Annotated in this window: 47 protein-coding genes, 2 pseudogenes and 1 riboswitch (1 of these 50 running past the window's edge); of the genes and pseudogenes, 25 read left to right on the plus strand and 24 right to left on the minus strand. The window is 69.9% G+C overall.

All coding sequences use genetic code 11. The annotated features are described in order from the left end of the window. Both AC5Y5V_RS25060 and guaA read left to right on the plus strand, forming a co-directional pair. Window positions 1-763: hypothetical protein (locus AC5Y5V_RS25060; RefSeq protein ID WP_499940652.1), on the plus strand; the 763-nt coding region annotated here is incomplete at its 5' end. A 21-nt stretch (window positions 764-784) separates the two neighbouring features. Further along, a complete protein-coding gene (gene guaA, locus AC5Y5V_RS25065) occupies window positions 785-2,347 on the plus strand; it encodes a glutamine-hydrolyzing GMP synthase (RefSeq protein WP_499940653.1) in 1,563 nt (520 codons plus the stop codon). A gap of 10 nt (window positions 2,348-2,357) precedes the next feature. On the opposite strand, the gene AC5Y5V_RS25070 is transcribed toward guaA, so the two are convergent. From AC5Y5V_RS25070 to AC5Y5V_RS25080, 3 genes are read right to left on the minus strand one after another with little or no spacing between them, the layout of a single operon-like run. Next, window positions 2,358-3,194 (minus strand): class I SAM-dependent methyltransferase, encoded by an 837-nt coding sequence (locus AC5Y5V_RS25070; RefSeq protein ID WP_499940654.1) that lies wholly within the window; start codon window positions 3,192-3,194, stop codon window positions 2,358-2,360. Window positions 3,195-3,212: 18 nt separating this feature from the next. Next, a complete protein-coding gene (locus AC5Y5V_RS25075) occupies window positions 3,213-4,037 on the minus strand; it encodes a methyltransferase domain-containing protein (RefSeq protein ID WP_499940655.1) in 825 nt (274 codons plus the stop codon). Next, window positions 4,034-5,575, minus strand: coding sequence for an MFS transporter (locus tag AC5Y5V_RS25080; RefSeq protein ID WP_499940656.1), 1,542 nt, complete (start codon window positions 5,573-5,575; stop codon window positions 4,034-4,036). Before AC5Y5V_RS25080 ends, AC5Y5V_RS25075 begins: the two co-directional genes overlap by 4 nt. 78 nt (window positions 5,576-5,653) lie before the next feature. Between AC5Y5V_RS25080 and AC5Y5V_RS25085 the strand changes: the two genes are divergently transcribed. From AC5Y5V_RS25085 to AC5Y5V_RS25095, 3 genes are all read left to right on the plus strand, one after another. Then, complete coding sequence (locus AC5Y5V_RS25085; RefSeq protein WP_499940657.1) at window positions 5,654-6,295, plus strand: winged helix-turn-helix transcriptional regulator; 642 nt, start codon at window positions 5,654-5,656, stop codon at window positions 6,293-6,295. 407 nt (window positions 6,296-6,702) lie between these two features. Further along, window positions 6,703-7,341, plus strand: a complete 639-nt coding sequence (gene imuA' / locus AC5Y5V_RS25090; RefSeq protein ID WP_499940658.1) for a DnaE2-dependent mutagenesis accessory factor ImuA' — start codon at window positions 6,703-6,705, stop codon at window positions 7,339-7,341. Between the two features lie 47 nt (window positions 7,342-7,388). Then, window positions 7,389-8,930 (plus strand): DNA polymerase Y family protein, encoded by a 1,542-nt coding sequence (locus AC5Y5V_RS25095; RefSeq protein WP_499940710.1) that lies wholly within the window; start codon window positions 7,389-7,391, stop codon window positions 8,928-8,930. An 11-nt stretch (window positions 8,931-8,941) separates the two neighbouring features. On the opposite strand, the gene AC5Y5V_RS25100 is transcribed toward AC5Y5V_RS25095, so the two are convergent. Continuing rightward, window positions 8,942-9,883: a nucleoside hydrolase gene (locus tag AC5Y5V_RS25100; RefSeq protein WP_499940659.1), complete on the minus strand. Its 942-nt coding sequence runs from the start codon at window positions 9,881-9,883 to the stop codon at window positions 8,942-8,944. A gap of 34 nt (window positions 9,884-9,917) precedes the next feature. Here AC5Y5V_RS25100 and cmaA1 point away from each other — a divergent pair, with 34 nt between their 5' ends. Further along, window positions 9,918-10,781 carry a cyclopropane mycolic acid synthase CmaA1 gene (gene cmaA1 / locus AC5Y5V_RS25105; RefSeq protein ID WP_499940660.1) on the plus strand — a complete coding sequence of 288 codons (864 nt, stop codon included), beginning with the start codon at window positions 9,918-9,920 and terminating at the stop codon, window positions 10,779-10,781. 54 nt (window positions 10,782-10,835) lie between these two features. Here cmaA1 and AC5Y5V_RS25110 read toward each other — a convergent pair whose 3' ends face one another. Together AC5Y5V_RS25110 and AC5Y5V_RS25115 are read right to left on the minus strand one after the other, a co-directional pair. Further along, window positions 10,836-12,845 carry an SDR family oxidoreductase gene (locus AC5Y5V_RS25110; protein WP_499940661.1) on the minus strand — a complete coding sequence of 670 codons (2,010 nt, stop codon included), beginning with the start codon at window positions 12,843-12,845 and terminating at the stop codon, window positions 10,836-10,838. 308 nt (window positions 12,846-13,153) lie between these two features. Beyond that, window positions 13,154-13,861 carry a histidine phosphatase family protein gene (locus tag AC5Y5V_RS25115; RefSeq protein WP_499940662.1) on the minus strand — a complete coding sequence of 236 codons (708 nt, stop codon included), beginning with the start codon at window positions 13,859-13,861 and terminating at the stop codon, window positions 13,154-13,156. A 94-nt stretch (window positions 13,862-13,955) separates the two neighbouring features. Here AC5Y5V_RS25115 and AC5Y5V_RS25120 point away from each other — a divergent pair, with 94 nt between their 5' ends. After that, window positions 13,956-14,828, plus strand: coding sequence for a MaoC/PaaZ C-terminal domain-containing protein (locus tag AC5Y5V_RS25120; RefSeq protein ID WP_499940663.1), 873 nt, complete (start codon window positions 13,956-13,958; stop codon window positions 14,826-14,828). Between the two features lie 7 nt (window positions 14,829-14,835). On the opposite strand, the gene AC5Y5V_RS25125 is transcribed toward AC5Y5V_RS25120, so the two are convergent. Then, complete coding sequence (locus tag AC5Y5V_RS25125; RefSeq protein ID WP_499940664.1) at window positions 14,836-16,815, minus strand: PE family protein; 1,980 nt, start codon at window positions 16,813-16,815, stop codon at window positions 14,836-14,838. Between the two features lie 322 nt (window positions 16,816-17,137). Between AC5Y5V_RS25125 and AC5Y5V_RS25130 the strand changes: the two genes are divergently transcribed. After that, window positions 17,138-17,338 carry a ferredoxin gene (locus tag AC5Y5V_RS25130; protein ID WP_499940665.1) on the plus strand — a complete coding sequence of 67 codons (201 nt, stop codon included), beginning with the start codon at window positions 17,138-17,140 and terminating at the stop codon, window positions 17,336-17,338. Between the two features lie 10 nt (window positions 17,339-17,348). Here AC5Y5V_RS25130 and AC5Y5V_RS25135 read toward each other — a convergent pair whose 3' ends face one another. Beyond that, window positions 17,349-18,005: a response regulator gene (locus AC5Y5V_RS25135; RefSeq protein WP_499940666.1), complete on the minus strand. Its 657-nt coding sequence runs from the start codon at window positions 18,003-18,005 to the stop codon at window positions 17,349-17,351. A 45-nt stretch (window positions 18,006-18,050) separates the two neighbouring features. Between AC5Y5V_RS25135 and AC5Y5V_RS25140 the strand changes: the two genes are divergently transcribed. From AC5Y5V_RS25140 to AC5Y5V_RS25150, 3 genes are all read left to right on the plus strand, one after another. After that, window positions 18,051-19,349: a sensor histidine kinase gene (locus tag AC5Y5V_RS25140; protein WP_499940667.1), complete on the plus strand. Its 1,299-nt coding sequence runs from the start codon at window positions 18,051-18,053 to the stop codon at window positions 19,347-19,349. Between the two features lie 100 nt (window positions 19,350-19,449). Continuing rightward, entirely contained in the window at window positions 19,450-20,718 is a 1,269-nt protein-coding gene (locus tag AC5Y5V_RS25145) for a cytochrome P450 (RefSeq protein WP_499940668.1), read from the plus strand. Between the two features lie 17 nt (window positions 20,719-20,735). Continuing rightward, entirely contained in the window at window positions 20,736-21,842 is a 1,107-nt protein-coding gene (locus tag AC5Y5V_RS25150) for an NDMA-dependent alcohol dehydrogenase (RefSeq protein ID WP_499940669.1), read from the plus strand. A 125-nt stretch (window positions 21,843-21,967) separates the two neighbouring features. Here AC5Y5V_RS25150 and otsB read toward each other — a convergent pair whose 3' ends face one another. Then, complete coding sequence (gene otsB / locus AC5Y5V_RS25155; RefSeq protein ID WP_499940670.1) at window positions 21,968-23,092, minus strand: trehalose-phosphatase; 1,125 nt, start codon at window positions 23,090-23,092, stop codon at window positions 21,968-21,970. Between the two features lie 33 nt (window positions 23,093-23,125). After that, window positions 23,126-24,403, minus strand: a complete 1,278-nt coding sequence (locus tag AC5Y5V_RS25160; protein ID WP_499940671.1) for a wax ester/triacylglycerol synthase domain-containing protein — start codon at window positions 24,401-24,403, stop codon at window positions 23,126-23,128. Window positions 24,404-24,557: 154 nt separating this feature from the next. Between AC5Y5V_RS25160 and AC5Y5V_RS25165 the strand changes: the two genes are divergently transcribed. Then, on the plus strand, window positions 24,558-27,824 hold the full coding sequence (locus AC5Y5V_RS25165; protein ID WP_499940672.1) for an error-prone DNA polymerase: 3,267 nt from the start codon (window positions 24,558-24,560) through the stop codon (window positions 27,822-27,824). 200 nt (window positions 27,825-28,024) lie between these two features. Here AC5Y5V_RS25165 and AC5Y5V_RS25170 read toward each other — a convergent pair whose 3' ends face one another. Then, window positions 28,025-28,435, minus strand: coding sequence for a TIGR03667 family PPOX class F420-dependent oxidoreductase (locus AC5Y5V_RS25170; RefSeq protein WP_499940673.1), 411 nt, complete (start codon window positions 28,433-28,435; stop codon window positions 28,025-28,027). A gap of 23 nt (window positions 28,436-28,458) precedes the next feature. On the opposite strand from AC5Y5V_RS25170, the gene AC5Y5V_RS25175 reads away from it, so the two are divergent. Continuing rightward, window positions 28,459-29,103: a nitroreductase family protein gene (locus tag AC5Y5V_RS25175; protein ID WP_499940674.1), complete on the plus strand. Its 645-nt coding sequence runs from the start codon at window positions 28,459-28,461 to the stop codon at window positions 29,101-29,103. On the opposite strand, the gene AC5Y5V_RS25180 is transcribed toward AC5Y5V_RS25175, so the two are convergent. From AC5Y5V_RS25180 to AC5Y5V_RS25200, 5 genes and pseudogenes are all read right to left on the minus strand, one after another. Continuing rightward, window positions 29,081-29,419: a YciI family protein gene (locus tag AC5Y5V_RS25180; protein ID WP_499940675.1), complete on the minus strand. Its 339-nt coding sequence runs from the start codon at window positions 29,417-29,419 to the stop codon at window positions 29,081-29,083. The two genes, AC5Y5V_RS25175 and AC5Y5V_RS25180, sit on opposite strands and share 23 nt — an antisense overlap. Window positions 29,420-29,477: 58 nt before the next feature. Next, on the minus strand, window positions 29,478-31,259 hold the full coding sequence (locus tag AC5Y5V_RS25185; protein WP_499940676.1) for a PE family protein: 1,782 nt from the start codon (window positions 31,257-31,259) through the stop codon (window positions 29,478-29,480). A 117-nt stretch (window positions 31,260-31,376) separates the two neighbouring features. Continuing rightward, window positions 31,377-31,658: pseudogene (locus AC5Y5V_RS25190) on the minus strand (PE family protein); the annotation flags it as partial. 147 nt (window positions 31,659-31,805) lie between these two features. Beyond that, the gene (locus AC5Y5V_RS25195) at window positions 31,806-32,270 is read right to left on the minus strand and encodes a tRNA (cytidine(34)-2'-O)-methyltransferase (protein ID WP_499940677.1); all 465 of its coding nucleotides are present in this window, start codon (window positions 32,268-32,270) and stop codon (window positions 31,806-31,808) included. Between the two features lie 27 nt (window positions 32,271-32,297). Next, a complete protein-coding gene (locus tag AC5Y5V_RS25200) occupies window positions 32,298-32,783 on the minus strand; it encodes a PE family protein (protein WP_499940678.1) in 486 nt (161 codons plus the stop codon). A gap of 297 nt (window positions 32,784-33,080) precedes the next feature. Here AC5Y5V_RS25200 and AC5Y5V_RS25205 point away from each other — a divergent pair, with 297 nt between their 5' ends. From AC5Y5V_RS25205 to AC5Y5V_RS25225, 5 genes are read left to right on the plus strand one after another with little or no spacing between them, the layout of a single operon-like run. After that, a complete protein-coding gene (locus AC5Y5V_RS25205; RefSeq protein WP_499940679.1) occupies window positions 33,081-35,870 on the plus strand; it encodes a sensor histidine kinase in 2,790 nt (929 codons plus the stop codon). Further along, window positions 35,867-36,289, plus strand: coding sequence for a serine protease inhibitor (locus tag AC5Y5V_RS25210; RefSeq protein ID WP_499940680.1), 423 nt, complete (start codon window positions 35,867-35,869; stop codon window positions 36,287-36,289). Before AC5Y5V_RS25205 ends, AC5Y5V_RS25210 begins: the two co-directional genes overlap by 4 nt. A 6-nt stretch (window positions 36,290-36,295) precedes the next feature. Further along, complete coding sequence (locus AC5Y5V_RS25215) at window positions 36,296-36,667, plus strand: DUF742 domain-containing protein (RefSeq protein WP_499940681.1); 372 nt, start codon at window positions 36,296-36,298, stop codon at window positions 36,665-36,667. Then, window positions 36,648-37,232: a GTP-binding protein gene (locus AC5Y5V_RS25220; RefSeq protein WP_499940682.1), complete on the plus strand. Its 585-nt coding sequence runs from the start codon at window positions 36,648-36,650 to the stop codon at window positions 37,230-37,232. The genes AC5Y5V_RS25215 and AC5Y5V_RS25220 overlap by 20 nt, the downstream gene beginning before the upstream one ends. 2 nt (window positions 37,233-37,234) lie before the next feature. After that, window positions 37,235-37,792: a pentapeptide repeat-containing protein gene (locus AC5Y5V_RS25225; RefSeq protein ID WP_499940683.1), complete on the plus strand. Its 558-nt coding sequence runs from the start codon at window positions 37,235-37,237 to the stop codon at window positions 37,790-37,792. Between the two features lie 83 nt (window positions 37,793-37,875). Here AC5Y5V_RS25225 and AC5Y5V_RS25230 read toward each other — a convergent pair whose 3' ends face one another. The 3 genes from AC5Y5V_RS25230 to AC5Y5V_RS25240 all read right to left on the minus strand — a co-directional run bounded on the left by AC5Y5V_RS25230 (window position 37,876) and on the right by AC5Y5V_RS25240 (window position 44,434). Next, the gene (locus AC5Y5V_RS25230; protein WP_499940684.1) at window positions 37,876-40,596 is read right to left on the minus strand and encodes an ATP-binding cassette domain-containing protein; all 2,721 of its coding nucleotides are present in this window, start codon (window positions 40,594-40,596) and stop codon (window positions 37,876-37,878) included. Window positions 40,597-40,600: 4 nt separating this feature from the next. Beyond that, window positions 40,601-43,162, minus strand: coding sequence for an ATP-binding cassette domain-containing protein (locus tag AC5Y5V_RS25235; RefSeq protein ID WP_499940685.1), 2,562 nt, complete (start codon window positions 43,160-43,162; stop codon window positions 40,601-40,603). A 63-nt stretch (window positions 43,163-43,225) separates the two neighbouring features. Continuing rightward, window positions 43,226-44,434, minus strand: a complete 1,209-nt coding sequence (locus tag AC5Y5V_RS25240; protein WP_499940686.1) for an NADH:flavin oxidoreductase — start codon at window positions 44,432-44,434, stop codon at window positions 43,226-43,228. Window positions 44,435-44,584: 150 nt separating this feature from the next. Between AC5Y5V_RS25240 and AC5Y5V_RS25245 the strand changes: the two genes are divergently transcribed. Further along, on the plus strand, window positions 44,585-45,430 hold the full coding sequence (locus AC5Y5V_RS25245; RefSeq protein WP_499940687.1) for a bifunctional methylenetetrahydrofolate dehydrogenase/methenyltetrahydrofolate cyclohydrolase: 846 nt from the start codon (window positions 44,585-44,587) through the stop codon (window positions 45,428-45,430). Next, on the plus strand, window positions 45,427-45,708 hold the full coding sequence (locus tag AC5Y5V_RS25250; RefSeq protein ID WP_499940688.1) for a DUF3017 domain-containing protein: 282 nt from the start codon (window positions 45,427-45,429) through the stop codon (window positions 45,706-45,708). Before AC5Y5V_RS25245 ends, AC5Y5V_RS25250 begins: the two co-directional genes overlap by 4 nt. A 55-nt stretch (window positions 45,709-45,763) precedes the next feature. On the opposite strand, the pseudogene AC5Y5V_RS25255 reads toward AC5Y5V_RS25250, so the two are convergent. Further along, window positions 45,764-46,165 (minus strand): annotated as a pseudogene (locus AC5Y5V_RS25255) (DUF732 domain-containing protein); the annotation flags it as partial. Between the two features lie 192 nt (window positions 46,166-46,357). Here AC5Y5V_RS25255 and AC5Y5V_RS25260 point away from each other — a divergent pair. From AC5Y5V_RS25260 to AC5Y5V_RS25275, 4 genes are all read left to right on the plus strand, one after another. After that, entirely contained in the window at window positions 46,358-47,803 is a 1,446-nt protein-coding gene (locus AC5Y5V_RS25260) for an FAD-dependent oxidoreductase (protein ID WP_499940689.1), read from the plus strand. Between the two features lie 72 nt (window positions 47,804-47,875). Further along, window positions 47,876-48,211: a DUF732 domain-containing protein gene (locus AC5Y5V_RS25265; protein ID WP_499940690.1), complete on the plus strand. Its 336-nt coding sequence runs from the start codon at window positions 47,876-47,878 to the stop codon at window positions 48,209-48,211. 98 nt (window positions 48,212-48,309) lie between these two features. Further along, the gene (locus tag AC5Y5V_RS25270) at window positions 48,310-49,680 is read left to right on the plus strand and encodes an HNH endonuclease signature motif containing protein (RefSeq protein ID WP_499940691.1); all 1,371 of its coding nucleotides are present in this window, start codon (window positions 48,310-48,312) and stop codon (window positions 49,678-49,680) included. A gap of 138 nt (window positions 49,681-49,818) precedes the next feature. Next, window positions 49,819-50,604: an alpha/beta hydrolase gene (locus AC5Y5V_RS25275; RefSeq protein WP_499940692.1), complete on the plus strand. Its 786-nt coding sequence runs from the start codon at window positions 49,819-49,821 to the stop codon at window positions 50,602-50,604. 1 nt (window position 50,605) lies between these two features. On the opposite strand, the gene AC5Y5V_RS25280 is transcribed toward AC5Y5V_RS25275, so the two are convergent. From AC5Y5V_RS25280 to ephH, 4 genes are all read right to left on the minus strand, one after another. After that, window positions 50,606-51,340, minus strand: a complete 735-nt coding sequence (locus AC5Y5V_RS25280; RefSeq protein ID WP_499940693.1) for a class I SAM-dependent methyltransferase — start codon at window positions 51,338-51,340, stop codon at window positions 50,606-50,608. Further along, window positions 51,337-52,470, minus strand: a complete 1,134-nt coding sequence (metX, locus tag AC5Y5V_RS25285) for a homoserine O-acetyltransferase MetX (RefSeq protein ID WP_499940694.1) — start codon at window positions 52,468-52,470, stop codon at window positions 51,337-51,339. Before metX ends, AC5Y5V_RS25280 begins: the two co-directional genes overlap by 4 nt. 8 nt (window positions 52,471-52,478) lie before the next feature. Beyond that, entirely contained in the window at window positions 52,479-53,834 is a 1,356-nt protein-coding gene (locus AC5Y5V_RS25290) for a bifunctional o-acetylhomoserine/o-acetylserine sulfhydrylase (protein WP_499940695.1), read from the minus strand. A 40-nt stretch (window positions 53,835-53,874) separates the two neighbouring features. Next, window positions 53,875-53,996: riboswitch (SAM riboswitch) on the minus strand. Between the two features lie 57 nt (window positions 53,997-54,053). Continuing rightward, the gene (gene ephH / locus AC5Y5V_RS25295; RefSeq protein ID WP_499940711.1) at window positions 54,054-54,851 is read right to left on the minus strand and encodes an epoxide hydrolase EphH; all 798 of its coding nucleotides are present in this window, start codon (window positions 54,849-54,851) and stop codon (window positions 54,054-54,056) included. Window positions 54,852-54,994: 143 nt separating this feature from the next. On the opposite strand from ephH, the gene trpS reads away from it, so the two are divergent. Beyond that, window positions 54,995-55,817, plus strand: the 5' portion of a protein-coding gene (gene trpS, locus AC5Y5V_RS25300) for a tryptophan--tRNA ligase (protein ID WP_499940696.1). 197 nt of this gene lie beyond the right edge of the window; only the first 823 of its 1,020 coding nucleotides appear in the window; its start codon is at window positions 54,995-54,997; its stop codon lies off the right edge, out of view.

Genomic DNA, 55,817 nt, shown 5'->3' on the forward strand with positions numbered 1-55,817 from the left:
GGCCCCGTGGGCGCAGGCGCTCAAGTCCCTGCCTGCCGCGGCCGAAAGCAGTCTCACGGCGATACAGGCGAACACCAAGGCCAATGTGGCCGCCGTGAAAAGCGCCAACGCGTCCGACCTCTCTCGCACGCAGGCTCTGAGCAGGACCAAACTCGCCGCGGCCCGGGAATTGCTGATTCCCACGGAGCGCGCGGCGGCCGCCGCAGCTCCCATGGCCCGCGTGCAGCAGGCGGCGCGGTACGTCGCCGAGGCCGCCGAGATCAACGCCGGGACCGGGCTGCGGGTCGCCGCCCGTTCTGCCGCGCTTGCCCCGCTCTCGCTCGGTCAGGCGGGCGACATCTACGGCGGCGGCGGAGCGCTGAGCCGCATACCCATCGAGGAGTATGCCCGGGCGGCGGCGGTGAACCCGCTGATCCAGCAGGGCGGCGACGGCGTCGGGCCGACGGTGTCGGCGTACAACCAGGCCCAGCTGACCAGCATGCAGCGACTGTCCGACTACCAGCTGGCCACCACGCAGGCACTCACCAGAACGCACCTCGCCGCGGCGCGCGCGGCCCTGACCAGTAGCGCGGCGGCCTCCGTGCCCACGTTGGCCGGCCTGCAGACCGCGGCACACGAGGTCGCGCAGGCGGCGGCGCTCAACTTCGGTACGGGATTGCAGGTGGGTGCCGAACGGGCCTTCCTCGCTCCGTCGCTGCTGGGCGCGGATCTCGACATCGTCGGCGGCGGCAACGAACTGCTCTACGACTACGAGCGGTACTGACCGTCCCTCTAAGCTGGCGGCGTGACTGGTGCTAATGCGGCCGCGCCGCGACCGGTGTTGGTGATTGACTTCGGTGCGCAGTACGCGCAGCTGATCGCCCGCCGCGTTCGGGAAGCGCGCGTGTTCTCGGAGGTGATCCCGCACACCACCACGGTGGAGGAGATCAAAGCCCGCGACCCGTTGGCCGTCGTGCTGTCCGGCGGGCCGTCCAGCGTGTATGTCGACGGCGCCCCGCGGCTGGACCCGGCGCTGTTCGACCTCGACGTGCCGGTGTTCGGCATCTGCTACGGGTTTCAGGCCATGGCGCAGGCGCTCGGCGGCACCGTGGCCCACACCGGCACCAGCGAATTCGGCCGAACCGAACTGAAAGTGCTTGGTGGCGAACTACATTCGGATCTGCCCGGGGTGCAGCCGGTCTGGATGAGCCATGGCGACGCGGTGACGGCGGCGCCCGACGGGTTCGAGGTGGTGGCCAGCAGCCCGGGCGCCGCGGTGGCCGCCTTCGAGGCGCGGGAACGCCGCCTGGCCGGGGTGCAGTACCACCCAGAGGTGATGCACACCCCGCACGGGCAGCAGGTACTCAGCAGGTTTCTGCACGACTTCGCCGGAATCGGCGCGGACTGGACGCCGGCCAACATCGCCAACGCGCTCGTCGACCAGGTGCGCGAACAGATCGGTGACGGCCATGCGATCTGCGGGCTGTCCGGCGGCGTGGACTCCGCGGTGGCCGCCGCGTTGGTGCAGCGCGCCATCGGGGACCGGTTGACCTGTGTCTTCGTCGATCACGGGCTGTTGCGCGCGGGCGAACGTGCGCAGGTGGAACGCGATTTCGTCGCCGCCACCGGCGCGAACCTGGTCACCGTCGACGCGGCGGCGACGTTCCTTGAGGCGCTGTCGTGCGTGACCGATCCGGAGGGCAAGCGCAAGATCATCGGCCGGCAGTTCATCCGCGCGTTCGAGGGCGCGGTGCGCGATGTGCTGGGCGACCAACCGGTGGACTTCCTGGTGCAGGGCACGCTGTATCCCGACGTGGTGGAGTCCGGCGGCGGCAGTGGCACCGCGAACATCAAGAGCCACCACAACGTCGGCGGCCTGCCCGACGACCTGAAGTTCAAGCTCGTCGAGCCGCTGCGGCTGCTGTTCAAGGACGAGGTGCGCGCGGTCGGACGGGAGTTGGGTCTACCGGAGGAAATCGTTGCGCGCCAGCCCTTTCCGGGGCCGGGACTGGGCATCCGGATCGTCGGCGAGGTCACCGCGGAGCGGCTGGACACGCTGCGGCGCGCCGACTCGATCGCCCGTGAGGAGCTGACCGCGGCGGGCCTGGACAACCAGATCTGGCAGTGCCCGGTGGTGTTGCTGGCCGAGGTCCGCTCGGTCGGGGTGCAGGGCGACGGGCGTACCTACGGGCATCCGATCGTCCTGCGGCCGGTGTCCAGCGAGGACGCCATGACCGCGGACTGGACGCGGGTTCCCTACGAGGTGCTGGAACGCATCTCGACCCGCATCACCAACGAGGTCCGCGAGGTGAACCGCGTGGTGCTGGACGTCACCAGCAAACCGCCCGGCACCATCGAGTGGGAATAGAGTGGGATAGTCAGCCGAATTCCAGCAGCGTGTACGCGCCGCGGAAGCGCCTCGTCGGCCCGAACTGCCAGAAGGCCGGATAGATCTTTCCGAAGAACCTGCCCCGCCCCTTGGGCATCGGCACGTCGCGCACCGCTTCGACGCCGGGCATGGTGTGCACCAGGTCTGCCAGTTGGCGCGTCGAGAGGCTGAACGGCATCGGCGGCACCCGGTAGTTCTTCGAGGAGCGCAGACCCTTGCGGGCGAACGTCTTGACGACGGTCGGCGGCAGGTCGAAGAACATCTGTCCGCCGGGAAATCGCTGCGCGCATGCGGCGATCAGGCCCATCGCCTGGTCTGGTTGCAGGTACATCAGCAGACCCTCGGCGGTGATGAATACCCCGTTGCTGCTGTCGATCTTGTCCATCCAGGTGAAGTCCAGGGCCGACTGCGCCAGCGTGGTGATTCGCGGGGAAGGTGGCAGCAGCCGCCGTCGGAGCTCGATCACGGGCGCGAGATCTAAAGAGACCCAACGGAATTTGGCGTCGGGCAGAGCGTCGTCCAGCCGCCAGAAACTGGTCTGGAAGCCTTCGGCGAGCGCGACGACCGTCGCCTCGGGATGTTGAGTCAGGTAGCTTTTCGCGCACCCGTCGACGGCCAGTGAACGCAGCGCGAATTCCTGGCCCTTGCGGCCGAATTTCTCGAAGTCGAAGTCGATGGAGTCGACGAGTCTGATCGCCATCGGATCGTCGATGATCGGGTCGGGGTGGGCGGCCTGGTGAGCCCGCCCGTACAGGGTCATCAATGCCGTCTCCGAGACACCGCTCAGCTGGGCGGCGTCCACACGGTTGTTGGCTTGATTACTCATCGAGCCAAACCTACCGGCTCAGCGCGCCCGTGCGATGCCTTGGACGACGCGCAGGGTCCCGGTGCTCAGCGCCTTGGTGAGGTTGTCGACTTTGCGACCGAAGTCGTTGACGAAGGCGTGCAGCCCCAGGGGAGTGGGCGGCTGGGTCAGCAGGGCGCCCATCAGGGCAGCCGCCTGATCGGTGAGATCGTTCCAGTGCTCGATCGCGAAGCCGCAGGATTCGACGACCGCCCGCAATTGCGCGGGCGTGACCAGATGGCTGCCCGCCGGCTTGTCGGCCCACGGCATTGGATAGTCGAGAGTGCCGTCCTGTCCGACGGCGCCGATGGTGCCGATGGTGATGTCCCACAGGGCAAGTCGGCCCCCGGGGACCAGCACGCGGCGGGCTTCGCGGTACAGCCGTGCTTTGTCGGGCACGTTCATTTGCACGTGCTGGCTGATGGTGACGTCGAAGGTCGCGTCGGCGAAGGGCAGTTCGGTGACGTCGGCGTGCCGCACCGATATCCGGTCGTCCAACCCGACGAGCCCGTTGAGCCAGCGGTTGGTTGCGCAGTATTCGTCGGTCAGATCGACGGCGCTCACCCGGCAGCCGTAGCGGTCGGCGACGAAGCGGGCGGTGCCGCCGATCCCGCTGCCCGCGTCCAGCACCTCGTCGTGGCCGCCGATCCCGAGCAACTCGACGAGTTGGGCGGTGGCCAACCGGCCCATGGTGTGGAAGTCCTCCAGCGTCTCGAGGTCGCGGGGCGTCAAGTGGCCGAGGTCCTTGCCGGCTTCGACCAGAGCCCGCTCGATGTTGCTCCGCGTCAGCCCCGTCGAGTACTGACCCGTCACGATGGTGTTCATACTGCTTCCCTTTCCGGTTGCTGAGCCCGTTCCCAGGCGGGTAGCAGCCAGGCGACGACCAGGGCGGCGCCCAGTGCGATACCGGCGCAGACCAGCGAGCCGGCCTGCAGGCCATCCAGGAAGGCGTGGTCGACGGTGGCGCGGACATGGCCGGCCTGTGGCGCCGGAAGCCGTCCGGTCACCGCACGGGCAAGTGCCATCGAATGGCGCATCGCGGAGCTGACCTCGCCGGGCAGGCCGGTCAGCGCCGGCGCGTGGTCGAGGCGGCCGGCGTATACGGAGGCAAAGATGCTGCCCACGATGGCCACACCCAGGGTGCCGCCGAGTTCACGGGTGGTGTCGTTGACGGCGGAGCCGATCCCGGCCTTGTCGGCCGATAGCGACCCCATGATCGCTTCGGTTGCCGGGGCCGTCGTCAGGCCCAGACCGCCTCCGAGCAGCAGCATTTGCAGCGCGATCTCGGTGTAGTGCGTCGACGCCTCGACGGTGGAGGCCCACGCCAGGCCGGCCGCGAACACGGCCAGCCCGCCGGCGACGACGGCCTTACTGCCGATCCGTTCCGCCAGGCGGGGCCCCAAGATGCTGGCCGCCGCAATCGACGCCGCGACGGGCAGCAACCGCACGCCCGCCTGAAATGCCGTGTAGTCCTTGATGAACTGGAAGTACTGGGTGATGACGAAGATGAACCCGAACAGCGTCAAGAAGCCCGCGGTCACCGCGAGGCTGCCGCCGGAGAAGCGGCGGTTGGTGAAGACCGAGACGTCCAGCATCGGATGGTCAGTGCGGCGCTCCCACAGCGCGAACCCGATGAGAACCACTGCGGCTGTGATGAATCCGGTCGCGGTCCGAACGCTGGTCCACCCCCAGGCGGGCGCCTCGATGACGGTGAAGACGAGCGTGGTGACACCGGCCGCGGACAGGATCAGGCCGGGCGGATCCAGGCGCGGCGCCGCGGGGTCGCGGGAGGTCGGGACGTAGAGGACGCCGCCGATGATCGCCGCCAGCGCGATCGGGATGTTCACCAGGAAGATGGCGCCCCACCAGAAGTGTTCGAGCAGCCAGCCACCGCTGATCGGTCCCACCGCCACCCCCACTCCGACCATCGCCGCCCACACGCCGATCGCCTTGGCGCGCGCCTCGGGGTCGGTGAAGATGTTGGTGATCAGGCCCAGGGTGGTCGGGAAGATCACTGCCGCGCCGATGCCCATGGCGGCCCGGGCGGCGATGAGCGCATCCGCCGAATCGGCTTGTGCGGCAATCCCGGACGTGATCGCGAAGACGGCAAGCCCGGAATTGAGCCAGCCCCGTCTGCCGTAGCGGTCGCCCAGGCTGCCGGCGGAAAGCAGCAGGCCGGACATGACCAGCGTGTAAGCGTCGACGATCCATTGCAGCTGCGAAGTGTCGGCGCCGAGTTCGCGCGACAGCGTGGGCAGCGCGACGTTGACGATGGTGGCGTCGACGCTGATGACGAAGGCGCCGAGGCAGATGACGGCGAGCGCGGGGATCGGGTGATCGCGGAACACTGGGGCGGTACGCATAGACAAGACAGTAAATTTTATAGACAACTTTTTCAAGTTATAAATGGAAAAAGATGTCTAGCCTGCTAGGCTGGCCGTATGTCGCCCCGGAACTACAACCAGAACTGCCCGATCGCGCGCGGCCTGGACATCCTGGGTGAGCGATGGACGTTGCTGATCCTGCGTGAGCTGGTCGGCGGGCCCCGTCGGTACGGTGATCTGCGAGCCGAATTGCCAGGCATCGCAACCAATTTGCTCGCGGTGCGACTCAAGGAGCTACAAGACGACGGGCTGGTGGAGCGCACCGATCTGCCCGCCCCGATCGGGCGGACCGTCTATACGCTCAGCGATGTCGGCTGGCAGCGGGTGCTGCCCATTCTGCAGAGCATCGCCTGGTTCGGCCTGGACCGACTCGATCCTGTCGACGATGGTCCGGTGACGCCGCTGGGCGGGTTCCTGGCCGGGGTCCTGCTGGCCTTCGACCCGGTGCGGGCAGCCGGCCTGAAAGCGACTTACCGGGTCGAGATCGACGGTCGCCGTTTCGAATTCGCGGTGGTCGACGGCCGCCTTGCGGCCGGCCGCGGCGAGCCTGCGGTGACGTTGACCGCGAGTGCGGCGGACCTTTTCACGGCCCGCCTCGGATCCGTCGAGGCCAAGCGCAAGGCCGCGCTGCGACGACTCGGCTTCGTCGGTGACCAGGGTGACATCGACGCGATGCGGTCGGTGTTCTCGCTTCACTGAACGAGGTATGTTCCGCGCCCCGCGGCGGCTAGGCCAACGGTGAATTCCTGGTTGGTCGTGGTTTGCTGTAACCCGGTCGACCGGCCACCTTAGTCGACTTAGTCGACGGAATCCGATCCGGTCGCCTTCGTGCCGTCGAGGGTGAGGGCGGCGGCTGCCCCGAACCCGAAGGGCGGCGGTCCTTGGTGCGATTCCTGGCCGGGATCGGTTGCGAATAGCTCCGCGGGATGGACCTTCGGTGCCGGTCGGCGACGCCACTCGAGTGCCATCCCAAATCACCAGCCACACCAGTATCGGAAGCGGTTCGCGCGGTCGGCAGGGTGGTGTCCCGCGCGTCTTGACGGTTGTCGGAGGGCAGGTGTTCAATCGAACGTATATTCGAACGATCTCGTGATGGGAGGCTTGTCATGACCGCGGCTTTTGCCTCCGATCTGCGCCAGGAAACCCGCGCTGAGCAGCTGAGATTGCTGCGCCAGAAGATGGCGGCGATGTCCGGCGACCACCATCGCCCGGGCATCCTGCCGCCGGAGCCGACGGGGCAGGAGCTGGTGCCCCGCGGGACGGTGGCGGTGCTGTCGGGAGCCCGGTCGCTGGCGCTGAGCATGGTGGCATCGGTGACGGCGGCCGGAGGCAACGCGGCGATCGTCGGCCAGCCGGACGTCGGGCTGCTGGCCGCGGTGGAGATGGGGGCGGATCTGAGCCGGGTCGCGGTGATACCGGATCCCGGTACGGATCCGGTGGAGGTGGCCGCGGTGCTCATCGACGGCATGGATCTGGTGGTGCTCGGTCTGGGTGGACGACGGGTGCCATGGTCGCGGACGCGGACGGTGGTTGCCCGAGCCCGGCATAGCGGGTGCACTTTGCTGGTCACCGACGGCGATTGGCAGGGAGCTCCGGCGCGGCTGGCGGCCCGGGTGTGCGGCTACGAGATCACGCCGGAGCAGCGGGGGGCGCCCGCACCTGGGTTCGGGCGGATCAGTGCGGTGCGGCTGCAGATCAGCGGGTGCGCGGGGGGACGGGTGATCGGCCGGGTTCGGACGGGGTGAGCACGGTGGCATCCCCTACCGGCCCGCGGGTGCTGGCGATCTGGTGCATGGACTGGCCCGCGGTCGCGGCGGCGGCGGCCGCGGGCCTGCCCGCGACGGCCCCGGTAGCGGTGACACTGGCCAACCGGGTGATCGCCTGCTCGTCCGCCGCCCGTGCGGCGGGGGTGCGGCGGGGTCTGCGCCGACGGGAGGCGGCGGCCCGCTGCCCGCAACTGCACGTCGTGACCGCCGACGCCGACCGCGACGCCCGCCTTTTCGAGGGCGTGATCGCCGCGGTGGACGACCTGGTGCCCCGCGCCGAGGTGCTGCGGCCCGGGCTCCTGGTGATGCCGGTGCGCGGGGCGGCCCGCTATTTCGGGTCCGAGCAGCAGGCGGCCGAGCGGCTGATCGACTCGGTTGCCGCGGCCGGCGCCGAATGCCAGGTCGGGATCGCCGACCAGCTGTCCACCGCGGTCTTCGCCGCGCGTGCGGGCCGGGTCGTGGAACCGGGGGACGATGCCCGGTTTCTGTCGGTGTTGTCGATCCGGCAGCTGGCCACCGAGCCGAGCCTGTCCGGCCCGGGACGCGAGGAACTGGCGGACCTGTTGTGGCGGTTGGGGGTTCGCACCATCGGCCAGTTTGCCGCGTTGTCCCGCACCGACGTCGCTTCCCGGTTCGGCGCCGACGGGGTGGCCGCGCACCGGTTCGCCCGCGGCCAATCCGAGCGCGGGCCCTCCGGTCGCGAGCCGCCCGGAGAACTCGAGGCCGTGCTGGACTGCGATCCGCCGATCGACCGGGTGGACGCCGCGGCCTTCGCCGGGCGCGCGCTGGCCGGCACTTTGCATCAGTTGCTGATGGCCGCCGGGGTGGGCTGCACCCGGCTGGCCATCCACGCCGTCACCGCCAACGGCGAAGAGCTGGAACGGGTTTGGCGGTGCGCCGAGCCGCTGACCGAGGATGCCACCGCGGACCGGGTGCGTTGGCAACTCGACGGGTGGCTGAGCAACCGAAGCGCCCAGATCCGCCGGCCCACGTCGCCGGTGACGTTGCTGCGCCTGCAGGCGATAGAGGTGGTGTCCGCCGAGGCGCTGCAGTTGCCGCTGTGGGGCGGACTGGGGGAGGAGGACCGGCTCCGGGCCCGACGGGCGCTGGTGCGGGTGCAGGGCCTGCTCGGCCCGGAGGCGGTGCAGGTGCCGGTGCTGTCCGGTGGTCGCGGACCGGCCGAGCGCATCACGTTGACCCCGCTGGGTGACGAGCCGGTGCCGCAGGCCGACCCGAGCCAGCCGTGGCCCGGCCAACTGCCCGGGCCGTCGCCGACGGTGCTGCTGGATGATCCGGTCGAATTGCTTGATGCCCAGGGCAATCCGGTGCGGGTGACCAGCCGGGGAATGTTCTCCGCCGACCCCGAGCGACTGACCGGCGGCGGCGTCCTCGGCCGGGGCGACAAGCTGCGCTGGTGGTCCGAACCGTGGCCGGTCGACGAACGGTGGTGGGATCCCGATCATGCGCGCGGCCGCACGGCCCGGGCCCAGGTGCTGCTGGAAAGTGAGCGCGCGCTGTTGCTGTGCTACCGGCAAAGGAGGTGGTACCTGGAAGGTGTCTACGAGTAGCGGGATACCGCTTAGGCAAGCTCCCGAACGAACGCCCCGACGCGCTCGACGTACCGGTCGCAGAACGCCGCGGGGTCGACGCCAATGCCGACCTGCGCGTTGGCTTCTCGGCTCGCCGTCCAGCCGGGGACCGTCGCGCCGCGCGGATCGGTCAGCTCGACGTCCACCGTCGCGGGCCGGGTCGCCATCAGCGTGGGGTCCAGCGCGACCGCGGCGGCCAGCGGATCGTGCATGTACGCCAGATAACCGTATCCGCGGGCCTCGTGCGACTCGAAGTAGAACCGCATCGCGTCCTCGATGAACCGGCTCACCCTGGACGGTCCCGACGGCCCCGCCAGCCGGGCCAGGATCTCGGGCGTCATCGCGACGCGCCGGGTCACGTCCAGGCCGCACACGATCGGAAGCTCTTGCCGGCCCGCCCACGCCGCGAATACCTCGGCGGCTGCCTCGGGATCGACCCGGATGTTCCACTCACCCTGGCCGGCGCGAGCCCCGAAGTCGCCGCCCATGATCACCAGGCGGCGCAACAGCGACGGCAGCGCGGGTTCGGCCCGCACCGCCAGCGCCAGGTTGGTCAGCGGGCCGGTGACCAGGCCGACCAGCTCCCCGGCGTGCGCGTGCGCGGCATCGACCCAGGCGGCGACGGCGTCGTACCCGGTCAGCCGGCGGTCGGTGGTCGGCAACCCGGCATAGCCTAAACCGTTGGGGCCGTGGAAGTTCCCGCGCTGTGGCCAGTTGCCGCGCAAAGGCTCGTCGGCGCCTTTGGACACCGGTAGGTCACCGGCGCGGCACAATTCGAGCAGGCCGAGGTTGTTCGCGCACACCTGGTCCACCCCGATGTTGCCGCCGGTCGACGCGATGCCGACCAGAGTTGCGTCGGGACTGGCCAGCAGGTAGATCAGCGCCATCGCGTCGTCGATGCCGGTGTCGACGTCGGCGAACACGGCGCTCATCGGCGCCACGATACGCCCGGTCTACGCTGGCCTGATGCCAGACGACCTCAAGCCGCATTTCGAAGACATCCAGGCGCATTACGACCTGTCCGACGACTTCTTCCGGCTGTTCCTCGACCCCACCCAGACCTACAGCTGCGCCTACTTCGAACGTGACGACATGACGCTGGAAGAGGCGCAGATCGCCAAGATCGACCTGGCGCTGGGCAAACTCGGGCTACAGCCGGGGATGACGCTGCTCGATGTCGGCTGCGGCTGGGGCGCCACCATGCTGCGGGCGGTGGAAACCTACGACGTCAACGTGGTCGGCCTGACGCTGAGCAAAAACCAGGCCGCTCACGTCGAGCGGCTGATCGCGAAATCCGAAAGCCCGCGGTCCCAGCGGATTCTGCTGCAGGGCTGGGAGCAGTTCGACGAGCCGGTGGACCGGATCGTGTCCATCGGCGCCTTCGAGCACTTCGGCCACGAGCGCTACGACGCGTTCTTCACGCTGGCACACCGCCTGCTGCCCGACGACGGAATCATGTTGCTGCACACCATCACCGGGCTGCACCCGCTGGAAATGAAGGAACGCGGCATGCCGCTGTCCTTCACGTTCGCCCGATTCCTCAAATTCATTCTCACCGAGATCTTTCCGGGCGGGCGGCTACCGTCGATACCGATGGTTACCGAGCGCGCCGCCGCGAACGGCTTCACCGTCAGCCGCGTGCAGTCGCTGCAGCCGCACTACGCCAAGACGCTGGACATCTGGTCGGCGGCGCTGGAAGCACACCGCGATCAGGCCATCGCGCTGCAATCCGAGGAGGTGTACGAGCGCTACATGAAGTACCTGACCGGCTGCGCCGACATGTTCCGCGTCGGCTACATCGACGTGAACCAGTTCACCTGCGAAAAGTGACGGCCGATCCGTCGGGTCTGTGGGGGATATGCACGCATTTCCCAGGCGCAACGCCTACCAGTGCAGGCCGGGGACGCGGCGCACCAGCCGCTTGACCGGCTTGGGCACGTCGGGCACCTTGGGTACCGCCCGGGCGGGGCGCCGGGGCCGACGCGGAAGCGGTTCTGCCGCAGGTGTTTCCGTGACACCGCGGGCCGCGGCCGAATCCGGGTAGCCCAGGTACAGCTGGTGCAGGAAGCGCCGCGCGATCCGCGGCGCGAAGTAGTTGCCGGCTTCGGCGAGCGTGCCCATGGGGGTGTCGATGCGGCCCGGCTTTTCGACGAGGCCCCGTACCACCATCGCGGCCGCGCGCTCGGGGCTGATGGCCGGCACCGGGTTGAGCCGCTTTGACGGCGTGATCATCGGCGTGGCCACCAGCGGCATGTGGATGTTGGTGAACGTGATGTGGTCGGACAGCGTCTCGGTGGAGACCACGTCGGAGAATGCGTCCAGCGCCGCCTTGGACGGCAGGTACGAGCTGTACTTCGGGTTGCGGGCCTGCACCCCGGCGCTGGAAACGTTGACGACGTGACCGAACCGCCGCTCCCGCCAGTGCGGCAGCAGCGCCAGCACCATGCGTACCGCGCCGAAGTAGTTGACCGCCATCACCCGTTCGTAGTCGTGCAGCCGGTCGGTGGAGTTGACCACCGAGCGCCGGATGGACCGGCCGGCGTTGTTCACCAGGTAGTCGACGTGGTCGAAGCGGCCCAGGATGTCCTTGACGGTGTGCTCCACCGACGTGGAATCGGTGACGTCGCAGGTGAAGGCGTGCGCCTGGCCGCCGTTCGCGCGGATGTCGGCGACCAGCGTGTCCAGCGCGTCGGCGTTGCGGGCCAGCGCGAACACCGTCGCGCCCCGCTCGGCGACGGCGATCGCCGAGGCCCGGCCGATGCCGCTCGACGCGCCGGTGATGATGACGTGCCGGCCCCGCAGCGGTTCGGCGGGATCGCCGCGTCGGGCCCGGTCGGGGTCGAGGTGTTCGGCCCAGTACCGCCACAGCGCGGGTGCGTAGCTGGAGAACTCGGGCACGTCAATTCCGGTGCCGGCCAACGCCGTCCGCGTCTGGTCGGACATGAAAGTCGGGGCCAGGTCGACGACGTCGAAGATCTCGCCGGGGATGCCCAGCTGGGTGGCCGCCATGTTGCGCAGCACCTTGGCGCGGCCGCTCACCCGCAGCACCGAGGTGCCCACCGAGCGGGGCAGCGCCCCGCGCACCGGCGGCAGCCCGGCGGCCCTGGCGACCCCGCGGTAGATGCCGCGCAGCCCGGTGGTCTTCGGGGCGGTCAGGTGGAACGTCTGCCCGTCCCGACCGGGCATGTGCATCAGCGCGACCAGCGCGTCGACCACGTAGTCGACCGGGACGATGTTGGTGCGCCCGGTGTCCGGCAGCAACATCGGCGTCAGCGACGGCAGCGCGGCCAGCTTCGCCAGCACGCCGAAGAAGTAGTACGGCCCGTCGATCTTGTCCATCTCGCCGGTGCGCGAATCGCCGACCACCACCGCGGGGCGGTAGATGCGGTAGCGCAGGCCGGTCGCGGCGCGCACCAGCGCCTCGGCCTCGAACTTGGTCCGGTGATACGGGCTCGGGAGCTGCTGGCCGACGTCGAAGTCGTCCTCGGTGTACTCGCCGCGGAAGTCACCGGCCACCGCGATCGACGACACGTGGTGAAACTCCGCGTCCAGGCGGCGTGCCAGCCCGAGCACGGCGCGGGTGCCCTCGACGTTGGCCGCCCGCTGCTCGGCCTCGTCGGCGGTGATGTCGTAGATCGCCGCGCAGTGGACGACGTGATCCACGCGGCCCAGCTCCGCGATGGTCGCTTCGGTCAGGTCCAGCTCGGGCAGCTCGCCGACCAGCGGCTTGGCCCGTTCACCCCAGTCCGCGGCGAGGCGTTCGAAGCGGCCCAGCGACTGGCGCCGGACCAGCACCCACACCTCTACCGGCCCGTCGGCGTCCGGACGCTCCAACAATCGGGATACGACACGGCGGCCAATAAACCCGGTACCGCCGGTAACGACATACCGCATTCAGTCATCGTGGCCGCTGGTCGCAGCCGCGTCAACCTTGTGTGATCCAACCGGCGTTGAGTCTGCGTTGGCTGTGGTGTGTACTCGCAGTTTTGCGCGCTGGGCGCAGAGTCAGCGTGGGGCGAACGGCGTGGTCGGGTGTGCGGCGTTGAGTCTGCGTTGGCTGTGGTGTGTACTCGCAGTTTTGCGCGCTGGGCGCAGAGTCATTGTGGGGCGAACGGCGCGGTGGGGTGTACGGCGCGTTGAGTCTGCGTCGGCTGCGGAGTGCACTCGCACTAATGCGCGCTGGACGCGGAGTCAGCGACCGATCAGCTGTTGAACTCGCGCACGCCGTCCCAGTCCACCAGCGTCCAGCCGTTGGTGGGATTGCCGGTGATCACCACGCGGCCGAGGTTGGGCAGCGGGTGCTTTTCCAGCAGAGCGAGCTTGGGGTTCTTCACGTTCATCAGCGTCCAGACCATGATCGCGGTGCCCTGAGAGACCACCAGCGGCTTGCTGTTTCCGCTGTCGTAGATCCGCTTGATGGCCTTGGTGAAGTCCTCGTTGAACTTCTTCCCATTGATCGACCCGGGGATGGTGTTTCCGACGTCGCCGTGCAGGACCCAGTCGTTGGGCGCCAACATGTACGTCGCGCTGGCCATCGATTCGGGCTTGCCGTTGAACCAGCCGGCGTTGAGCGACTCCACCCCGGGCAGCACCGTGGCCTGCTTGCCGAGTTCGCTGGCCAGGGGTGCCGCGGTCTGCTGCGCCTCGGCCATCTCGGACGTATAGATGCCGTCGACGTCCTTGTGGACGATCTGGTGCACCAGCTGCTGCGCCTGCCCCTTGCCGTCGGCGCTGAGGCCCGGACCGGGAATCCCGGTCTCGATGATGCCGTCGGCTTCGGCCTGGGACTGCGCATTTCGGACGAAGGTCAGCGTGATGCTGCGGGCCTGCGGTTCTCCGCCACAGGCGCCGACGACTAGCGTTGCGGCGAGCACGGCCGCCAGTTTCCAGAGCAGGGTGCGGTTTCGCATGGCGATAGCCTGCCCTGCCGATGGGGTCGGTGTGAAGGGTTTGCGATGGTTGGGTGCAGAAAAGGCTCGAATTTGGAATCTGGAGGAGACTGGTATGGCGATTGACCCGAATGCCGTCGGCGCGGTGACCGAGCCGATCCTGTTCGACTGGACCGACCGGGACACGATCCTCTACGCCCTGGGTGTCGGCGCGGGCCTGGACGACCTGCAGTTCACCACCGAGAACAGCCACGGCATAAAGCAGCAGGTGCTGCCGACCTACGCGGTGATCTGCTGCCCGGCGTTCGGGGCTGCCGCCAAGGTGGGGACGTTCAACTGGGCCCTGCTGTTGCACGGATCCCAGAGCATTCGGGTGCACGCGCCGCTGCCGCCCGCAGGCAAGCTGTCCGTGGTCACCGAGGTCGCCGACATCCAGGACAAGGGCGAGGGCAAGAACGCGATCATCGTGCTGCGCGGCAAGGGCAGCGACCCCGATTCGGGCGAGCTGATCGCGGAGACACTGACCACCCTGGTCATCCGCAAGGAGGGCGGCTTCGGCGGCGTGCCCGGCGAGCGGCCGGCCGCGCCGGAGTACCCGGACCGCGAGCCCGACGCGCGCATCGCGCTGCCCACCCGCGAGGACCAGACGCTGATCTACCGGCTGTCCGGCGACCGCAACCCGCTGCACAGCGATCCGTGGTTCGCCAAGGAGATGGCCGGGTTCCCCAAGCCGATCCTGCACGGGCTGTGCACCTACGGCGTCGCCGGCCGCGCGCTGGTCGCCGAACTCGGCAAGGGCGACGCCACCAAGGTCACCGCGATCGACGCGCGGTTCACCTCGCCGGTGTTCCCCGGCGAGACGCTGACCACCCTGATCTGGCGCACCGAGCCGGGTAAGGCGGTGTACCGCACCGTGGTTGAGGGTGCCGACGGCGCCGACGCACGCGTGGTGCTGGACGACGGCGCCGTGGAGTACGTGGAGAGCTAACCGTGCGCTAGCTGCCGCCGTCGGTCCCTGGGGTCCCGCCGGTCCCGAACAGCGATCCGCCGGTGCCGCCGACGTTGGCCTGGCCGCCGGCGCCGGGAGGACTGCCGTCACCGCCGTTGCCGCCGTTGCCCCCGTTGCCGCCGTTGCCGACGGTCTGGGCGTCGCCGCCGTAGCCGCCGACGCCGCCGCCACCACCCCGGCCGGTGTTGCCGTCCGGGGCGGCCGCGACACCGCTGCCGAAGGCGCCGCCGTTGCCGCCGGTCCCGCCGCTGCCGCCGGCGCCGCCGCTGCCGGAGAGCATCGCGCCGTTGGCCCCGAACCCGCCGGCGCCGCCCGCGCCCCCGACACCGCCGTCGCCGCCGGCGCCGCCGCCGGCGCCGTTGTCGCTGCCGCCCTGCGCGCCGGCGCCGCCCATCCCACCGGATCCGCCGTTACCGGCTCGTCCGCCGTGACCCGTGAGGCCGCCGCTGTGGCCGCCGTTGCCGCCGGTTCCGCCGGCGCCGCCCGCGCCGCCGGTTCCGCCGGTGCCGCCGGCGTCGCTTGCGGTGCCGTCGCTGCCGGTTTGGCCACCGCCGCCGTTGCCGCCGCTACCGGCGTTGCCGCCGGCGCCGCCGTTGCCGAACGATCCGGCGTCCCCGCCGATGCCGCCGGCGCCGCCCTTGCCTCCGCCGCCACCGGCGTTGCCGTCGTGTTGGCTGCCGCCGGCTGACGCGATGTTGCTGCCGCCGTTCCCGCCGTTGCCGCCGGCGCCGGCGTTTCCACTCAGCGATCCGCCGAAGCCGCCGGAGCCGCCGTCCCCGCCGGCGCCCCCGACCGCCCCAAGACCCCTGCCTGCGGCATTGCCGCCGTTCCCGCCGACGCCGCCCTGACCGCCGGTGCCGAACAGCCCGGCATTGCCGCCGGCGCCGCCCTTCCCGCCGGCCCCCGCGGCGGAGACGTCGATGTTCTCTCCGCCCGCCCCGCCGGCTCCGCCCGCCCCGCCGGCTCCGGCCACGTACCCGCCGCCGCCACCGGCACCGCCCGCGCCGCCGTCGCCACCGGACGGCCCGATGTCGTTGTTCGCTCCGCCGATGCCGCCGACCCCGCCGGCGCCGCCGGTGCCGAACAACCCGGCGTGTCCGCCGGCGCCGCCGGCCCCGCCGACCGACGACGTATTCGTGTTCAAGCCGGCGCCGGCGTTACCTGCGCTGCCGCCGACCCCGCCGCTGCCGAACATCCGGCCGCCGTCGCCGCCGGCCCCGCCGGCCCCGCCGTTCCCGCCGGAGTTGATGGCGTTGCCGTCCGCGCCGGCCGACCCGGTTCCGCCGGCTCCGCCGTTGCCCCAGAAGCCGGCGCCGCCGCCCCGCCCACCGGCTCCGCCGTCGCTGCCGACGGCCGTGCCCGCTCCGCCGCTGCCCCCGTTGCCGCCGTTGCCGCGCAGCAGCCCGCCGGCTCCGCCTTCGCCGCCCTTCCCGCCGGGTCCACTGGCGCCTCCGGCACCGCCGTTGCCGCCATTCCCGCCGTTGCCGACCAGACCCGCGGATCCGCCGTTACCGCCTGCGAGGCCGGCCGACTGGGAGTAGCCGTCGCCGCCGTTGCCCCACAGCAGGCCACCGTCGTATCCGTTCGGATGGGCCGCTGTCCCGTTGGCGCCGTCGCCAATCAGGTTGCGGCCCAGGATCGCCTGCGTGGGTGCGTTGATCGCGTTAAGCAGGTTCTGCTGCACATTGGCGGCCTCGGTGCTGGCATAGGAGCCCGCGGACTTGTTCAGCAGCTCCACAATTTGTTGGTGGAGCGTCGTCGCCTGCGCGCTGATCGCCTGATATGACCGGCCGTGTTGGCCGAACAGCGCCGCAATCGCGGCCGACACCTCGTCGGCGCCGGCGGCCAACACCGTCGTCGTCTGACCTGCCGCGGCCGCGTTGGCGGCCCGAATCGCCGAGTGGACGCCGGCGAGATCCGTTGCCGCCGTGCCCATCATGTCCGGAGCTGCGATTACAAACGACATGACTGTCCTCCCATCGGCCCCCGATGTTAGGAACAGATCGTAGCGCCGACTGCGGGTTGAGATGGGCAAAATCGGCGCCCGTATTCGATCAAACTGCTTGTGCTCCACGGCAACCGGTGCCGGGCGGCGCTGGTCAGGCCTGGTCGGCGCCGTCAACTCCGCGGCTGCCGCGCCGGCGTCCCCGCCGTCACCAACGTCTGTGGTCAGTACACCCAGCCGCACATAACTGGCACGCACAGGCCACTTCTTGGCGCGTGCGGCCCGGGCCGGCAGGGGGTTGCGGCGCCGATACTCGGGGACAGCACCCGAGCTTGGAGGAGCCATGCGCATCACCGTCGACTACAACCTGTGTGAAGGCCACGGCCAGTGCCTGCTCGCGGCGCCCGACGTCTTCGACCTGCCCGACGGCGCGGACCAGGTGGTGGTGCTGGACCCCGACCCGCCCGAAAGCGAGTACGACGCCGTCGTGCGCGCCGCGGCCATGTGTCCGGCCCAGGCCCTGCACGTCGATCGCTGCGGGTAGTTCGTCGTGCCTACCCGGTCGCCGGGTCGTCGAGGATGCCGCACCGGCCGGCCAGCGCGGCGGCGGCGATCCGGGTGCCGACGCCGAGCTTCTGCAGCAGCGAGGCCACCATCCGCTTGGCGGTCCGCTCCGACACCACCATGCGGGTGGCGATTTCCGCCATCTCCATGCCGGTCGACACCAGCGTCCACAGCTTGATGTCGGCCGGCGTCAGCGATTCCAGCACCGAGGGTTTATGGGCGTGCGACAGCAACGAATCGAGCAGCATCGGATCGAGCACCCGCAGACCGGACGCGATGGTCTGCAAGGGGCCGACCAGAGCTTCGGGCCGCAGCGTCTTGGACAGGAAGCCGTCGGCGCCGGCGCGCAGTGCGTCCTCGGCCAGCTGCGGATCCCCGGTGCCCGACAGGGCCAGGATCCTGGTCCGCGGGTGGCGGGCCTTGATGTGGCGGATGGCCGCCACGCCGCCCAGCGGGGGCATGGACAGGTCGACGATGGCGATGTCGGCGTGGCAGGACCCGACGAGGTCGGAAGCCTCCTCGACGAAGGTGGTGCGGCCCCCGATGACGAACTGGCCGCCCCAGTCCCGGGTCAACAGCAACTGCAGGCCCTCGGCGAACAATTCGTGGTCGTCGACAATCACCACCACCAGGGGCTTGTGGTCCACGCGCCGGATCGTAGTCCCCCCGCCCGCGCTGGCTAGGGTCAGGCGGTGACCACTCTGCGACGCCTGGGCACGCTGCTGGTCCCCGGGGGCGACGGCTACGGGTTGGCCCGCGTCGTGGTGGCCGTGCGGGTGGCCGTCGTGGTGTCGATCGGCGTGCTGGTCGCGATCGGTCCGGAATGGATGCGCCGCTACGTCGTCGTGCTGGCCGTCGCTCTGGCCGTGGCGCTGTGTTATGCGGCCGTCCTGATGGCCCATCCCCGCGCCGAGGTCCGTCGTACCCGCTACGCCTGGCTGGTCTCGACACTGGACAGCGTGCTGACGCTGGCGCTGATCTGGCTGACCGGAGGCGCCGCCAGCCCGGTGGCCGTGGTCCTGGTGCTGGTGGTGATCGCCTCGGCTGCGCGGCTGAGATTCCTTGAGTGCCTGATGCTTTCGGTGATCTTGGGGATGGCGTACCTGGTCGTGGTCCTGCTGCCCGGGCCGACGGCGCCGCCGACGCTGCCGGGCGCCGTTCAGGGGACGTGGTGGGCGCTCTACGTGGTATTCGTGGCGGTGCTCAGCGGAGGGCTGTCGGTCCTGGCCGAGCGCGAGCACCGATCGCGAGTGAAGGCGCTGGTGGAGGCCGAGGCCGAACACGCCGCGGCGGAGGAGGAGCGAGACCTGCGGGCCCGGTTGCTGCGCTCCTATGAGGCGCAGCGGGAAGGTCTGCAGGTGGTGTTGCACGAGTTCCGTACGCCGGTCGCCTCGTTGGACGCGCTGGCCGGTGCGCTGACCGACGCCTCGCCGATGTCACCGTCGGATCGGGATGCGGCGATACGCCTCGCCGGCCGCCACGCCCGGCATCTGTCCGACATGCTCGACGCGCTGTCGGACGTAAATCTGAGCAGGCAGCCCGCGTTCTCGTCGGGCCGGGTGCGACGCGTCGACGTGCTCGATCTGGTGGCCGAGGCCGGGGACGCCGCCGGGGTGCGGCCGCCACGGCTGCAGGTCCGCGCGATCGGCGACATCCCGCCGATCCAGGTGGACGCCCAAGGCCTGCGCCGGGTGTTGACCAACCTGCTGGAAAACGCCGCCCGGCATGGCCGCGAACGTCCCATCGACGTCACGTGCGAATGCGGTGAGGGCCGGCTGCGGGTTTCGGTGCTCGACCGCGGACCCGGTGTGCCGCAGGAGAGTCTCAGCGCCTTGACCGACAAGTTCGTCAGCCTCTCGGACCGCCGCGGAACGGCCGGCCTGGGGCTGTGGATCGTCGCGCAAATCGTGGAAGCGCTCGGGGGCACGGTGCAGTTCGCCACCCGCGCGGAGGGCGGCCTGACCGCTTCCTTCTCGATCCCGGTCGGCTGAGCGCCGCAACGTGGCCCACCCGGGCCGCGGGTTGGCCCGCATGACTCCACTCTCGCGCCGCCAAGTGACCAAGACTGACGGCAGCCTGAAAGGACGACCAATGACGACCGCCACCCCGACCTACAAGAACATCGACCTGAGCGACAGGGAGTTCTGGACGCGGCCTCACGAGGAGCGCGACGCGGCGTTCGCGGTGCTGCGGCGCGAGAATCCCGTGCCCTGGAGCCGGCCCGCCGACTCCGACCTGTTGCCGGCCGAACAGAACACCAAGGGCTTCTGGTCGCTGACCAAGCAGGAGGACATCCGGTTCGCCAGCCGGCATCCCGAGATCTTCTCCTCCGCCCAGGGCATCACCATGGAGGACTTCCCGCCGGAGATGATCCACATCGCGCAGTCCTTCATCGCGATGGACGCGCCCCGGCACACCCAGCTGCGCGGCATCACCCTGGACGCGTTCAAGCCGCGCAACCTGCGCCGGCTTCAGGGCTGGATTCAGGGCCACGCCCGCGACCTGATCTCCGAGATGTCGCATCTGGGCGAAGGCGACTTCGTGGAACTGGTGTCGGTCAAGCTGCCCGCCCGCATCTTCGCCAGCTTCTTCGGGCTGCCACCCGGCGAAATCCACGAGAAGACCATCAACGCCGCGCAGCGGCTGCTCGGCTGGACGGACCCGGACGTGCGCGGCGACCGCAGCGCCCTGGAGTTGTTCGCCGGCGCCGTGATGGACCTGCACGAGACCGCGTCGCTGCTGATTCCCGAGCGGCGGGCACACCCTGCCGACGACCTGGTCAGCTGGATGGTGCAGGCCGAGTTCGACGGCGAGAAGATGAGCGACGACGAGCTCAAGGCCTTCTTCACGCTGCTGGCCGTGGCCGCCAACGACACCACGCGGCACGCGTCGGCGCAGGCCATCCACGCCTTCTCCAAGTTCCCGCGGCAGCGCGACCTGCTGGTCGCCGACGTCGAGGGCCGGGTGGACCTGGCCGTCGAGGAAGTCCTGCGCTGGGCCTCGCCGCTGCTGCACATGCGGCGCACCGCCACCCAGGACATCACGCTGCACGGCTCGGAGATCAAGGCCGGCGACAAGGTGGTGCTCTGGTACATCTCGGGGAACCGCGACGAGGACGTCTTCGAGAATCCGTTCGAGTTCGACATCTTCCGTAGCCCCAACCCGCACATCGCCTTCGGCGGCGGCGGTCCGCACTTCTGCCTGGGCGCGGCCCTGGCACGCACCATGCTGCGCTCGCTGCTGACCGAGTTCTACACCCGCATCCCCGACATTTCCGCACCCGAGCCGCACTTCCAGGTGGCCAACTTCATCAACGGCATCAACAGCCTGCCCGCCACCTGGACACCCGAACACCGTTGAGCGGAAGGAAATCACGCATGAAGACCAAAGCCGGCGTGCTGTGGGGGCTGCACCAGAAGTGGGAAGTCGAGGAGCTCGAACTCGACGGGCCGAAGGAACGCGAAGTGCTGGTGAAACTCATTGCCAGCGGCCTGTGCCACTCCGACGACCACCTGGTCACCGGGGACATGCCCATGAACCTGCCGGTCGTCGGCGGGCATGAGGGCGCCGGCGTCGTCGTCGACGTGGGGCCGGGAGTCACCGAGGTGGAGACCGGCGACCACGTGGTACTCAGCTTCATCCCCGCCTGCGGGCGCTGCCGCGCCTGCGCGAAGGGGATGGGCAACCTGTGCGAGTACGGCGCCGCCATCATGGCCGGGCCTCAACTCGACGGCACCTTCCGGTTCCACGGCCGCGGCCACGACATCGGCCAGATGTGTGTGCTGGGGACGTTTTCCGAGTACACCGTGGTGCCGATCGCCTCGGTGGTCAAGGTGGACAAGGACATTCCGCTGGACAAGGCGGCGCTGGTGGGCTGCGGCGTGACGACCGGGTACGGCGCCGCGGTCCGGACCGGCGAGACGCGCGACGGCGAGACGGTGGTCGTCATGGGGGTCGGCGGCCTGGGCATCAACGCCGTGCAGGGCGCGGCCATCGCCGGCGCCCGCCACGTGGTGGCCGTGGACCCGGTGGCGTTCAAGCGGGAGCAGTCCTTGCGGTTCGGCGCGACCCACGTCGCCGCCGACGTCGCCGAGGCGCAGGCAGTTGTCTCCGAGGTGACCCGCGGTGAGATGGCCGACGTCTGCGTGGTGACCACCGACAGCGCCGAGGGCGCCTACGTCGCGCAGGCCCTGAGCCTGGTCGGCAAGCGGGGGCGGGTGGTGATGACCGCGATCCCGCACCCGACGGACACCGTCGTCGACATGTCGCTGTTCGATCTCACCCTGTACGAGAAGCAGGTGCGGGGTTGTCTTTTCGGCTCCTCGAGCCCGCGTGTCGACATCCACCGGATGCTGGAGCTGTACCGGGCCGGCCGGCTCAAGCTCGACGAGCTGATCACTCGCGAGTATCAGCTCGACGAGCTCAACCAGGGTTACGAGGACATGCACAGCGGGCGAAACCTGCGGGGCATCGTCAGGTTCTGAATCGTGTACCCGGGTACCGGGGTAGCGCCTGGTTAGGGCTGGTCGGTGCCGTCGAATCCGCGGTTGCGAACAGCGTTCCGCCGGCGCCGCCGTCACCGCCCTTGCCGTCGAACCCCGCCGTTGCTTCAGTCGACGCGGGAGTCGATCAGTTGACGGGCCAGCCGCTCGGTGAACTCGGCCACCGCGGCCGGACTGTCGAGCCCGAACAGCGCCGCGGTGGTGCGGTCACCGTCCTCGTTGTGCCGCACCAGGATCGGCACACCGCTGATGCCAGGGTCGCGGACGGCGTCGAACGCATCCTCGTCGGTGATGTCGTCGCCGAGGTAGACCGGTGTCAGGGCACCCGAACCGGCCCCGTGCAGGTGTTCCAGCACCCAGCGCAGCGTCTTGCCCTTGTCCCAGTCGACGTCGGGCCGTAGCTCGATGACCTCGCGGCCCGTCGTCACCCGCAGCGCGTCGTGCCGGCCCGCCGCGCGCACCGCGGCGGCCACCTCGCCGACCCGGTCACGGGCGGCGTTGCGATAGTGCACGGCCACCCCGAACCGCTTGTGCTCCACGACAACTCCGGGAATCGACCCGAACCGCTCGCGCAGCCGGGCGGCCTCCTCCGCCAGCACCGGTACGGCCGCCGCCGCCTCTTCGTTCTGGTGGTGCGTTCCGTCGGGCGCGGTCAGCTCGAAGCCGTGGCTGCCGGCGTACCAGATGCCGGGCAGCCCGACCCGCTCGGTGACGTCGGCGAGGTCGCGGCCGGACAGCACCGCGACCGGGCAGTTCGCGGCCAGATCGCGCAGCGCCTCGGCGGCGCCCGGGGCGGGCACCGCGGCGTCGGGGTCGTCGACGATGTCGGACAGCGTCCCGTCGAAGTCGTAGAACACCGCGGGATTTCGGCCGATGAGGTCGGCGGCTTGTCGGGCGTCGGGCAGCTGCGACATGCGCAGGTCGCCGGTCCGCACGTCGACCTCGCCGAGGTCGGAGACCACGGCGTCGGCGTCGCTCGCGTCGACCCCGATCACCAGCGCGAATCCGGCCGCGCGCGCCGCGGCGACGGCGGCCGGTTCAGGCGTGACGACGACAGCCCGGCCCGCGCGCGCCGACAGGCGCTCGGCCGCCGCGGGCAGTTCATCCGGCGAGGAGAACGCGCCGGTGTGCACGCCGACGTCGTCCAGCTGCGCGATCAGCGGTTGGGTGCCGTCCAGCGCGGCGTCGAACAGCACCGCGTCATGGCGGCGCGGGTCGATAGTGACCGGCATGACCAACCTTCTCACGGTGGTCAAATAGCAGGATCAGCGACGTGCGTGCGCCTGCGACGGGGCGGACCGCAAAGCGGCGGACTTGCGGCGGCGGCGGTCCTTGCTGAACAGCAGGACGGAGTCCGCGCTGAGCGCCACCAGGCGCGCCATGCCCAGCTCGATGCCGTCGGCGAGGCGCTTCACGTCGAGCGCGGCGTCATAGTCGGCGGTGATGCCGAAGACCAACTCGTCGCCGTAGCTGAGCACCGCTACCCCCGTGCTCAGTTGCTGCGCGGTCGGCGGGATCGGCAGCACCCGCGCCATGCGCTGGCCCATCAGCTGCAATCGGTCGCGAGGTCCGGGCATGGTGGTCGCCAGCGTCACGATGGCGCGTTGCGGCAGCCGGGCCAGCAGTTGAATCGCCGGTCCGCGCAACGCATTCGGCAGGTAGCCCAGCGCCGACTCCAGCAGGCCCGGCTGGGGTTCGGTGGTGCGCTTGGTCTGCAGTCGGTGATGCACCATCCGCAGCCGCTGCACCGGGTCCTGGTGCTCGACGGGCAGGTACGGCAGCACGGCCGACAGGGTGCGCAGCGAGTCCGCCCGCGGTTGCAGCCCGCGGCCCAGCAGCACCGTCCGGAAGCCTTCGGTGACGGCGGCCAGCGCGACGTCGTTGCTGGTCACGCCGAATTTGCGGCAGACCTTGTCGACGGCGGTGATGGGGATTCGCACGGTGTGGTACTGCCGCATGGTGACCGGGGTGGCCGGAGCGTTGCGCGCCCACGGCGCGACCGCCTCGACGACGGCTTCCGCCGCCTTGACGACCCGGCCCGCCGAGGCCTGCCACAGCGCGTCGGGCCAGCTCGGCGTGTCGACGGGTGAAAGCGGCTTGGCGCCAACGTGGTTGGCGAACGTGTCGCTGTCGGCGTCGTCGCAGAGCCGGGTGAGGATGTGGGCCGCCGAGATGCCGCTGTCGGCCATGCGGTGGTGGATCTTCATCAGGATCGCCCACTGGTTGCCGCGCAGGCCCTCGATGACCCAGCATTCCCAGGGCGGCCGGTCGGGGTCCAAAGGACGTTCGAGGGCGTGGGCGATGGCGCGGGACAACTCGGCCTCGTCACCCGGCCGGGGGAGCGCCACGCGCCGCACGTGATCGGTGACGTCGAGGTCCGGATGGTCGAACCGCGGTATCGACGTGATCCGCTCGGCCAGTAAGCGTTTGAACTGCTGGTAGTCGGCGCCGCCATCGACGACAGCCACCGCCCCGATGGCGAGGCTGGCCTGCTGGTCCGGATCCGGCAGCAGGCCGGAATCCAAAGTCCTCAGTTGTCCCATCGCGTAATCCCCACCGATCGTTCGCCCTGCGTACCAGTTTCCCGTGCACCACATTGGGCCGATAGGCCTCCAAGGTTAAGACCTTGTTTTGGAGTTGAAGATTGTTTAACAACCCGGGGATTTATTCGAACAAACTTTCGATACACTGGGCGGCATGGGTTGGTTCAACGGGCCGCCGAGCTGGGCGGAGATGGAGCGGGTGCTCGACGGCAAGCCGCGCCATGCGCCGGAGGTGGTGGAGGAGGCTCCGCTGTCTCGCCGTCGTCCCACGTATCAGCCCCCGGCGGATGGCCGGCCGGTCCGCTCGTCCGTTCCCTATGCCGAACTGCATGCGCATTCCGCGTTCAGCTTTTTGGACGGGGCCAGCACGCCGGAAGAGCTGGCCGAGGAGGCCGCCCGGCTGGATCTGCGCGCGCTGGCGCTGACCGATCACGACGGGCTGTACGGGGCGGTGCGGTTCGCCGAAGCCGCTGCGGAACTTGACGTGCGCACGGTGTTCGGCGCCGAGCTGTCGCTGGGGGCGGGTGCCCGAACCGAGGTTCCGGACCCGCCCGGCCCGCACCTGCTGGTGCTGGCCCGCGGCCCGGAAGGCTACGGGCGGTTGTCGCGGCAGCTGGGTGCGGCGCATCTGGCCGGCGGCGAGAAGGGCAAACCGCGCTACGACCTGGACGCGCTGACCGAGGCCGCCGGCGGGCACTGGCACATTCTCACCGGATGCCGAAAAGGCGCTGTGCGTCAAGCGCTTTCCGACGGCGGCCCGGACGCGGCACGGCGGGCGCTGGCCGATCTGGTGGACCGGTTCGGCGCCGGACGGGTCAGCGTCGAGCTGACCCACCACGGCCAACCGCTCGACGACGAGCGCAATGCCGCGCTGGCCGCGCTGGCGCCGCGCTTCGGCGTCGGCGTCGTCGCCACCACCGCCGCGCATTTCGCGCATCCGTCCCGGGGGCGGCTGGCGATGGCGATGGGGGCCATCCGCGCCCGGCAGTCGCTGGATTCGGCCGCGGGGTGGCTGGCCCCGCTGGGCGGATCCCACCTGCGGTCCGGTGCGGAGATGGCGCGGCTGTTCGCGCAGCAGCCCGGCGCGGTGGCCGCCGCGGCCGAACTCGGCGAGCAGTGCGCATTCGGGCTGGCACTCATCGCGCCGCAACTGCCGCCCTTCGACGTCCCCGACGGGCACACCGAGGACAGCTGGTTGCGGTGGCTGGCCATGGCGGGGGCGCGGGACCGCTACGGTTCCCCTTCCGGGGCTGCACGGGCGTACGCCCAGATCGAACATGAGCTCAAAGTGATTGCACAACTGCGGTTTCCGGGCTATTTCCTGGTGGTACACGACATCACCCGGTTCTGTCGGGAGAACGACATCCTGTGCCAGGGCAGGGGATCGGCGGCCAATTCCGCGGTCTGCTATGCCCTCGGTGTCACAGCTGTCGACCCGATCGCCAACGAGCTGTTGTTCGAGCGTTTCCTGTCGCCGGCCCGCGACGGGCCGCCCGACATCGACATCGACATCGAGTCGGACCAGCGGGAAAAGGTGATCCAGTACGTCTACGACAAATACGGTCGCGACTACGCCGCCCAGGTCGCCAACGTCATCACCTACCGGGGGCGGATCGCGGTCCGCGACATGGCCCGCGCCCTGGGCTTCTCGCAGGGCCAGCAGGACGCGTGGAGCAAGCAAATCAGCCACTGGAGCGGTCAGCCCTCCGATATCGAGGACATTCCGGAGCAGGTTGTCGACCTGGCCAACCAGATCCGTAATCTGCCGCGGCACATGGGCATCCACTCCGGCGGGATGGTGATCTGTGACCGCCCGATCGCCGACGTGTGTCCCGTGGAGTGGGCGCGCATGGAGAACCGCAGCGTCCTGCAGTGGGACAAAGACGACTGCGCGGCAATCGGTTTGGTGAAGTTCGACCTGCTCGGGCTGGGCATGCTCTCTGCGCTGCACTATGCGCGGGACCTGGTGGCGGAGCACAAGGGCATCGAGGTGGACCTGGCGCGACTGGATCTGGCCGAGCCGGCGGTGTACGAGATGCTGTCGCGCGCCGATTCCGTCGGCGTGTTCCAGGTGGAGTCGCGCGCGCAGATGGCCACGCTGCCGCGGCTGCGGCCCCGGGTCTTTTACGACCTGGTGGTGGAGGTCGCGCTGATCCGCCCAGGGCCCATCCAGGGCGGGTCGGTGCATCCCTACATCCGGCGCCGCAACGGCCTGGACGCGATAGTCTACGACCACCCGTCCATGGAGCCGGCGCTGCGTAAGACGCTGGGGGTGCCGCTCTTTCAGGAACAGCTGATGCAGCTGGCGGTCGACTGCGCGGGGTTTACGGCCGCCGAGGCGGACCAGTTGCGCCGCGCCATGGGGTCCAAGCGTTCGGCCGAACGGATGCGACGGCTGCGCGGCCGGTTTTACGACGGCATGCGCACCCTGCACGGCGCCTCCGACGAGGTGATCGACCGGACCTACGAAAAGCTGGAGGCGTTTGCCAACTTCGGCTTCCCCGAAAGTCACGCGTTGTCCTTCGCGTCGCTGGTGTTCTATTCGTCGTGGTTCAAGCTGCACCACCCGGCGGCGTTCTGCGCGGCGTTGCTGCGCGCCCAGCCGATGGGCTTCTACTCGCCGCAGTCGCTGGTGGCCGACGCGCGCCGGCACGGCGTGTTGGTGCACGGCCCGTGCGTCAACGCCAGCCTGGCGCACGCGTCGCTTCAGAACGCCGGCATGGAGGTCCGCCTCGGCCTGGGCGCGGTTCGCCACATCGGTCAGGACCTCGCTGAGACGCTGGTGGAAGAGCGAAACGCCAACGGCCCCTTCGCCTCTCTGCTGGACCTGACCGGCCGTTTGCAGTTGACCGTGCCGCAGACCGAAGCGCTGGCGACCGCGGGGGCACTGGGCTGCTTCGGGATGTCGCGGCGGGAGGGACTGTGGGCGGCCGGGTCCGCGGCCACCGAGCGGCCGGACCGGCTGCCCGGCGTGGGGTCGTCGACGCACGTTCCGGCGCTGCCGGGGATGAGCGAGCTGGAGTTGGCCGCCGCCGACGTGTGGGCCACCGGCGTCTCCCCAGACAGCTATCCGACGCAGTTCCTGCGGGCCGACCTGGACGCGATGGGCGTGGTGCCCGCAGCGGAGTTGGCGACGGTGCCCGACGGCGACCGGGTGCTGATCGCCGGCGCGGTGACGCATCGGCAGCGGCCCGCGACGGCCCAAGGGGTGACGTTCGTCAACCTCGAGGACGAGACGGGGATGGTCAACGTGCTCTGCACGCCGGGGGTGTGGGCCCGACACCGCAAGCTGGCGAACACCGCTCCGGCGCTGCTGATCCGCGGCCAGGTGCAAAACGCCAGCGGGGCGATCACCGTCGTCGCCGAGCGGCTGGGCCGCATCTCGCTGTCCGTCGGGTCGAAGTCGCGGGACTTCCGGTAACGCGGCGGCGCTTCGCGGAAGGGGCCGACCGCGGCCCCGACGTGCGGCCAGCCGCACACTCGGCGGCGGGGGCCTCTCGGTTAGGGCGGCCCCAGCTTGTGCTGGTGGGCGTACACGACGGCGTGGATGCGGTCGCGTTCCGGCGAACCAGCTGGCGCATTACGCGGCTTCCAGGCGAGCCGTCAGCGGCCCCTTGGAGCTCAGGCCGTCGGCGTGGTCCACACCTTCGTCGGCGTGATCCGCAGCCGGGTGCTGAAGTTGGCCATCATGTCGGTCAGGCCCTCGCGGTCGGCGTCCTCGCGGTACTTCGTCCAGTAGGCAGCGTCTTCGCGGCAGTCGACGTCGGTGGCGTCCACCACTGCGGTGCCGGCGACGACGATGACGCCCCCGCCCTGGCCGTCGGAATCGAGGTTCAGGCTCACCTGGGGACGCGCCTTGATGTGGGCGACCTTGGCGGCGCTCGGCATCGAGTACACCGTCAGGTCGGCGCCGTCAAAGTAGAACCAGACCAGCCGCGGCACCGGCTGCCCCGACTTGGCGACGGTGGTCAGCCACCCGCAATGGTCCGATTCGAGCCTGCTGGAAACCTCTTGTGTCAGTTCGACGCTCATGGGTGCAACGGTAGCCTCCAAGCATGACACTCAACCTGTCCATCGATGAAGTCCTGAGCACCACCCGCTCGGTGCGCAAGCGTCTCGATTTCGACAAGCCCGTGCCCCGCGACGTGCTGATGGAATGCCTGGAGTTGGCACTGCAGGCGCCGACGGGCTCCAATTCGCAGGGCTGGCAATGGGTGTTCGTCGAGGACGCCGAGAAGAAGAAGGCGATCGGCGACGTCTATCTGGCCAACGCGAGCGGCTACCTCAAGTCACCGGCGGCGGAGTACCCCGAGGGCGACACCCGCGGCGAGCGGATGGGCAAGGTCCGCGATTCGGCCACGTACCTCGCCGAGCACATGCACGAGGCGCCGGTGCTGCTGATCCCGTGCCTCGAGGGCCGGGAGGACAGGTCGCCGTTGGGTGGTGTGTCGTACTGGGCGTCGCTGTTCCCGGCAGTCTGGAGCTTCTGCCTCGCGCTGCGCTCGCGCGGGCTGGGTTCCTGCTGGACGACCCTGCACCTGCTAGGCGACGGCGAGCGCAAAGTCGCCGACATCCTCGGCATCCCGTACGAGCAATACAGCCAGGGCGGCCTGTTTCCGATCGCCTACACCAAGGGCACCGACTTCCGCCCCGCCAAGCGGCTACCGGCCGAGAGCCTCACGCACTGGGACCGCTGGTAAGCGGCCATACCTCGACGACCCCGTGTGCCATCGCGCACGGGGTCCGGCTGACCCGCTCGATCGCGGCGTCGACGTCATCGGCCTCGATCACCCCGAACCCCGCGATCGGCAGGGCCGATTGCAGGAAAGACCCCGGTTCGACCCGAATGCCGGTGTCCTCGGGATTGCGCACCTGAACGGGCCGGCCGGCGATTCCGATGATCGCGCCGGCCGCACCGAGTTCGTCGTCGCGGGCGTGCGCGGCCCGCCGGCATTGGTCGCTGATGCGGCGGTATCCCGCCTCGTCGCCGTAGCCGATCGTGATGAAGGTAGGCATATCAATGCTGACCGCCGCCGGCCCCGACATTCATCGGGAGACGGGGTCATCCCGACAGCTAGCCGGGGGTGCCGTCGCTGCCGTCGGCGCCGTCGAACGTGACGCCGCCGTCGCCCGGCACGCCCGGGTCGCCGGGCCGTTCGCTGCCACGGCCGCCGACCGCGCCGTCGCCCGCAGCGCCGTGCGCACCGCCCTGGCCTCCTGTACCGGCGCCGCCGCCGGTGCCGGTGATGCCCTGCTGGCCGCTCAGTATGCCGCTGCGACCGCCGGCGCCGCCGTGACCCCCGTCGCCTCCGCCGCCGCCCACGCCGCCGTGACCGGCATCACCGCCATCGCCGCCCTGGCCGCCCTGGGACAGAAAGTTCTGGCTGAAGGCAGCGGCGCCCTGGGTGCCGTCCACTCCGGTGCCGCCCGTACCGCCGATGCCGCCCGCGCCTCCGCCGCCGCCCTGCCCGCCGGTGCCGCCGTGGCCGAGCAACAAGCCACCAGCGCCGCCCGTCCCGCCAACGCCACCAGCGCCGCCGTGCCCTCCGGCGCCGCCCGTACCGCCGGCGCCACCGTCACCGCCACCGCCACCGAAGGCCCAGGAATTCACGGAAGCAGCGCCGTTGCCACCCGGGATGCCGTTGAATCCACCGATCCCGCCGGTGCCGCCGATGTCGCCCCTGCCGCCGGCGGCCCCGTTCCCGCCGACACCGCCAGCCCCGCCGTCGCCGATCAGCCGCCCGCCACGACCCCCTGCGCCGCCCGCACCGCCCGCACCGCCGGCCTGGCCGTCGGTTCCGACTCCGCCGGCGCCGCCGTTCCCGCCGGTACCACCGGCTGCGGAGAACTGAGAGGCGGCCACACCGCCCGCGCCGCCGTTGCCTCCGGTGCCGCCACCGGCACCTCCGGTCGCGCCGCCGCCACCCCTGCCACCAACGGCGCTATCGGTGTTCAACACGTTGTCCGTGGCCGAGCCGCCATCGCCGCCGTTGCCGCCGTTGACGCCAGGGCCGCCCGGTGTACCGTCGCTGCCCTTGCTGCCGATGACTTCGCGGGTGGCGGGTTGCCACGTCCCGTTCGTGCCGGCGGCCCCGTTGAGCGCGGGATCGCTGACGGGGGTGGGGTTGTGGCCGTCGCCGCCGGCCAGGCCGTCGCCGCCGTGCCCGCCGGCGCCGCCCGCGCCCCAGATCCCGGCACTGCCGCCCGCGCCGCCGCTGCCGCCGTTACCGCCCGCGAGCAACGCGTTGCCGCCAGCCCCGCCGGACCCGCCGTTGCCGAGCCAGCTGCCCCCGCGACCGCCCGCGCCGCCGGCCGCTCCGGCGCCGCCCGCCCCGCCGTTGCCGCCGTTGCCGATCAGGCCGGCGCTACCGCCGCTGCCGCCCGCCATGCCGGCGGTCGCACTGGCGTCATAGCCGGCGCCGCCGTTGCCGTAGAGCAAGCCGCCGGCCTTGCCGTTGGGGCTGGCGAGTGTGCCGGCCGCGCCGTTGCCGATCAACGCGCGCCCGACGAGCAGCTCGGTGGGCGCATTGATCGCGTTCAACGCGTTCTGCTGCAGAGTCTGCAGCGGGGAGGCGTTCGCCGCCTCCGCGAGGGCGTAGGCGTTTCCGCTGGTGTGCAACGCCTGGACGAACCGATCGTGGAACGTCGTCAGCTGCGCGGCCAGCTGTTGATAGCCGTGGGCGTGGCCGGAGAACACGGCCGCAACGGCCGCCGACACGTCGTCGGCGCCGGCGGCCAGCAGGGCCGTCGTCGCGGGCGCCGCCGCGGCATTCGCCGTCTGCAACGCGGAACTGATCGTTGCCGCATCCGCCGCCGCCACGCTCACCGCGTCGGGAACCGCCACCACGTATGACATCGCTGTCCCTTTCCGGTATTTTTTGAAATCCGGGAGCTGACAGCATAATTCAATGCGGTTAGTTAGGGACGGTAATCGGCGGGCTGGCCGGACCTCCGCGGTCTAGAGGAGAGAGGCGTTGGCCGCCTCGGTGTCGGCGTAAGCGTTTCCGCACTGACGCATCGCCTGCACGAACTGGTCGTGAAAGGCGGCCATCTGCGCGGCGAGCTGCTGAAATCCCTGCGCGTGGCGGGAAAATGTCGCGGCCAGTGCCAGCGACACCTCATCGCGACCGGCTGCCAGCAGGCCCGTCGTCGTGGGCTCAGCCGCGGTACTCGCCGCGCTCAGGGCCGACCCGATCTGCGCCACGTCCGTCGCTGCCGCGCCCACAGCTTCCGGCACCGCTGTCACGTACGACATGGCTGTCCTCCGGGTCGTCAACGCGAATCTTGGTGGCTCACACGTTATTCCGATCCCACACAAATATGTAGTGAATGTAGCTACACCACAGTCGATTCACAGCCGTCCCGGTGTTTCCCGTCCCGTAACTGCCGCGTCGAAGCTGCGTCAGATCCCGCCCGCGTAGCCGTGCTGGCGCCACGCCTCGTAGACGGCGATCGCCGCGGCGTTTGCCAGGTTCAGCGATCGGCGGCCCGCCAGCATCGGGATGCGGACCCGGTGGGTGACGTGCGGGTCGGCCAGGGTCGCCGCGTCCAGCCCGGTGGGCTCGGGCCCGAACATCAGCACGTCGCCGGCCCGATAGCCAATGTCGGCGAACGACGCCGTCGCCCCCGCGGAGAATGCGACCACCCGCTTCGGCGCCAGCGCGTCCCACGCCGCGTGCAGCGACGCGTGCACGGTGACCGATGCCAGGTCGTGATAGTCCAGCCCGGCCCGCCGCAGCTTGGGTTCGGACAGATCGAAGCCCAGCGGCTCGACCAGGTGCAGCTCGCAGCCGGTGGCCGCCGCCGTCCGGATCGCATTGCCCGTGTTGGGCGCGATGCGCGGGGTGACGAACATCAGCCTGAACACACTAGGAACGTTACGGCCGTGCGCGAGCTAAGCGCCGCCCAGCGCCGAAGTAATGATGCGAAGAATTTCTTGGATTGCGCCGAGGCCAACGGCAAGGCCGAAAACTCCCCACACTATGGGCGCGAGCAGAATCGTCATCGTCACGGAGGTCAGGAATTCGGAGAGCGGGAACTCCTCCAAGCCCCATTGGACCTGCTCTGCAAACACAGCGAAATACTGTAGGAACGTGGCGATGGCATCCTCGACGCTCGTGTAAGCGGTCGCGCTGGATCTCAGGTTCTGTACGAACAGCTCTTGGATAGCCATCGCCTGGCGGGCCCCGGCCTGGTAGCCCTCGGCATGGCCAGAGAACAACTGCGCGATCGCCACTGATACCTCGTCCGCGGCCGCGGGCAGCACCGCTTGGGTCGGCGGGGCGGCCGCCAGGTGGGCCGCCTCGAGGGTCGAGCCGATGGCCGCCAAATCCGCCGACGCCGCGTGCATCACTTCCGGCGCCGCAATCACATAGGACATGTCTTCAACACTCGACTTCGTCGAAGCGCGCGATTGCAGTAGTTCAACACTTAAATGCGCCGGGACATCGCGTCCGATGGGGCGCGCTTGCCCGCGCGGTAGTTTGTCGAGGTAACGACCCGGTGTACGCCATTGGTGACCAGGCCCACGGGCTGTCATACTCGCAGGATCGCCAGGCCTCTCCCGTGCGTGCCCAGTTACGTGGGGCGCGCGGAATAATGCAGGAAGTTTGATGACCTTCTCTATTGTCGGAGCGCGGAGTGTCGGCGCGGCGGCCCTGAGCGCGGTCGCCGCCATATGACGATGTTCACCCGCCCGGCCACCCAGGCCGCGGCGGTTCCCCCCGACGCATCTCCCGCCGCCGCGGTGCCGGCAAAGCGGCCGCCCGCCTGGTCGGTGAGCAATTGGCCGGTCCGATGGAAGGTCCTGGCGATCGTGCTGGTGCCGCTGGTGCTGGCGACGGTCTTCGGCGGTTTGCGGGTCGCGGACGCGATGGGCAGCTCCAAGACCCTGCGGTTGGCCGCCGCCCGCGCGGATGTGATCCCGGCGATTACGAAGTACATGTCGGCGCTGGATGTCGCGCTGCTGGCGAGCTCCACCGGCCGCGACGTCGAAGGGGCGAAGCAGAACTTCGAGGCGCGCAAGTCCGAACTGCAGACGCGGTTGGCCACCGACCTGAACCCCGACGTCCGGTCGGGGGTGAGCAGCCTGCTCAACGGCGGCCAGGCGCTGCTGGACAAGGTGCTGGGCAACAGCATCGGCCTGCGCGACCGGGTGACCAGCTACGCGCCGCTGCTGTTGACGGCGGAGAACGTGATCAACGCGTCGGTGCAGGTGGACAGCGAGCGCATCCGGGCCCAGGCGCAGGGCCTGAGCCGTGCGGTTGGGGCCCGCGGGCAGATGACCATGCAGGAGATCCTGGTGACCCGCGGCGCCGACCTGCCCGAGCCGCAACTGCGGACCGCGATGATCACCCTCGCCGGCACGGAACCGTCGACGCTGTTCGGGATGACCGAGGTGCTGGGCGCCGGCTCGCCCGACGCCAAGACGCTGCAGCAGCAGCTGGTCACCCGGATGTCGCTGATGTCCGATCCGTCCAGCGGCCTGGTCAACAACCCCGACCTGCTGCGATCCATCCACACGACCGACGGGATCGCCGAGCGGATCATCAAGGACGCCACCACGGCGGTGACGAAGTCGGTGCAGGGCCAGGCCAACGCGCGCCGCGACGCCGCCGTACGCGACGCCGTGCTGGTGCTGGTCGCCATGGCGGTCGCGGTCGGCATCGTGTTGTTGGTGGCGCGCGCGCTCGTCGCGCCGCTGCGGGTGCTGCGCGACGGCGCGCTGAAGGTCGCCCACACCGACCTGGAGGACGAGATCGCCCGGGTGCGCGCCGGCGACGCCGAGCCCATCCCGCAGCCGCTCGCGGTTTACACCACCGAGGAGATCGGCCAGGTCGCGCACGCCGTCGACGAGCTGCACACCCAGGCCCTGCTGCTGGCCGGCGACGAGGCGCGCCTGCGGCTGATGGTCAACGAGATGTTCGAGACGATGTCCCGGCGCAGCCGTTCGCTGGTCGACCAGCAACTGTCGTTGATCGACGGGCTGGAGCGCAACGAGGAGGACCCTGAGCGGCTGGACAGCCTATTCCGGCTCGACCACCTGGCGGCCCGGCTGCGCCGCAACAGCGCCAACCTGCTGGTGCTGGCGGGCGCCCAGCTCTCGCGTGACCAGCGCGAGCCGGTGAAGCTGTCGACGGTGGTCCAGGCGGCGGTGTCCGAGGTCGAGGACTACCGCCGCGTCCAGCCCGCGACCCTGCCCGACGCCACTGTGGCCGGTGCCGCGGCCGGCGGCCTGATCCACCTGCTCGCCGAGCTGATCGACAACGCGCTGCGCTATTCGCCGCCGGGGACGCCGGTTCGGGTTTCCGCGGCCCCCGCCCGCGACGGCGGGGTGCTGCTGCGCGTCTCCGACGCCGGCCTGGGCATGAACGAATCCGACCGCCGGATCGCCAACATGCGGCTGCAGTCAGGTGGCGAGGTTACCCCCGACAACGCCCGCCACATGGGGCTTTTCGTGGTCAGCCGGCTGGCCGCCCCGCACGGCATCCGGGTGCGGCTGCGCGGGCCGGCGATGTCCGAGGGCGGCCAGGGCACGACGGCGGAGGTCTACCTGCCTCTGACCGTGTTCAGTGACTCCTCGGCGCTGGTCCGGGGCACGCGCTCGCGCGGCCGCGCCCGGCCCGCCGCCCAGGACGGCAAGGCCGCCACCCCGCCCAAGCGCGTGCCCGCGATACCGCCGGAGCAGACCGCCCCGCCGGCCGCCCCTCCCGCTGTCACCGCCGCCGCCGCGAAGACACCGGATCACAACGGGACGGCCGGCTCGGAGCCCTCGGTCACGCTGCTGCCGCGACGCAGCCCGGGGCGCAGCGGCATCACCGACGTCCCGCCCGCCGAGGACAAGCCCCGACGGCAGCCGCGCGAGCTCGCCACCCCGTGGTGGGAGCACGGTGTTGCGGCCGAGCCCAAACCCGCCCCGACGGCCCCTGCCGCCCAGGCGGCGTCCAACACGTCGGCGTTCTTCTCGGCGCGCTCGGCGGCCCAGGCGTCCCGCCCGCCCGCGCCAACGCCCGCGCCGACGCCCGCGCCAGAGCCGTCGCCGCGGCGCGCCAGACCGCCGGCGCCACCCAACCCGGACGACGACGACGTGATCTACCAGCGGATGCTCTCGGAGATCGTCGGCGACCCGCACGAACTGGCGCAACACCCCGACCTGGATTGGAAGTCGGTGTGGGACCGTGGCTGGGTGCTGGCCGCGCACGCCGACGAGACCGCCCCGGATTCGCGCACCGACAGCGGACTGCCGGTGCGCAAGCCCGGCGCCCGTCTGGTGCCCGGGACGGCCAACGGCAGCGAGGAGGGCGACGGGCGCACCTGGTTGCGGCCCGGCGGGGCGCCACAGCCCGAGCCCGCCGCCGCGGGGCGCGACCCCGAGGCGATGCGTGCCTCGATGAGCAGCCATTTCGGCGGCGTGCGCAGCGCACGCTCGCATGCCCGCGAAGACACGCAAGGACCGGATGAAGGATGAGGACGCAAGCGACGGGCAACAACCTGGACTGGCTGGTGTCGAAGTTCGCGCGGGAGGTCCCCGGGGTGGCGCATGCCCTGCTGGTGTCCGTCGACGGGCTGCCGCTGGCAGCCAGTGACCGCCTTCCGCGCGAGCGCGCCGATCAGCTCGCCGCCGTGGCGTCGGGGCTGGCCAGCCTCGCGACGGGTGCCGCGCAGCTGTTCGAGGGTGGGCAGGTGCTGCAGTCGGTGGTCGAGATGCAGAAGGGCTACCTGTTGTTGATGCGCGTCGGCGACGGCTCGCATCTGGCGGCGCTCGCCGTGACGTCGTGCGATATCGGCCAGATCGGCTACGAGATGGCCATGCTCGTCGAACGGGTGGGCAGCGTCGTGCAGTCCAATCGCCGCGCCGCGCCTTCGCCGGGCCCCGCGTATTCGTGAGTCGCGATGGACGACGGCGAGCAGCCACCCGCGCGTGAGGCCCATCTGGTCCGTCCGTATACGCTGACGGCCGGACGGACCGGCACCGACGTCGACCTTCCGCTGGAAGCGCCGGTAGAGGCGCTGCAGGCGGGACTCACACACCGCTGGCCGATCAACGACGTGCGAGGCAGCATCATCGCGCTGTGCGTCAAGAATCCCTCGGTCGCCGAAATCTCGGCCCGGCTGGATTTGCCGGTGGGTGTCGCGCGCGTCTTGGTCGGCGATCTGGTCACGTCCGGTTACCTTCGGGTGCACAGGACGTTGACCGACCGTTCGACCCGCGATGAGCGTCACGAACTCATAGGAAGGACGCTGCGTGGCCTTAAGGCACTCTGAGGCGCACTCCGACGCGCACGCCACCGCCTCGACGAAGATCGTCATCGCGGGCGGTTTCGGCGCGGGCAAGACCACGTTCGTGGGCGCCGTTTCGGAGATCATGCCGCTGCGCACCGAGGCCATGGTGACCGACGCATCGTCGGGCGTCGACATGCTCGGGTCCACCCCGGACAAGCGGACCACGACGGTCGCGATGGACTTCGGCCGGATCACGCTGGACGAGGATCTGGTGCTCTACCTGTTCGGGACACCCGGCCAGCGCCGGTTCTGGTTCATGTGGGACGACCTGGTCCGCGGGGCGATCGGCGCGATCGTCCTGGTCGACGTCCGGCGGCTGCAGGACAGCTTCGCCGCGGTCGACTTCTTTGAGCACCGCAACCTGCCGTTCCTGGTCGCGGTCAACGAGTTCGACGGCGCGCCACGGTATCCCGAGGGCGCGGTGCGCGAGGCGCTCACCCTGGCCGAGCACATCCCGGTGATCAGCGTCGATGCCCGCGACCGCAGGTCGGCGACCGACGCGCTGATCGCGGTGAGCGAATACGCGCTGGCCAGCCTGGCCGGCTAACCGTGGCTCACGAGGAGACGTGGGCCGATTGCGAGTTCACCGGCCGCGACTTCGCCGACGAGGACCTCAGCCGGGTGCGGACCGAGCGGGCGGTGTTCACCGAATGCGACTTCAGCGGCGCCAACCTGGCCGAATCGCAGCACCGCGGCTCGGCATTCCGCAACTGCACCTTCCGCCGGACCCTGTTGTGGCACAGCACTTTCGCGCAATGCAGCATGCTGGGCTCGGTCTTCGAGCAGTGCCGGCTGCGGCCCCTGACGTTCGACGAGGTGGACTTCACGCTCGCGGTTCTCGGCGGCAACGACCTGCGCGGCGTCGACCTGAGCGGCTGCCGGCTGCGCGAGGCCAGCCTCGTGGAGACCGACCTGCGCAAGGCGGTACTGCGCGGCGCCGACCTCAGCGGGGCGCGCACCACCGGCGCAAGGCTCGACGCGGCCGACCTGCGCGGCGCGACGGTGGAGGCGGCGCTGTGGACGACGGCGTCGCTGACCGGTGCCCGCGTCGACGTCGCCCAGGGTCTGGCCTTCGCCGTCGCGCACGGCCTGCGATTGGAGGGCTGAGCCCTCGGGTTCGAAACTGCGTCCAGGGCTGGCGAATGGCCCTGATCCACGCCGTCAGCGCAGGCTCGACGCAGCTGACGGCCCTACCGCTTGAGGCGGACCCGCCACCGCACGGCAACGAAGTACACGACCGACTGCAGCGCCAGCATGCCCATGTCGAACAGCCAGGTCGCGGAGTCGTGCTTGAAGTGGCTGTCGCGGGGGCTCTGCGGGCCCGGTGACACGGTCCACAGGTCGACCGTCGACGCCTGGGCGGCGTATCCCCACCGCGAGGGCACCAGCCACGAAAGCTGGTCGAGGAAGATCCGGTTGGTCACCGGCACCATGCCGCCGGAGAGCACCATCTGCCCCATCAGCGACACCACCAGCAGCGGCATGATCTGCTCGTTGGAGCGCGCCAGCGCCGACATCAGCAGCCCGAGCATCGCCGCGGTCACACACGTCGCCGCGACCGCGACGAACAGCTCGAGGCTGGCGTTCCCCAGCAGTAGGGCCGGCTTGGTCGGCGCGCCCTTGCCCAATATCACGATGCCGGTGGCGATGGCCGCCTGGATGACGGCGAACGCGCTGAACACCGCGACCTTGGCCAGCAGATACGCCGTCGTGGACAGGCCGACGGCCTGTTCGCGCCGGAAAATCTGACGCTCGCCGATCAGGTCGCGGATGGTCAGCGCGGTGCCCATGAACGCGGCGGCCATGGTGAGCAGCGTCAGGATCATCCCGGGCTCGCCGGCCGAGTCGCTCATCGGATCGGCGAAGCCGAAGCCGACGTGGCCGGGAACGGTCAGCGAGAGGGCGCCCATGACGAACGGCAGTATCGCCAGGAAGGCGAAGTAGGCGCGGTCGGAGATGACCAGCCGGATCTGGCGGCGTGCGATCGTCGAGAACTGTCGGCGCTTGCTGGTGTGCGCGGGTTCGCCCAGATCGCCCAGCACCTCGGCCTCGGCGAGCGGCGGCTGGTTCCGGGCTTCCTCGCGCTCCCGGAAGCGGCGGTTGGCCTCCTCGGGGTCCGCCCCGACCTTGCCGAAGATATGGGCCCAGTTGGTCGTGCCCATGACGTCGCCGATCTGGCCCGGTGCGCCCAGGAACGCCGTTTTGCCGCCCGGCGCCATCAGCAGCACCTGGTCGCAGACGTCGAGGTAGGTCAGCGAGTGCGTCACCACCAGCACCACACGCCCGGCGTCGGCGAGTTGCCGCAGCATGTTCATCACTTGCAGGTCCAGCGCCGGGTCCAGACCGGAGGTCGGCTCGTCGAGGATCAGCAGCGACGGCCCGGTGAGCAACTCGAGCGCCACCGAGGCGCGTTTGCGCTGCCCGCCGGAGAGGTTGTCGACGCGGGTGTCGGCGTGCTGGGTCAGGCTGAGCTCTTCGAGCACCTCGGCGACGACCTGGTCCCGGTCGGCCTTGTTGGTGTCGGGCGGCAGCCGCAGCTCGGCGGCGTAGCCGAGCGCCTGGTTGACGGTCAGCTGGCGGTGCACGACGTCGTCCTGCGGCACCATGCCGATCCTGCTGCGCAGCGAGGCGTATTCGGTGTGGATGTTGTGGCCCTCGAACGTGACCGCGCCGGAGCTGGGCGTGGTGTACCCGGCGATCAGCCGCGACAGCGTGCTCTTGCCGGCGCCCGACCCGCCGATCAGCGCGGTCAGCGTGCCGGGCCGGGCGACCATCGAGATGTTGTCGAGCAGCGTCTTGCCGCCGATGCTGAAGACGACGTCGCGCACCTCCAGGCCGCCGGTGCGCGTCGCCGCTTCGGCACGGCGGACCAGCTCGCCGCCGGTGAACAACAGGTCGACGTTGCCGATCGTGACCACGTCGCCCTCGGTCAGCATCGCCGACCCCACCCGGATCCCGTTGACGAACGTGCCGTTGGCGCTGTTGGCGTCGCGGATCTCGGCGCCCAGCGGGCTGGGAACCAGGTATGCGTGGTAGCGCGAGGCCAGCACGTCGTTGATGACGATGTCGTTGTCGATCGACCGGCCGATCTTGGCGGCGCCCGCGACCGACGGCCCGGATCCGCGCCCCAGGACCCGCAATCGCCCGGTCGGGACTTCCTCATCCTGTCCGCGCTGGATGAGGCGGCGGCCGGGCCGGATGATCGGAACGGCCCGGGTGCGCTGGGCCTCGTCCGACGGCGGCTGAGCGGCCACCGGCGGCTGAGCGGCCGGCAGCGGCTGAGCGGCCGACGGCGGCTGAGCGCCCACCGGCGGCTGAGCGGCCGACGGCGGCTGAGCGGCCGGCAGCGGCTGCGACTGAGTGGATGGCCGGAACAGCCGCGGCGCGGTGGCCGGCCGCGGGATGGGGCTGGACCCGGTGTTGCGCGGCGCGACGGCCCCCGAGCCCGTGTTGCGCGGCGCGATCGGCCCCGAACCGGTGTTCCGCGGCGCGATGGGTCCCGAGCCCGTGTTGCGCGGCGCGACGGGCCCCGAGCCCGTCACGGTGGGCGCCGTGATCACCGGAAGCGTCTCGGTCGGCGGCAGCAGGCCGACGGCTCCGTCGTGGTGTCCGACCTGGAAGGCCAGCCGCGGCCCGTCGGGCTTACCGATGTTGATCGCCTGGCCGTCGCGGATGTCGACAGCCGGCACCCGCTTGCCGTCGACGTACAGGCCGTTGAGCGAGTTGTTGTCGATCGCCACCCACCGGCCCTGGTCGAACCGCAGCAGCAGGTGCGCGCGAGCGATCAAAGGATGCGCCACGCGCAGGTCGGCGCGCAGATCGCTGCCGACGACGACGTCTCGACCGGCCGCGAAGCTGCCCCGTGATCGGCCGGAATGGACAGTCAGGACGGGTGCGGAGACGCCTGTCATGCCGTCAGTGGCTCTTGAGCCGGATTTTCCACCGGATGATGCAGAAGTAGAGGATCGACAGCAGCACGAGCATGCCCAGGTCGAACAGCAGGATGTGTGTCTTGTGCTGCCAGATCGGATCGTCCAGCGGCAGCTGTTTCATCGTCACCAGGTTGGGAAAGTCGACCGACGCCGACATCGCCGCGAATCCCCAGCGCGCCGGGGTGAGCCAGGAGAGTTGATCCAGGCCGGTGCGTTGGTACACCGCGATCAGTGCGCCGCACAGCACGAACTGGGACATGATCGACACCACCAGCATCGGCATGATCTGCTCGCTGGAATTCGCCCAGGCCGACAGCATCAGGCCGAACATCGCCGACGCAACACACGCGAATGCGACGGTGATGAACAGCGACAAGCTGGCGTCGCCGAAGAATGGAGGCTTGGTCGGCGGCGCGTCCTTGCCGAGGATCACGATGCCCGTCGCGATCGCCGCCTGCGCCGTCGCAAAGGCGGAGAAGACCACCACCTTGGCCAGCAGATATGCGGTGGTGGACAGGCCGACGGCCTGCTCGCGCTTGAAGATGGGACGTTCGCCGATGAGGTCACGGATGGTCAGGGCGGTGCCCATGAAGACCCCGGCGATGGTCAATATCATCATGATCTGCTGCGGCTGTGTGGGTGCGGGACCCATCATGTCCGCTTTGCCAAAGCCAGGATTGTCACCCTTTACCGTCATCGCCAGCAGGCCCATCAGGAACGGCAGTAGGGTCAGGAAGATGGTGTAGCCGCGGTCGGAGACGACGAGCCGAACCTGGCGGCGCGCAATCGTCGAGAGCTGGCGCATCAGCCCGGTCTTCGGCGGTTCGCCCAGATCGGCCGGACCCGCCTGCGCGGCCGACACCTGCTGTTGCTGACCGCCGCCGCGCTCCTTGAAGCGGCGGTTGGCCTCGTCCGGGTCGGCGCCGACCTTGGCGAAGATGTCGGCCCAGTTGCGGGTGCCCATGGCGGCCTCGACCTGGTCCGGCGGGCCGCAGAACGCGACCTTTCCGCCGGGCGCCAGCAGCAGGATCTGGTCGCAGACGTCGAGGTAGGAGATCGAGTGGGTCACCACGGTCACCACGCGGCCGGCGTCGGCGAGTTGGCGCAGCATCAGCATCACCTGCCGGTCCAGCGCCGGGTCCAGACCGGACGTCGGCTCGTCGAGCAACAGCAGCGACGGCTGGGTCAGCAGCTCCAGCGCCACCGAGGCGCGCTTGCGCTGACCGCCGGACAGCTTGTCCACGCGGGTGTCGGCGTGCTTGGTCATCTCGAGCTCTTCGAGGACCTGGGCGACGACCTGCGAGCGCTCCTGTTTGCTGGTGTCGGGCGGAAGGCGCAGCTCGGCGGCGTAGCCGAGGGCCTGGTTGACGGTCAGCTGGCGGTGCACGACGTCGTCCTGCGGGACCATCCCGATCCGGCTGCGCATGGATGCGTACTCGGTGTGGATGTTATGGCCCTCGAAGAGCACGGTGCCTTCGCTGGGGCTCGTGTAGCCGGCGATCAGCCGGGACAGCGTGCTCTTGCCGGCGCCGGACCCGCCGACGATGGCGGTCAGCGTGCCGGGCCGGGCGGTCAGCGAGATGTGGTCCAGCAGCTGCTTGCCCTTGTCGACGACGAAGCAGACGGAGTTCACCTCGAGGCCGCCGGTGCGGGTCGCCGCGGCGGTGCGGCGGACCAGGTTGTCGCCGCTGAACACGAGGTCGACGTTGCCGATGGTGACCACGTCGCCCTCGGCCAGGATCGCCGAGCCCACCCGGACGCCGTTGACGAATGTGCCGTTGACGCTGTTGTTGTCACGAATCTCGCTGCCCAGCGGGGTCCGGGTCAGGAATGCGTGGTGGCGCGACGCCAGAACGTCCTGGATGACGATGTCGTTGTCAGTCGCGCGGCCGATGCTGGCCGCGCCGGCCGGAGCGTTCGGCGCCGCGGAGCGGCCCGGGACCAGCGCGTTGAACATCTTCGTCGCGATGTTGCCCGCCTCCGGCGGCCGCGAGAGCGCGGGCTCCAGCTCGGTGCGCGGGGCCGCCTCATACGCCGGGGACGACGGCCCGTAGCCGCCTCCGGGGCCGGGCGGGTACGGCGGTCGTCCGCCGCCCGGGTGTCCGGGAGGGCCACCGGGGCGCGGCGGGGCGCCGCGGGGCGGTTGCTGTCCGGGCCGTGGCGGTGCGCCAGGAGGCCCCGCCATGGAGGGGATGCGCATCCCCGAGGTCTGCGGCGGGCGCCCGGCCATCCCGTGGTGGCGACCGATCTCGAACGTCAGCGCCGGGCCGTCCGGGTTTCCGATGTTGACGGTTTGGCCGTCGCGGATGTCGACCACGGGTACGCGGCGGCCGTTGGCGTAGGTGCCGTTGAGCGAGCCGTTGTCGATCGCCAGCCACCGGCCCTGATCGAAGCGGAGCAGCAGGTGGGCACGGGAGATCAGGGGATGCGTGATGCGCATGTCGGCCCGGAGGTCGCGTCCAACCACGACGTCGTGGCCTGCTGCGAACGTCCGCTCCGAACCGTCGTGCCGGACGGTCAGCGCAGGCGGGGCAGGGGGAGTCATCGACCCAACTTTAGCGGGTGATCCCTGCTCAACAACTGCAACATTTGAGTATCTATTTGAGTCTTAAGTGAGTCGGTGTTCCGGCGCGAGCCGGTCCGGCGCGCCGGTGACCACACAGTGGGTGCGGCTGTAGATCGTCGGCATGCACAGATTGCAGTGCGTGCAGGCGGAATGCGCCTGGTCAGCGTCGTTTTTGAGGCGGTTGATCAGATCCGGTTCGGCCAGCAGCGCCCGGGCCATCGCGACGAACTGAAAGCCCTCCGCCATGGCCAGGTCCATGGTGTCCCGGTTGGTGATGCCGCCGAGCAGGATCAGCGGCATCTTCAGTTCGGCGCGGAACAGCTTGGCGTCGCGCAGTAGGTAGGCCTCCCGGTAGGGATACTCGCGCAGGAACTTCTTGCCCGTCATCCGCATGCCCCAGCGCACCGGGGGCTTGAAGGCGCCGGCGAATTCCTTGATGGGCGCGTTACCGCGGAACAGATACATGGGGTTGACCAGCGAACTGCCCGCGGTCAGCTCGATCGCGTCCAGCCCGCCGTCTTCCTCCAACCACTTGGCGGTGATCAGCGACTCCTCGGTGGAGATCCCGCCGCGCACGCCGTCGGCCATGTTGAGTTTGGCCGTGACCGCGATCTGGTTGCCGACGGCGCGCTTGACCGCCAGCACCAACCCGCGCGCCACCTTGGCCCGGTTCGCCAACGATCCGCCGAACTCGTCGTCGCGCCGGTTGATCAGCGGCGACAGGAACGAGCTCGCCAGATAGTTGTGGCCCAGGTGGATCTCGACGGCGTCGAAGCCCGCCTCTACCGCCAGGCGGGCCGCGTTGGCGTGGTCGGCCAGCACGTCGTCGATGTCCTCGCGACTGGCTTTGCGGGCGAACTTCATGCCGATCGGGTTGAAGAACCGCACCGGCGCCAGCGCGGTGGCCTTGTTGGAGCGGGCGTCGGCGACGGGGCCGGCGTGACCGATCTGCGCGCTGACCGCCGCGCCCTCGGCGTGGATCGTTTCGGTGAGCCGACGCAGCCCGGGCACCGCCTCCGGACGCATCCAGAGGCCGTTGCCCCCGGTGCGCCCGCCCTGCGAGACCGCGCAGTAGGCGACCGTCGTCATGCCGACGCCGCCCGCGGCGGGCAGGCGGTGATATTCGATCAGGTCGTCGGTGACCAGCGCGTCGGGCGTGCGCGCCTCGAACGTCGCGGCCTTGATGATCCGGTTGCGCAGGGTCACCGGGCCAAGCTGGGCGGGACTGAACACGTCTGGGGCTGCAGACATACCGCGAGCCTAATGGCGGTCGCAAGCGCGGCGAAGCCGGGCGCCGCGGGTCGCCATCATCGGGTGCCGCGCCGATCGCAAGCGCGGCGAAGCCGGGCGCCGCGGGTCGCCATCATCGGGTGCCGCGCGCGACATGAAAGACTGTTCGGCGTGGGCGCAATCACGCTGGACGGCAAGGCCACCCGCGACGAGATCTTCGTCGACCTGACAGAACGGGTGGCGGCGCTGACCGCTGACGGCCGCACGCCCGGGCTGGGCACCATCCTCGTCGGCGACGATCCGGGGTCACAAGCGTACGTCCGCGGCAAGCACGCCGACTGCGCCAAGGTGGGCATCACGTCGATCCGCCGCGACCTGCCTGCCGACATCTCGCAGGCCACGCTGGATGACACCATCGACGAACTCAACGCCAACCCGGAGTGCACCGGCTACATCGTGCAGCTGCCGCTGCCCAAGCACCTGGACGAGAACGCGGCCCTCGAGCGGGTGGACCCGGACAAGGACGCCGACGGCCTGCACCCGACCAACCTGGGCCGGCTGGTGCTGATGGATCCGGCTCCGCTGCCGTGCACGCCGCGCGGCATCGTGCACCTGCTGCGCCGGTTCGACGTGGAGATCGCGGGCGCGCACGTCGTTGTGATCGGCCGCGGCGTCACGGTGGGCCGGCCGTTGGGGCTGCTGCTCACCCGCCGCTCCGAGAATGCCACGGTCACGTTGTGCCACACCGGAACTCGCGACCTACCCGCGCTGACCCGGCAGGCCGACATCATCGTCGCCGGCGTCGGCGTGCCGCATATGCTGACCGCCGACATGGTGCGTCCCGGCGCCGCCGTCGTCGACGTGGGTGTGAGCCGGGTGGACGGCAAGCTCACCGGGGACGTGCATCCCGACGTGTGGAGGGTCGCCGGCCACGTGTCGCCGAACCCGGGTGGCGTCGGCCCGCTGACCCGGGCGTTTCTGCTGACCAACGTCGTCGAGCGGGCCGAACGGCGATGAGCCTGCGGTCCATGGCGCGGGCGCAGTGGCCGATCCTGTTGGTCGGGCTGATCTTCGCGACGGCTTTTGTGTTGGCGGGGGCCAACTTCTGGCGTCGCGGCGCCCTGTTGATCGGTATCGGCGTCGGGGTGGCCGCGGTGCTGCGACTGGTGTTGTCCGACGACGGGGCCGGCCTGCTGGTGGTGCGCAGCAAAGGCACCGACTTCATCACCACCGCGTCGGTCGGGGCCGCGATGGACTATGTCGCGTGGACCATCGACCCACTGGGCACGGGTTAGACCCTGCGGGTTCGCGTTTCGCCCGACTGCGCCGCGCTCGCGATCACCGCTAGATCCCTGGGATATTCGGCAGGTTGGGCATCTTGCCGTTGGCCACGTCGGCCATCATCTGCGGGCAGTACATGGAGATCGCGATCCTGGTGAACATGTTGGCCATCTCCGGTGATACGCCGTTGCCGCGCACGCGCGCGGCGGCCGCCGCGAAGTTTCCGCCCGGCTGCGACAGCATGGGGCACACCGACTGGCCCAGGGACACGGCGTTGCCGGGCTCGCCGTAGTTGACGCCGGCGTTGTTCAGGGCGCCGATGAACGAATCGTCGAGCGGGCTGGCCTGGGCCGGTGCTGCCAATATCGCTGTCGCGGTGAGGATTCCGGCCGCCGCCGCGAACAGCCGAATGGTCAGCGGCTGATAGCGGAACATCCAGATCCACCGATGCGCAGCAGCCAGTGCCTTCATTGAGCCCCCCAGTTTGTCGCAGAGTGCACATGTGGCACTCGAATCACTTAAGGAACTCTGATCTATCACTGTCACGTTTACAACACGGTGGGATAAAGGTTTGTGCACTAAGCGTTTCGCTTCGGCGCTTCGACGGGGAGATTGTCTAGGGACCCAGACACGGCTGCGCGCAGAGGATTTCAGGGATGCGAAATGGTTGAGGATCGGCGCCGTGAAGTGTCGCGCCAAACGTTCCTTCGCGGCGCCGTCGGGGCGCTGGCTGCGGGGGTGATGTTTCCGGCCATGCGGGCGGCCGCCGACCCGCCCGGGGGCTGGAGCGGCCTGGCCTCCTCGATCGGCGGCAGTGTGCTGCTGCCGGCCAACGGCTCCCAATTTGCTACCGGCAAGCAGGTTTTCAACTCGCTCTACAGCGGTTCCAGCCCGGCGGCCGTGGTCACCGCGTCGTCGCAGTCCGACGTGCAGAAGGCGGTCGCTTTCGCGACCGCGAACAAACTGAAGATCGCCCCACGCGGCGGCGGGCACTCCTACATCGGCGCGTCGACCGCCAACGGGGCCATGGTGCTCGACCTTCGTCAGCTGCCCGGTGGGATCAATCTCGACGGCGGCAATGTCACGGTCACCCCGGCCACCGGGCTGTATGCCGTGCACCAGGCGTTGGCCGGCGCGGGCCGGGCCATCCCGACGGGCTCGTGCCCCACCGTCGGCGTCGCCGGGCTGACGCTGGGCGGCGGCCTGGGCGCGGACTCCCGCCACGCGGGCCTGACCGCCGACGCGCTGCAGTCGGCGACGGTGGTGCTGCCCAGTGGTGACGTTGTCACCGCCTCCGCCAACGACAACCCGGATCTGTTCTGGGCGCTTCGAGGCGGCGGCGGTGGCAACTTCGGGGTGACGACGGCGATGACGTTCTCCACGTTCGCGACCGCCGACAAAGACGTGTTGCGCCTCGAATTCCCGCCGGCTTCGACGGTGCAGGTGCTCACCGGCTGGCAGTCCTGGCTGAACGCGGCCGACCGCGACACCTGGGGCATGGTCGATCTGTCGATGGGCGCCGGCCAGGCGAACTGCCACGTTTTGGCGACGTGCCCGGCCGGGGCCGGTTCGGGCGTCGTCGACGCGCTGAAGTCCGCGGTTGGCGTGCAGCCCAGCGCGGTTCAGACCAAAACCCTGGGCCACATGGACCTGGTGATGTATCTGGCCGGCGGCAGTTCGACCAGCTCGCCGCGTGGGTTCGTCGCCGGCTCCGACGTGATATCCACCGTGAATTCCGCTGCGGCTCATGCCATTGCGACGGCGATAGGGCAGTGGCCCGCGTCCGGGGGACGGGCGTCGGTGCTGATCGACCCGCTGGGCGGTGCCGTGAACGACGTCGGCGCGGCGGATACGGCCTTTCCGTGGCGGGGGCAGTCGGCAGTGTTGCAGTGGTACGTCGAACCGTCCGCCAGCGTCGTGCCGGTGGCCACGAAGTGGCTGAGCTCCGCACACCAAGCGGTGCAGCAGTTCTCGGCCGGCGGCTACGTCAACTACCTGGAGACCAACACGTCGGCGGCGCGCTACTTCGGTGGCAACCTGTCGCGGCTGTCGTCGGTCCGGCAGAAGTACGACCCCAACCGGATCATGTTCTCCGGCCTGGACTTCTGAGTTTCCGCAAGCTTTCTCCGCGGTTCGGCCAGTCTTCATGTCTGGGCCGCTTTGCAGCCGCAGACTGCGCGGATGTCTCTGCCTCGGTGGCTGGCCGTCCCCTTCGTGCTCTGCGCTCTCGTGGCCGGCGCAGGTGTTGCGAACGCCGATCCGACAAACGACGCGTACCTCTCGCAGCTGCGCGGCCTCGGTTTCACCTGGCCGGTAGATTACGACGATTCGATGGTCGGCATGGGTTACATCATCTGCGACGACCTCACGCTGGGGTGGACACCGGAGCAGATCGCTCAGCACGTGCACGCGACCCTGGATGCCAGGGGAGTGACGTACGGACAGGTCGAATCGATGGTGCGACTGGCGCATTCGACGTATTGCCCCACTCATCGGTGCTGGTTCGGGGAGTGCTGAGGGGCGGTTTCGCGACCCCGCGGATCCCGTGTGTCACTTGCGTTTCATGAGTCCCAACCCGGCCGTTGTTGTCGGTAGGCGGGCGTAGTGTTTCGAACATGAGTTCGACTGTGGTGGGTGCGGCGTTCGATGCGCTCGATGCCGCCCTGGAGGCCGTGTTGGGTCTGGACTTCGAGGCGCTGGACACGGTCGAGCGGTTGGGGGTGTTGGCGCGGGTGGAGCGGGTGCGCCGGCGCCTGCCCGCGGTGGAGCATCCGCTGCTCAACCAGCTGGCGGCGACCGCCACGGCGGAGGAGTTGGGCGGCAAGCTGGCCTACGCGGTGGCGGAGTGGACGTTGATCCGCCGTAGCGAGGCGGGGCGGCGGATCGCCGCGGCCGCGGAGCTGGGGCCGCGGCGCGGGTTGACGGGGGAACCGTTGGCGCCCGCGCTGGCCGCGACGGCGGCCGCCCAGCGTGCGGGGACCCTGGGTGGCGAGCAGGTGGCGGTGATCCGCAAATTCGTCCACGGCCTGCCCAGCTGTGTGGACGCCGCCACCCGGGAGAGCGCGCAGGCGCGGCTGGCTAAGGAGGGCACCCAGTTTCGGCCCGAGCAGCTCGAGAAGCTGGCCGATCGCCTCACCGACTGCCTCAACCCTGAGGGCAGCTACCGCGATGAGGACCGCGCCCGGCGGCGCGGGCTGACCCTGGGCCGCCAGCAGGCCGACGGCATGTCAGAGCTGCGCGGGCTGCTGACACCGGAAGCGCGCGCGACACTGGAGGCGGTGTTGGCCAAGCTGGCCGCCCCGGGCATGTGCAACAACGAAGACCAGGTGCCGTGTGTGGACGGCGCCCCGTCCCAAGAGGCGATCGAGCAGGACCGGCGCTCAGCCAGTCAGCGCAATCACGATGGGCTGCTGGCCGCCAACCGGGCGCTGCTGGCCTCGGGGAAGTTGGGTTCCCACCACGGGTTGCCGGTGTCGATCGTGGTCTCCACCACGCTGGCCGAGCTGGAAGCCGGCGCCGGCCGCGGGCTGACCGGCGGCGGCACCATCTTGCCCATGAGTGATGTGCTGCGGCTGGCCGGCCACGCCCACCACTACCTCGCCATCTTCGACAACCACGGCAGATCGCTGGCGCTGTATCACACCAAACGGCTGGCCTCCCCCGCACAGCGGCTGGTGCTGCACGCCAAATTCGGCGGCTGCACGGCCCCGGGCTGCGACGTCCCCACCTACTACACCGAGGTCCACCACGTCACCGACTACGCCAAATGCCGGGTCACCGACATCAACGACCTCACCCCGGGCTGCGGCCCGCATCACCGCATGCTCGCCGCCGGCGGTTGGCTCACCCGCCAAAACACCGCCGGCCAAACCGAATGGATCCCACCCCCACACCTCGACCGAGGCCAACCCCGCACCAACACGTTCCATCACCCCGAGAAACTCTTACGCGACGGAGACGACGACGAAGGCGGAGAAGTGAGTTGACGGGGTCAGTCCACGTCGCCATCGCCACCGAAAAACTCTGTGCACGAGGATATTCGAACGTGCGCGGTGTCGTCGAGCACGTCCTGGATTCCGTCGTTTCGACCGTGGCGAGTAGGGCGAACCAGCTACTATCACGCAATGCTCGAAGTGATCGAGAAGGGCGCAACCACCGAGCAGCACCCGTCGCCGCTGCTGTTCGTCCACGGTTCCTGGCATGCGGCATGGTGCTGGGCGGAGCACTTCCTGGATTTCTTCGCGGACAAGGGATATCAGGCCGTCGCGTTGAGCATCCGCAACCACGGAAACAGCCACAAGAAGCGCCCGAGGTTGAGTTCGGTCGCGGACTGGGTCAGCGATGTCGCCTCGGTCGCCGACGATCTTCCCGCACGGCCGGTCGTCATAGGCCACTCGATGGGCGGCCTGCTCGTGCAGAAGTATCTGGAGACGCACAGCGCGCCGGCCGGCGTGCTGGTGGCGTCGATGCCGGTGAGCGGCGGCGCGCGGGCGGTGTTCCGAGCCATGGGCCGCCACCCGTTGCGCGCGGCCAGGGCAATGGTCACGGGCAGGTCGCGATGCCTGTTCAGCACACCGAAGGCCGCCCGGGCGAACTTCTACTCGGCCCGCACTCCAGAGGCAGACGTCGCGCGCTACGCGACGTTGCTGGGCGAGGAGTACTCGGGAAGGCAGACGCTCGACCTGACCATGCTCGACCTGCCCAAGCCCGCGCGGGTGACCACCCCGCTGCTGGTCTTGGGCGCCGAGGACGACGCAATGTTCAGCCAGGACGAAATCCGCGCCACGGCAAGCGCATACGGCACCGAGGCCGAGTTCTTTCCGGACATGGGACACAACATGATGCTCGAACCTGGTTGGGAACAGGTCGCCGAAAGGATCGACGACTGGCTCACCGGCCGCGGCCTGTGAACTACTGCGCCAGCGTCGCCCGGATGCAAACGGTGACATACGGCAGCGCCAGGCCGTTGGCATTCGCCAGCGCCGAGTGGGTGGCGAGCAGCTCCCGCACCTTGTCCAGCGTCTTGGTGCGCACCTCGGCCGGGGAGTTGATGCAGTATGTGCGAGACGCCACCAGGTCGATAAGCGCCTGCGGCGTCAGGTAATTCGTCCACTCCACCTGATGGCGTTCCACCGCGCTGAACGGCTCGGGCAGCGTCGCCCGGTCGCGCAATGGGTCGTCGTCGCGGCCGATGATCTGGCTGAGCTCGCGCACCCAGCCCAGCCGTTCGTCGCGAGTGTTCCACACCAGGCCCAGCCGGCCCCCCGGCCGGAGCACCCGGGCCACCTCGGGAATCGCCCGCTCGGGGTCCACCCAGTGCCATGCCTGGGCGACCAGCACCGCGTCGACGCTGTTGTCCTGCAACGGAATCTCTTCGGCGGTGCCCAGCAGCGCCTCGGTCGACGGCAGCGAAGCGCGCAGCACTTCCAGCATTTCCGGGATCGGGTCGACGGCCACCACATCCAGGCCGCGCTCGACCAGCCTGGTGGTCAGCTTTCCGGTACCCGCCCCCAGGTCGAGCACGTCGCGTGCACCGGGCGGCAACAGCCAGTCGATCGCTTCCGGCGGATACGTCGGGCGGCCGCGCTCGTAGGCGGCGGCGGCCGAGCCGAAGGACCTGGAGCGGTCTTGCCTGGCGCGCGTCATCGTGGACACGCGCCGTCGGCCAAAGTCAACGTCTCGCGGATCAATTCGCCGACGGCATCGGTCTCCACCAGGAAGCCGTCGTGCCCGGACATGGACTCCACCACCCGCAGGCCGGCGCAGCCGGGCAGCAACTCGGCCAGCTCCTCCTGCAGGCGCAACGGGTAGAGCCGGTCGGACGTGATGCCGCCGACGACCACGGGAGTCGGACAGCCGCGCAGCGCCGCGGCCACCCCGCCGCGCCCCCGGCCCACGTCGTGGCTGTTCAGCGTCTCGGTCAACGTCACATAGCTGCCGGCGTCGAACCGCGTCAGCAGCTTGTCGCCCTGGTATTCGAGGTAGCTCTGCACGGCGTAGCGACCGCCGGCCGCCAGGTCCTCGCCGCCTTGCGCGTGGTTGGCGAACCGGGTGTCGAGGTCGACCTCGCCGCGGTAGGTCAGGTGCGCGAAGCGGCGGGCGATCTTCAGGCCGTCATCGGGCGCCCGGCCGGTCTCGTAGTAGTCGCCGCCCTGCCAGTTCGGGTCGGCCTTGATGGCCGCGATCTGGGTGGTCTGGGTGCCGATCTGGTCGGCGGTGGCGCGCGCCCCGACGGCCAGCAGCAGGCCGGACCGCACCCGGTTCGGGTGGCCGACAATCCATTCCAGCGCTCGGGCGCCGCCCATGGAACCGCCAACGACGGCCGCCACCTCGGTTATTCCCAGCGCGGCCAGCGCGGCGATGTCCGCCTGCACCTGGTCGCGCACGGTGATCAGCGGAAACCTGGACCCGTAGGGCTTTCCGTCGCGGGCCAGCGAGCTGGGCCCGGTCGAGCCGCGGCAGCCGCCCAGCACGTTGGTGGCGATCGCGCACCAGCGGTCGGTGTCGATCGCCGCGCCCGGCCCGGCCACACCGTCCCACCAGCCGGGCGTGGGATGCCCGGGGCCTGCGGGGCCGGTGATGTGCGAATCGCCGGTGAGCGCGTGCAGCACCACCACGACGTTGTCGCGCGTGGGCGACAATTTGCCCCAGCGCTGCACGGCGATGCTGACGTCGTCGAGCACCGCGCCGTTTTCCAGCCTCAGCGAGCCGATAGCAACTGAGCCGACGACACCTTGTTCGGGCAGTGTCTGGGTGGGCACGTCGGAGATCGTCACGTCACACCTCAGACGGCGGCCACGGACTGCGATTCACCGCTGAACTTCCTGGCCGCGGCAAAGCCGAGTTCCAGGTCGGCCAGGATGTCGTCGATGTGCTCGATCCCGACGGCCAGCCGCACCAGCCCCGGCGTCACGCCGGTGGCCAGTTGCTCGGCGGCGCTCAGCTGGGCGTGCGTCGTCGACGCCGGGTGAATCACCAGCGAGCGCACGTCACCGATGTTGGCGACGTGGCTGTGCAGCTGCAGCGCGTTCACGAACGCTTTGCCGGCGTCGGCGCCGCCGGCCAGCTCGAAGGCCAGGACGGCGCCGGTTCCCTTGGGCGCCAGCTTCTTTCCCAGCTCGTACCACGGCGACGACGGCAGCCCGGCGTAATTCACCGACAGCACGCCGTCATGCCCTTCGACGTACTCGGCGACGCGCTGCGCGTTGGCGACGTGCCGTTCCATCCGCAGGCTCAGCGTCTCGAGGCCCTGTGCCACCAGGAACGCGTTGAACGGCGAGGCCGCCGACCCGAGGTCGCGCAGCAGCTGCACGCGGGCCTTCAAAGCGAACGCCGGTGGCCCGAGCTCGGCGAACACCACGCCGTGATAGCTCGGGTCGGGCGTGGTGAAGCCGGGGAAGCGGCCCTGCGTCCAGTCGAAGGTTCCGCCGTCGACGATCACCCCGGCGATCGCCGCGCCGTGCCCACCCAGGTACTTGGTGGCCGAGTGCACCACGATGTCGGCGCCCTGCGTGAACGGCTGGATCAGGTAGGGCGTGGCGATGGTGTTGTCGACGATCAGGGGCACCCCGTTGCGGTGGGCGACCTCCGCGACGCCGGGGATGTCCAGCACGTCGATCTGCGGGTTGGAGATGGTCTCGGCGAAGAACGCCTTGGTGTTCGGCCGCACCGCCGCCTGCCACGAGTCCAGGCTGTCCGCGTCCTCGACGAAGCTGACCTCGATGCCGAGCTTGGGCAGCGAGTAGTGGAACAGGTTGTAGGTGCCGCCGTACAGGCGTGGGCTGGACACGATGTGATCACCCGCGGCCGCCAGGTTCAGGATGGCGAACGTTTCCGCGGCCTGACCGGAGCTCAGGAACAGCGCGGCCACGCCGCCCTCCAGAGCGGCGATGCGCTGCTCGACGACATCGGTGGTCGGGTTGCCGATCCGGGTGTAGATGTTGCCCGGCTCCTCGAGCCCGAACAGCGCGGCGGCGTGCGCGACGCTGTCGAACGTGTACGACGTGGTCTGGTAGATCGGCAGCGCGCGGGCGTTGGTGGTGGGATCGGGCTGCTGGCCCGCGTGCACCTGCTTGGTCTCGAACGACCAATGCGCGGTCGGATCGGCCTCGGTGCCGTCGGTATTGCCGTCGGTGCTCATCAGAAGTGTCCCCTGTCTGGCTCAGGGGCCCGTTATGGCGGACCCGCGCTTGCCGTGTAGCCGCTTCATGGGCTACTCAACCTGGTCATCACCCGGGGCACCCCACCGCGGTTGGAGGGTTGCCGGCCAGCAAGCCGGGGCTTAACGCTGGCGCTCATGACCGAACTGGAGCGTATCGCATGCCGACGAGTCGGTGCCAATTCCGCTAGTAGGGCGCGGTTAACTCGCGGGTGGGTCGATCACCCGCGCGGGATTGATGTGCTCCTCGAGGAAGTCGTGGATCACCTCGGTAACGCGGCCGGGGGCCTCGAACATCGGAACGTGGCCCACCCCGTCGAGCTGGCTCACCTTATGACCGGGCGGCAGGTGGCTCAGGAAGTGCCGCGTGAACCTGGGCGACGGGATCACCCGGTCCTTCTCGCACATCACCAGCTGGACCGGGACGGCGTTGCGGGTAAGCTCACGCAGGCCGTGCAGCAGCGTGGCCTTGACCAGCAGCTGCAGGTAGGCGGGGCAATGCGCGACGTCATCGATGCAGCCGAGCAGTTCGGGCTCGCTGACCCCGTCCGGTGAGGCGCTGATCGCGTACGTCGCCAGTCGGCGGCTGAACGGCAGCGCCATCACCCGCGGCCCGAGCAGCCAGGCCAGCGCCAGCAGCGGGACACCCAGGATGAACTTGGCGATCACCTCGAACTTGACGGGGCTCCAGCGCGTCCAGCCGCCGGCCGGGGCGATGCCGGTGACGCTGCGCGCCCGCCCGCGCGAATCCAGCTCGAACGCGACCCAGCCGCCCAGCGAGTTGCCGACGATGTGGGCGGTCTCCCAGCCCAGTTCGTCCATCTGCCGCTCCACGTGATCGGCGAGCACGCTCGAACTCAGGAACCAGGTGCCGGCGCGTGGCCCGCCGTTGTGGCCGGCCAGGGTCGGGGCGAAGACCTCGTAGTTGCCGGTGTCGGCCAGTTGCTGGGCCACCGTCTCCCATACCGCCTGGGACAGCAGAAATGGATGCAGCAGCAGGACCGGCTCGGCCGAGCCGTCCTTGGGGCCCAGGTGGATGGGCGCACGGCGAAGTGTCATAACGCCGACAGTAAATGCGGTACCGCTGGTATCGCAAGCGTGTGCGGGCGGGGCGCTCGGCGCGTGAAAAGATCAACGGCATCATGAGCACCGCAACCGGATCCCGCCGCATCTTCTCCGGCATTCAGCCCACGTCCGATTCGCTGCATCTCGGCAACGCGCTGGGCGCCGTGATGCAGTGGGTGCCGCTGCAGGACGACTATGAGTCGTTCTTCTTCGTGGCCGATCTGCACGCCATCACCATCCCGCAGGACCCGAAGGAGCTGCGTCGTCGAATCCTGCTGACCGCCGCGCAATATCTGGCGCTGGGCATCGACCCGGCCCGCAGCACCGTCTTCGTGCAGAGTCACGTGCCCGCGCACTCCCAGCTGGCGTGGGTGCTGGGCTGCTTCACCGGCTTCGGCCAGGCGTCGCGCATGACGCAGTTCAAGGACAAGTCGACGCGCCAGGGCGGCGACTCCACCAGCGTCGGGCTGTTCACCTACCCGGTGTTGCAGGCCGCCGACGTGCTGGCCTACGACACCGATCTGGTCCCGGTGGGGGAGGACCAGCGTCAGCACTTGGAGTTGGCGCGAGACATCGCGCAACGATTCAACGGCCGCTTCCCTGGCACTTTCGTCGTCCCCGACGTGCTGGTCCGCAAGGTCACCGCCAAAATCTACGACCTGCAGGACCCGACGGCGAAGATGAGCAAGTCGGCCAGCAGCGACGCCGGGCTGATCAATCTGCTGGACGATCCGGCGTTGTCCGCCAAGAAGATTCGCTCGGCGGTGACCGACAGCGAACGCGAGATCCGGTACGACCCGGACGCCAAGCCCGGCATCTCGAACCTGCTGAGCATCCAGTCCGCCCTCACCGGGGCGGACGTCGACGCCCTCGTCGACGGCTACGCGGGCCGCGGCTACG

This window comes from Mycobacterium sp. NGS68, assembly GCF_059812195.1.

What these genes read in the sequence shown, in the direction of transcription:
- AC5Y5V_RS25125 (WP_499940664.1), bottom strand. Translation starts at nt 16,815, where the DNA reads ATGTCGTTTGTAATCGCAGCTCCGGACATGATGGGCACGGCGGCAACG.
- AC5Y5V_RS25075 (WP_499940655.1), bottom strand. Translation starts at nt 4,037, where the DNA reads ATGAACACCATCGTGACGGGTCAGTACTCGACGGGGCTGACGCGGAGC.
- AC5Y5V_RS25170 (WP_499940673.1), bottom strand. Translation starts at nt 28,435, where the DNA reads ATGAGCGTCGAACTGACACAAGAGGTTTCCAGCAGGCTCGAATCGGAC.
- AC5Y5V_RS25180 (WP_499940675.1), bottom strand. Translation starts at nt 29,419, where the DNA reads ATGCCTACCTTCATCACGATCGGCTACGGCGACGAGGCGGGATACCGC.
- imuA' (WP_499940658.1), top strand. Translation starts at nt 6,703, where the DNA reads ATGACCGCGGCTTTTGCCTCCGATCTGCGCCAGGAAACCCGCGCTGAG.
- AC5Y5V_RS25185 (WP_499940676.1), bottom strand. Translation starts at nt 31,259, where the DNA reads ATGTCATACGTGGTGGCGGTTCCCGACGCGGTGAGCGTGGCGGCGGCG.
- AC5Y5V_RS25165 (WP_499940672.1), top strand. Translation starts at nt 24,558, where the DNA reads ATGGGTTGGTTCAACGGGCCGCCGAGCTGGGCGGAGATGGAGCGGGTG.
- AC5Y5V_RS25110 (WP_499940661.1), bottom strand. Translation starts at nt 12,845, where the DNA reads ATGCGGTATGTCGTTACCGGCGGTACCGGGTTTATTGGCCGCCGTGTC.
- AC5Y5V_RS25265 (WP_499940690.1), top strand. Translation starts at nt 47,876, where the DNA reads ATGTCTCTGCCTCGGTGGCTGGCCGTCCCCTTCGTGCTCTGCGCTCTC.
- AC5Y5V_RS25205 (WP_499940679.1), top strand. Translation starts at nt 33,081, where the DNA reads ATGACGATGTTCACCCGCCCGGCCACCCAGGCCGCGGCGGTTCCCCCC.
- AC5Y5V_RS25230 (WP_499940684.1), bottom strand. Translation starts at nt 40,596, where the DNA reads ATGACAGGCGTCTCCGCACCCGTCCTGACTGTCCATTCCGGCCGATCA.
- AC5Y5V_RS25070 (WP_499940654.1), bottom strand. Translation starts at nt 3,194, where the DNA reads ATGAGTAATCAAGCCAACAACCGTGTGGACGCCGCCCAGCTGAGCGGT.
- AC5Y5V_RS25145 (WP_499940668.1), top strand. Translation starts at nt 19,450, where the DNA reads ATGACGACCGCCACCCCGACCTACAAGAACATCGACCTGAGCGACAGG.
- AC5Y5V_RS25160 (WP_499940671.1), bottom strand. Translation starts at nt 24,403, where the DNA reads ATGGGACAACTGAGGACTTTGGATTCCGGCCTGCTGCCGGATCCGGAC.
- AC5Y5V_RS25270 (WP_499940691.1), top strand. Translation starts at nt 48,310, where the DNA reads ATGAGTTCGACTGTGGTGGGTGCGGCGTTCGATGCGCTCGATGCCGCC.
- AC5Y5V_RS25175 (WP_499940674.1), top strand. Translation starts at nt 28,459, where the DNA reads ATGACACTCAACCTGTCCATCGATGAAGTCCTGAGCACCACCCGCTCG.
- AC5Y5V_RS25130 (WP_499940665.1), top strand. Translation starts at nt 17,138, where the DNA reads ATGCGCATCACCGTCGACTACAACCTGTGTGAAGGCCACGGCCAGTGC.
- AC5Y5V_RS25115 (WP_499940662.1), bottom strand. Translation starts at nt 13,861, where the DNA reads ATGCGAAACCGCACCCTGCTCTGGAAACTGGCGGCCGTGCTCGCCGCA.
- otsB (WP_499940670.1), bottom strand. Translation starts at nt 23,092, where the DNA reads ATGCCGGTCACTATCGACCCGCGCCGCCATGACGCGGTGCTGTTCGAC.
- AC5Y5V_RS25200 (WP_499940678.1), bottom strand. Translation starts at nt 32,783, where the DNA reads ATGTCCTATGTGATTGCGGCGCCGGAAGTGATGCACGCGGCGTCGGCG.
- AC5Y5V_RS25250 (WP_499940688.1), top strand. Translation starts at nt 45,427, where the DNA reads ATGAGCCTGCGGTCCATGGCGCGGGCGCAGTGGCCGATCCTGTTGGTC.
- AC5Y5V_RS25260 (WP_499940689.1), top strand. Translation starts at nt 46,358, where the DNA reads ATGGTTGAGGATCGGCGCCGTGAAGTGTCGCGCCAAACGTTCCTTCGC.
- AC5Y5V_RS25080 (WP_499940656.1), bottom strand. Translation starts at nt 5,575, where the DNA reads ATGCGTACCGCCCCAGTGTTCCGCGATCACCCGATCCCCGCGCTCGCC.
- AC5Y5V_RS25280 (WP_499940693.1), bottom strand. Translation starts at nt 51,340, where the DNA reads ATGACGCGCGCCAGGCAAGACCGCTCCAGGTCCTTCGGCTCGGCCGCC.
- AC5Y5V_RS25210 (WP_499940680.1), top strand. Translation starts at nt 35,867, where the DNA reads ATGAGGACGCAAGCGACGGGCAACAACCTGGACTGGCTGGTGTCGAAG.
- AC5Y5V_RS25150 (WP_499940669.1), top strand. Translation starts at nt 20,736, where the DNA reads ATGAAGACCAAAGCCGGCGTGCTGTGGGGGCTGCACCAGAAGTGGGAA.
- AC5Y5V_RS25240 (WP_499940686.1), bottom strand. Translation starts at nt 44,434, where the DNA reads ATGTCTGCAGCCCCAGACGTGTTCAGTCCCGCCCAGCTTGGCCCGGTG.
- AC5Y5V_RS25215 (WP_499940681.1), top strand. Translation starts at nt 36,296, where the DNA reads ATGGACGACGGCGAGCAGCCACCCGCGCGTGAGGCCCATCTGGTCCGT.
- AC5Y5V_RS25100 (WP_499940659.1), bottom strand. Translation starts at nt 9,883, where the DNA reads ATGAGCGCCGTGTTCGCCGACGTCGACACCGGCATCGACGACGCGATG.
- AC5Y5V_RS25120 (WP_499940663.1), top strand. Translation starts at nt 13,956, where the DNA reads ATGGCGATTGACCCGAATGCCGTCGGCGCGGTGACCGAGCCGATCCTG.
- AC5Y5V_RS25085 (WP_499940657.1), top strand. Translation starts at nt 5,654, where the DNA reads ATGTCGCCCCGGAACTACAACCAGAACTGCCCGATCGCGCGCGGCCTG.
- AC5Y5V_RS25290 (WP_499940695.1), bottom strand. Translation starts at nt 53,834, where the DNA reads ATGAGCACCGACGGCAATACCGACGGCACCGAGGCCGATCCGACCGCG.
- AC5Y5V_RS25235 (WP_499940685.1), bottom strand. Translation starts at nt 43,162, where the DNA reads ATGACTCCCCCTGCCCCGCCTGCGCTGACCGTCCGGCACGACGGTTCG.
- AC5Y5V_RS25275 (WP_499940692.1), top strand. Translation starts at nt 49,819, where the DNA reads ATGCTCGAAGTGATCGAGAAGGGCGCAACCACCGAGCAGCACCCGTCG.
- cmaA1 (WP_499940660.1), top strand. Translation starts at nt 9,918, where the DNA reads ATGCCAGACGACCTCAAGCCGCATTTCGAAGACATCCAGGCGCATTAC.
- AC5Y5V_RS25095 (WP_499940710.1), top strand. Translation starts at nt 7,389, where the DNA reads ATGGACTGGCCCGCGGTCGCGGCGGCGGCGGCCGCGGGCCTGCCCGCG.